The 57,671-nt window shown below is 48.2% G+C and carries 56 protein-coding genes and 2 pseudogenes (1 of these 58 running past the window's edge); 38 read left to right on the forward strand and 20 right to left on the reverse strand.

The features are described 5' to 3' along the window. Window positions 1-118 precede the first annotated feature (118 nt). Window positions 119-1,903 (forward strand): annotated as a pseudogene (locus tag NBH07_RS09535) (helicase-related protein); the annotation flags it as partial. Window positions 1,904-2,090: 187 nt separating this feature from the next. On the opposite strand, the pseudogene NBH07_RS09540 reads toward NBH07_RS09535, so the two are convergent. Beyond that, window positions 2,091-2,369 (reverse strand): annotated as a pseudogene (locus NBH07_RS09540) (DUF418 domain-containing protein); the annotation flags it as partial. Window positions 2,370-2,486: 117 nt separating this feature from the next. Between NBH07_RS09540 and NBH07_RS09545 the strand changes: the two are divergent. The 10 genes from NBH07_RS09545 to NBH07_RS09590 all read left to right on the forward strand — a co-directional run bounded on the left by NBH07_RS09545 (window position 2,487) and on the right by NBH07_RS09590 (window position 13,115). Continuing rightward, window positions 2,487-2,864: a nuclear transport factor 2 family protein gene (locus tag NBH07_RS09545; RefSeq protein WP_007366528.1), complete on the forward strand. Its 378-nt coding sequence runs from the start codon at window positions 2,487-2,489 to the stop codon at window positions 2,862-2,864. Between the two features lie 11 nt (window positions 2,865-2,875). Continuing rightward, window positions 2,876-3,622: a GNAT family N-acetyltransferase gene (locus NBH07_RS09550; protein WP_250833504.1), complete on the forward strand. Its 747-nt coding sequence runs from the start codon at window positions 2,876-2,878 to the stop codon at window positions 3,620-3,622. Then, the gene (locus tag NBH07_RS09555; protein WP_250833508.1) at window positions 3,577-3,777 is read left to right on the forward strand and encodes a GNAT family N-acetyltransferase; all 201 of its coding nucleotides are present in this window, start codon (window positions 3,577-3,579) and stop codon (window positions 3,775-3,777) included. Before NBH07_RS09550 ends, NBH07_RS09555 begins: the two co-directional genes overlap by 46 nt. 256 nt (window positions 3,778-4,033) lie before the next feature. Continuing rightward, on the forward strand, window positions 4,034-5,959 hold the full coding sequence (gene tet, locus NBH07_RS09560) for a tetracycline resistance ribosomal protection protein (protein WP_007366526.1): 1,926 nt from the start codon (window positions 4,034-4,036) through the stop codon (window positions 5,957-5,959). Beyond that, window positions 5,959-8,277, forward strand: coding sequence for a hybrid sensor histidine kinase/response regulator (locus NBH07_RS09565; protein WP_007366525.1), 2,319 nt, complete (start codon window positions 5,959-5,961; stop codon window positions 8,275-8,277). Before tet ends, NBH07_RS09565 begins: the two co-directional genes overlap by 1 nt. Next, window positions 8,270-9,592, forward strand: coding sequence for a sigma-54-dependent transcriptional regulator (locus NBH07_RS09570; protein WP_007366524.1), 1,323 nt, complete (start codon window positions 8,270-8,272; stop codon window positions 9,590-9,592). Before NBH07_RS09565 ends, NBH07_RS09570 begins: the two co-directional genes overlap by 8 nt. A 281-nt stretch (window positions 9,593-9,873) precedes the next feature. Further along, a complete protein-coding gene (locus tag NBH07_RS09575) occupies window positions 9,874-10,287 on the forward strand; it encodes a dihydrofolate reductase family protein (RefSeq protein ID WP_007366523.1) in 414 nt (137 codons plus the stop codon). A gap of 211 nt (window positions 10,288-10,498) precedes the next feature. Further along, entirely contained in the window at window positions 10,499-11,116 is a 618-nt protein-coding gene (locus NBH07_RS09580; protein ID WP_007366522.1) for an RteC domain-containing protein, read from the forward strand. Window positions 11,117-11,266: 150 nt separating this feature from the next. Then, complete coding sequence (locus NBH07_RS09585) at window positions 11,267-12,730, forward strand: ATP-binding protein (RefSeq protein WP_007366521.1); 1,464 nt, start codon at window positions 11,267-11,269, stop codon at window positions 12,728-12,730. After that, window positions 12,723-13,115 (forward strand): hypothetical protein, encoded by a 393-nt coding sequence (locus NBH07_RS09590; protein WP_007366520.1) that lies wholly within the window; start codon window positions 12,723-12,725, stop codon window positions 13,113-13,115. The genes NBH07_RS09585 and NBH07_RS09590 overlap by 8 nt, the downstream gene beginning before the upstream one ends. A 41-nt stretch (window positions 13,116-13,156) precedes the next feature. On the opposite strand, the gene mobC is transcribed toward NBH07_RS09590, so the two are convergent. Genes mobC through mobA form a run of 3 tightly spaced genes read right to left on the reverse strand, consistent with a single transcriptional unit; the run spans window position 13,157 to window position 16,852 of the window. Beyond that, window positions 13,157-15,166, reverse strand: coding sequence for a conjugal transfer protein MobC (mobC, locus tag NBH07_RS09595; RefSeq protein ID WP_007366519.1), 2,010 nt, complete (start codon window positions 15,164-15,166; stop codon window positions 13,157-13,159). Between the two features lie 31 nt (window positions 15,167-15,197). Beyond that, window positions 15,198-16,448 (reverse strand): conjugal transfer protein MobB, encoded by a 1,251-nt coding sequence (gene mobB, locus NBH07_RS09600; protein ID WP_007366518.1) that lies wholly within the window; start codon window positions 16,446-16,448, stop codon window positions 15,198-15,200. Next, window positions 16,427-16,852, reverse strand: a complete 426-nt coding sequence (mobA, locus tag NBH07_RS09605; RefSeq protein WP_005944180.1) for a conjugal transfer protein MobA — start codon at window positions 16,850-16,852, stop codon at window positions 16,427-16,429. The genes mobB and mobA overlap by 22 nt, the downstream gene beginning before the upstream one ends. Before the next feature lie 422 nt (window positions 16,853-17,274). On the opposite strand from mobA, the gene NBH07_RS09610 reads away from it, so the two are divergent. The 18 genes from NBH07_RS09610 to NBH07_RS09695 all read left to right on the forward strand — a co-directional run bounded on the left by NBH07_RS09610 (window position 17,275) and on the right by NBH07_RS09695 (window position 31,172). Then, window positions 17,275-18,324 (forward strand): ParA family protein, encoded by a 1,050-nt coding sequence (locus NBH07_RS09610; RefSeq protein WP_007366517.1) that lies wholly within the window; start codon window positions 17,275-17,277, stop codon window positions 18,322-18,324. A gap of 2 nt (window positions 18,325-18,326) precedes the next feature. After that, window positions 18,327-18,767: a DUF3408 domain-containing protein gene (locus NBH07_RS09615; RefSeq protein ID WP_007366516.1), complete on the forward strand. Its 441-nt coding sequence runs from the start codon at window positions 18,327-18,329 to the stop codon at window positions 18,765-18,767. Window positions 18,768-18,769: 2 nt separating this feature from the next. Next, window positions 18,770-19,117, forward strand: coding sequence for a DUF3408 domain-containing protein (locus tag NBH07_RS09620; protein ID WP_028899187.1), 348 nt, complete (start codon window positions 18,770-18,772; stop codon window positions 19,115-19,117). A 20-nt stretch (window positions 19,118-19,137) separates the two neighbouring features. Then, complete coding sequence (locus NBH07_RS09625) at window positions 19,138-19,872, forward strand: hypothetical protein (RefSeq protein WP_007366514.1); 735 nt, start codon at window positions 19,138-19,140, stop codon at window positions 19,870-19,872. Window positions 19,873-20,074: 202 nt separating this feature from the next. Further along, window positions 20,075-20,386, forward strand: a complete 312-nt coding sequence (locus NBH07_RS09630) for a DUF4134 domain-containing protein (protein WP_009016663.1) — start codon at window positions 20,075-20,077, stop codon at window positions 20,384-20,386. A gap of 10 nt (window positions 20,387-20,396) precedes the next feature. Continuing rightward, window positions 20,397-20,729, forward strand: a complete 333-nt coding sequence (locus NBH07_RS09635; protein WP_007366512.1) for a DUF4133 domain-containing protein — start codon at window positions 20,397-20,399, stop codon at window positions 20,727-20,729. Beyond that, on the forward strand, window positions 20,726-23,230 hold the full coding sequence (locus tag NBH07_RS09640; RefSeq protein WP_005850488.1) for a TraG family conjugative transposon ATPase: 2,505 nt from the start codon (window positions 20,726-20,728) through the stop codon (window positions 23,228-23,230). The genes NBH07_RS09635 and NBH07_RS09640 overlap by 4 nt, the downstream gene beginning before the upstream one ends. A 49-nt stretch (window positions 23,231-23,279) precedes the next feature. Further along, the gene (locus NBH07_RS09645) at window positions 23,280-23,660 is read left to right on the forward strand and encodes a DUF3876 domain-containing protein (RefSeq protein ID WP_007366509.1); all 381 of its coding nucleotides are present in this window, start codon (window positions 23,280-23,282) and stop codon (window positions 23,658-23,660) included. A gap of 23 nt (window positions 23,661-23,683) precedes the next feature. Beyond that, window positions 23,684-24,313, forward strand: a complete 630-nt coding sequence (locus tag NBH07_RS09650; RefSeq protein ID WP_007366508.1) for a DUF4141 domain-containing protein — start codon at window positions 23,684-23,686, stop codon at window positions 24,311-24,313. 3 nt (window positions 24,314-24,316) lie between these two features. After that, window positions 24,317-25,321 carry a conjugative transposon protein TraJ gene (gene traJ, locus NBH07_RS09655; protein WP_007366507.1) on the forward strand — a complete coding sequence of 335 codons (1,005 nt, stop codon included), beginning with the start codon at window positions 24,317-24,319 and terminating at the stop codon, window positions 25,319-25,321. 31 nt (window positions 25,322-25,352) lie between these two features. Next, window positions 25,353-25,976, forward strand: a complete 624-nt coding sequence (gene traK, locus NBH07_RS09660; protein WP_007366506.1) for a conjugative transposon protein TraK — start codon at window positions 25,353-25,355, stop codon at window positions 25,974-25,976. A gap of 6 nt (window positions 25,977-25,982) precedes the next feature. Further along, window positions 25,983-26,291: a TraL conjugative transposon family protein gene (locus tag NBH07_RS09665; protein ID WP_007366505.1), complete on the forward strand. Its 309-nt coding sequence runs from the start codon at window positions 25,983-25,985 to the stop codon at window positions 26,289-26,291. Beyond that, window positions 26,272-27,621 (forward strand): conjugative transposon protein TraM, encoded by a 1,350-nt coding sequence (gene traM, locus NBH07_RS09670; protein ID WP_007366504.1) that lies wholly within the window; start codon window positions 26,272-26,274, stop codon window positions 27,619-27,621. Before NBH07_RS09665 ends, traM begins: the two co-directional genes overlap by 20 nt. A gap of 55 nt (window positions 27,622-27,676) precedes the next feature. After that, on the forward strand, window positions 27,677-28,663 hold the full coding sequence (gene traN, locus NBH07_RS09675) for a conjugative transposon protein TraN (RefSeq protein WP_007366503.1): 987 nt from the start codon (window positions 27,677-27,679) through the stop codon (window positions 28,661-28,663). 2 nt (window positions 28,664-28,665) lie between these two features. After that, window positions 28,666-29,241, forward strand: a complete 576-nt coding sequence (locus tag NBH07_RS09680) for a conjugal transfer protein TraO (RefSeq protein ID WP_007366502.1) — start codon at window positions 28,666-28,668, stop codon at window positions 29,239-29,241. Between the two features lie 8 nt (window positions 29,242-29,249). Beyond that, on the forward strand, window positions 29,250-30,119 hold the full coding sequence (locus NBH07_RS09685; protein ID WP_007366501.1) for a toprim domain-containing protein: 870 nt from the start codon (window positions 29,250-29,252) through the stop codon (window positions 30,117-30,119). Between the two features lie 25 nt (window positions 30,120-30,144). Beyond that, window positions 30,145-30,648, forward strand: coding sequence for a DUF3872 domain-containing protein (locus tag NBH07_RS09690; protein ID WP_007366500.1), 504 nt, complete (start codon window positions 30,145-30,147; stop codon window positions 30,646-30,648). After that, window positions 30,645-31,172 (forward strand): glycoside hydrolase family protein, encoded by a 528-nt coding sequence (locus NBH07_RS09695; protein ID WP_007366499.1) that lies wholly within the window; start codon window positions 30,645-30,647, stop codon window positions 31,170-31,172. Before NBH07_RS09690 ends, NBH07_RS09695 begins: the two co-directional genes overlap by 4 nt. Before the next feature lie 63 nt (window positions 31,173-31,235). Here NBH07_RS09695 and NBH07_RS09700 read toward each other — a convergent pair whose 3' ends face one another. The 9 genes from NBH07_RS09700 to NBH07_RS09740 form a co-directional block, all read right to left on the reverse strand. Further along, the gene (locus NBH07_RS09700; RefSeq protein WP_007366498.1) at window positions 31,236-31,457 is read right to left on the reverse strand and encodes a DUF7688 family protein; all 222 of its coding nucleotides are present in this window, start codon (window positions 31,455-31,457) and stop codon (window positions 31,236-31,238) included. A 117-nt stretch (window positions 31,458-31,574) separates the two neighbouring features. Continuing rightward, window positions 31,575-31,883 carry a hypothetical protein gene (locus NBH07_RS09705; protein ID WP_007366497.1) on the reverse strand — a complete coding sequence of 103 codons (309 nt, stop codon included), beginning with the start codon at window positions 31,881-31,883 and terminating at the stop codon, window positions 31,575-31,577. Between the two features lie 45 nt (window positions 31,884-31,928). Further along, window positions 31,929-32,174 carry a DUF6956 domain-containing protein gene (locus NBH07_RS09710; RefSeq protein WP_007366496.1) on the reverse strand — a complete coding sequence of 82 codons (246 nt, stop codon included), beginning with the start codon at window positions 32,172-32,174 and terminating at the stop codon, window positions 31,929-31,931. Beyond that, window positions 32,171-32,404, reverse strand: a complete 234-nt coding sequence (locus NBH07_RS09715) for a DUF3873 domain-containing protein (protein WP_007366495.1) — start codon at window positions 32,402-32,404, stop codon at window positions 32,171-32,173. The genes NBH07_RS09710 and NBH07_RS09715 overlap by 4 nt, the downstream gene beginning before the upstream one ends. 20 nt (window positions 32,405-32,424) lie before the next feature. Further along, window positions 32,425-32,682 carry a DUF8466 domain-containing protein gene (locus tag NBH07_RS09720; protein ID WP_007366494.1) on the reverse strand — a complete coding sequence of 86 codons (258 nt, stop codon included), beginning with the start codon at window positions 32,680-32,682 and terminating at the stop codon, window positions 32,425-32,427. A 24-nt stretch (window positions 32,683-32,706) separates the two neighbouring features. Next, window positions 32,707-33,996, reverse strand: a complete 1,290-nt coding sequence (locus tag NBH07_RS09725; RefSeq protein WP_014224642.1) for a PcfJ domain-containing protein — start codon at window positions 33,994-33,996, stop codon at window positions 32,707-32,709. Between the two features lie 2 nt (window positions 33,997-33,998). After that, window positions 33,999-34,421 carry a PcfK-like family protein gene (locus tag NBH07_RS09730; RefSeq protein ID WP_007366492.1) on the reverse strand — a complete coding sequence of 141 codons (423 nt, stop codon included), beginning with the start codon at window positions 34,419-34,421 and terminating at the stop codon, window positions 33,999-34,001. Between the two features lie 13 nt (window positions 34,422-34,434). Further along, on the reverse strand, window positions 34,435-34,656 hold the full coding sequence (locus NBH07_RS09735; protein WP_007366491.1) for a hypothetical protein: 222 nt from the start codon (window positions 34,654-34,656) through the stop codon (window positions 34,435-34,437). An 11-nt stretch (window positions 34,657-34,667) separates the two neighbouring features. Further along, the gene (locus NBH07_RS09740) at window positions 34,668-34,883 is read right to left on the reverse strand and encodes a hypothetical protein (RefSeq protein ID WP_007366490.1); all 216 of its coding nucleotides are present in this window, start codon (window positions 34,881-34,883) and stop codon (window positions 34,668-34,670) included. Window positions 34,884-36,204: 1,321 nt separating this feature from the next. Here NBH07_RS09740 and NBH07_RS09745 point away from each other — a divergent pair. Next, a complete protein-coding gene (locus NBH07_RS09745) occupies window positions 36,205-37,587 on the forward strand; it encodes an OmpP1/FadL family transporter (protein WP_008780105.1) in 1,383 nt (460 codons plus the stop codon). Window positions 37,588-37,803: 216 nt separating this feature from the next. On the opposite strand, the gene glgP is transcribed toward NBH07_RS09745, so the two are convergent. Together glgP and NBH07_RS09755 are read right to left on the reverse strand one after the other, a co-directional pair. After that, complete coding sequence (gene glgP / locus NBH07_RS09750) at window positions 37,804-40,374, reverse strand: alpha-glucan family phosphorylase (protein WP_250833505.1); 2,571 nt, start codon at window positions 40,372-40,374, stop codon at window positions 37,804-37,806. A gap of 73 nt (window positions 40,375-40,447) precedes the next feature. Next, entirely contained in the window at window positions 40,448-42,106 is a 1,659-nt protein-coding gene (locus tag NBH07_RS09755) for a glycosyltransferase (protein WP_009275771.1), read from the reverse strand. Between the two features lie 128 nt (window positions 42,107-42,234). On the opposite strand from NBH07_RS09755, the gene NBH07_RS09760 reads away from it, so the two are divergent. The 4 genes from NBH07_RS09760 to NBH07_RS09775 all read left to right on the forward strand — a co-directional run bounded on the left by NBH07_RS09760 (window position 42,235) and on the right by NBH07_RS09775 (window position 45,292). Next, window positions 42,235-42,525, forward strand: a complete 291-nt coding sequence (locus NBH07_RS09760; RefSeq protein WP_005854588.1) for a C2H2-type zinc finger protein — start codon at window positions 42,235-42,237, stop codon at window positions 42,523-42,525. Between the two features lie 2 nt (window positions 42,526-42,527). Then, the gene (locus NBH07_RS09765) at window positions 42,528-43,076 is read left to right on the forward strand and encodes a 1-acyl-sn-glycerol-3-phosphate acyltransferase (RefSeq protein ID WP_008778223.1); all 549 of its coding nucleotides are present in this window, start codon (window positions 42,528-42,530) and stop codon (window positions 43,074-43,076) included. 159 nt (window positions 43,077-43,235) lie between these two features. Then, a complete protein-coding gene (locus tag NBH07_RS09770) occupies window positions 43,236-44,021 on the forward strand; it encodes an amidohydrolase (RefSeq protein WP_005864648.1) in 786 nt (261 codons plus the stop codon). A gap of 20 nt (window positions 44,022-44,041) precedes the next feature. Then, entirely contained in the window at window positions 44,042-45,292 is a 1,251-nt protein-coding gene (locus NBH07_RS09775) for an MFS transporter (protein WP_005864650.1), read from the forward strand. A 2-nt stretch (window positions 45,293-45,294) separates the two neighbouring features. On the opposite strand, the gene NBH07_RS09780 is transcribed toward NBH07_RS09775, so the two are convergent. The 5 genes from NBH07_RS09780 to NBH07_RS09800 all read right to left on the reverse strand — a co-directional run bounded on the left by NBH07_RS09780 (window position 45,295) and on the right by NBH07_RS09800 (window position 54,026). Continuing rightward, window positions 45,295-47,601, reverse strand: a complete 2,307-nt coding sequence (locus NBH07_RS09780) for a sensor histidine kinase (RefSeq protein ID WP_156682426.1) — start codon at window positions 47,599-47,601, stop codon at window positions 45,295-45,297. 93 nt (window positions 47,602-47,694) lie between these two features. Next, window positions 47,695-49,611, reverse strand: a complete 1,917-nt coding sequence (locus tag NBH07_RS09785) for a sensor histidine kinase (RefSeq protein ID WP_156682425.1) — start codon at window positions 49,609-49,611, stop codon at window positions 47,695-47,697. A 207-nt stretch (window positions 49,612-49,818) separates the two neighbouring features. After that, window positions 49,819-51,750: a molecular chaperone DnaK gene (dnaK, locus tag NBH07_RS09790; protein WP_009275777.1), complete on the reverse strand. Its 1,932-nt coding sequence runs from the start codon at window positions 51,748-51,750 to the stop codon at window positions 49,819-49,821. Between the two features lie 201 nt (window positions 51,751-51,951). Continuing rightward, on the reverse strand, window positions 51,952-53,529 hold the full coding sequence (locus tag NBH07_RS09795) for an Rne/Rng family ribonuclease (RefSeq protein ID WP_005854603.1): 1,578 nt from the start codon (window positions 53,527-53,529) through the stop codon (window positions 51,952-51,954). 224 nt (window positions 53,530-53,753) lie between these two features. Beyond that, the gene (locus tag NBH07_RS09800; RefSeq protein ID WP_005854607.1) at window positions 53,754-54,026 is read right to left on the reverse strand and encodes an HU family DNA-binding protein; all 273 of its coding nucleotides are present in this window, start codon (window positions 54,024-54,026) and stop codon (window positions 53,754-53,756) included. Window positions 54,027-54,215: 189 nt separating this feature from the next. Here NBH07_RS09800 and mutY point away from each other — a divergent pair, with 189 nt between their 5' ends. The 4 genes in view from mutY to gldD are tightly spaced (at most 48 nt apart) and all read left to right on the forward strand, a layout consistent with a single transcriptional unit that may run on beyond the window. Continuing rightward, entirely contained in the window at window positions 54,216-55,295 is a 1,080-nt protein-coding gene (mutY, locus tag NBH07_RS09805) for an A/G-specific adenine glycosylase (RefSeq protein WP_156682424.1), read from the forward strand. Window positions 55,296-55,343: 48 nt separating this feature from the next. Beyond that, window positions 55,344-55,853, forward strand: a complete 510-nt coding sequence (locus tag NBH07_RS09810) for a single-stranded DNA-binding protein (protein ID WP_009018168.1) — start codon at window positions 55,344-55,346, stop codon at window positions 55,851-55,853. Between the two features lie 25 nt (window positions 55,854-55,878). After that, window positions 55,879-57,231, forward strand: a complete 1,353-nt coding sequence (gene gldE / locus NBH07_RS09815; protein WP_009018169.1) for a gliding motility-associated protein GldE — start codon at window positions 55,879-55,881, stop codon at window positions 57,229-57,231. Window positions 57,232-57,237: 6 nt separating this feature from the next. After that, a protein-coding gene (gldD, locus tag NBH07_RS09820) for a gliding motility lipoprotein GldD (RefSeq protein ID WP_039848899.1) crosses the window boundary here: on the forward strand, window positions 57,238-57,671 show its 5' portion. The gene runs 148 nt beyond the window's last position; 434 of the gene's 582 nt are visible here — the first part of the coding sequence; it begins with the start codon at window positions 57,238-57,240; the stop codon falls past the right edge of the window.

Consider the following 57,671-nt stretch of genomic DNA (forward strand, 5'->3'; position numbering starts at 1 on the left):
GAGACTTTGCAGAATAAAGAAAGGGAAAGAAACTCGCTCGTTTCTTAGTCGTTCACCTTATCAGATTATATATTCTGCTTTTTATTAGTAATCAGTCGATTACATTCACCCCCATTACTTTTACAACGAGATAACCGACTACCGCACGGCGGAGGACGTGGGCGTGGACCGTCCGCACAAGAACGAGATACTGCACCACATACCGCCGACGCCGGAGCAGGAGGACTTCATCCAAAAGCTGATGCAGTTCGCCAAGACGGGTGACGCCACGCTGCTGGGCAGACCACCCCTGTCGGAAACGGAGGAGAAGGCGAAGATGCTTATCGCCACCGACTACGCCCGCAAGATGGCTCTCGATATGCGCATGATAGACCCGCATTACGAAGACCACCCCGACAACAAGGCTTCGCACTGCGCCAAGACGATTGCGGAGTATTACCACAGGTATGACGCGCAGAAAGGCACGCAGTTCGTGTTCTCGGATCTGGGAACGTACCAGCCGGGCGACGGGTGGAACGTGTACAGCGAGATAAAGCGGAAACTGACGGAGGACTACGGCATCCCGGCAGGCGAGGTGCGCTTCATTCAGGAGTGCAAGACCGACAAGGCACGCAAGGGGGTGATAGACGCCATGAACGCCGGAACGGTGCGCGTGCTGTTCGGCTCCACCTCCATGCTCGGAACGGGTGTGAACGCGCAGAAACGGTGTGTCGCAATCCATCATTTGGATACGCCGTGGCGTCCGTCCGACCTACAACAGCGTGACGGACGGGGAGTCAGGGCAGGCAACGAGATTGCCAAGCATTTTGCCGGGAACAACGTGGATGTCATCATCTACGCTGTGGAAAAGTCGCTGGACAGCTACAAGTTCAACCTGCTGCACTGCAAGCAGACATTCATCTCGCAGCTCAAAAGCGGGGCGATGGGCGCGCGTACCATCGACGAGGGGGCTATGGACGAGAAATCGGGCATGAACTTCTCGGAGTACATGGCGTTGCTCTCCGGCAATACCGACCTTTTGGACAAGGCGAAACTGGAAAAGCGTATCGCCTCGCTCGAAGGGGAACGCAAGTCGTTCAACAAGGGCAAGCGCGATTCGGAGTTCAAGCTGGAAGCCAAGACGGGGGAACTGCGCAACAATACGGCGGTAATCGAAGCCATGACGGAAGATTGGAACCGCTTTCTTTCCGTTGTCAAGACCGATAAGGAGGGCAATCGCCAGAATGCTGTCAAGGTGGACGGTGTGGATTCTACCGATGAAAAGGTTATCGGAAAGCGTTTGCAGGAAATCGCCAAGAACGCCACGACGGGCGGTTTGTACAAGCCTGTCGGGGAACTTTACGGTTTTCCGATAAAGGTGGTCAGCGAGAGAATACTCAAAGAGGGGCTGGAGTTTACCGACAACCGTTTCGTGGTGGAGGGAAACTACAAGTACACTTACAATAACGGGCATCTGGCGATGGCTGATCCGGTAGCCGCCGCACGTAATTTCCTGAACGCATTGGAGAGGATTCCGTCCATCATCGACCAGTATAAGGGAAAGAACGAGGTGCTGGAAAAGGAAGTCCCACAGTTGCAGGAGATAGCAAGTAAGGTATGGAAAAAGGAGGACGAACTGAAACAGTTGAAGTCCGAACTTGCCGCGCTTGACCGCAAAATACAGTTAGAGCTTGCGCCGCCTACACCCGATGTCGCCGAAAAGGAGAACGACGGACAGGAGGTCAAGCCTGTTTCGGAAGGTGTACGGAGCATATCGCCACAACAAACCGATGATGCACCACCGATACGCAGCCCGATGGATAAACGAAGTCCGTCTGGCAATTTCATTGCCAATCATATCATTATCGGGCGTCCGGGTTTTCAGTTTAAGGATGAAAACCGATCGAAAGGGATAAAAATTTAAAATTATGAATTTTATATAAAATATTAATAGGGGCTATCCAAAAGGTCTAAAAGTAAATCTTATCCCCTCTGCAAGTATCTGTAGAAGAGTGATTGTAAGGATTTCTTTCTTTTTGGGCAGCCTCTATTAAATTTATTTATTCTTTCTTGATTTATGTTTATAAACATTATACCAAAAAATATTCCAACTAACCTTGTTTATGTTTTGTCAGCCACCATTTGCACAACCATATTTGACTCCCAAAGAGAGTGAATTCGATAAGATAACTTGCTGCATACCCACAATAAGGGGCTAAATAGAATACGAATGGGAAATAGATAACAGTACCGACAACAGATTGCGTTATGTAGTTGGTTAAACTCATTTTACCATAAAGCTGTAATGTGGAAACCGCTTTTTTGACACGTTCCTTATGACACAATAATATGAACGAGAATATTTCTACAGAATCATCAGTAAAACAGAAAAAAATACTAATTTTGTTTTTGATGATCATTTCAAAAGGAATTAGAAAAATATCTAATTCTAACTTATAGAGGAAAAAGCAACAATTAAATATTAAAGAATAAAAGATACGAAAAATATGACGCCAAAAGAGATACTACAAGAATGGATTGACTGCTTCAACGCCGCCGATGCAGTCGCTTTGGCAAACTTATACGCTCAGGATGCCATAAACCATCAAGTCGCAAACACCCCGGTTATAGGAAAAACAGCTATCCATAAAATGTTTGTAAATGAATTTGCAACCTCAAAAATGGTTTGTATTGTTGAGCATATATTCGAGGATGGAGAATGGGCTATCATGGAATGGAAAGATCCGCTCGGGTTGCGAGGATGCGGATTCTTCCATGTGCAAAACGATAAAATCGTTTTCCAAAGAGGTTATTGGGATAAGCTCAGCTTTCTCAAACAGCACGGTTTAACCGTAGAGAATAGTGATAAAAATCCAAACACATAACACCGTCCGATATGGGAATCATCATTCATTCTTTAGAGTCCGTTTCTTTCAAAGATTTGTATGCGGCATTCTCATCCGCATTCAAAGATTATGATTTCTCTTTGAATGCGGATGAATTGCGACGCATGCTCGACCGACGAGGATACAATCCACAACTATCTTTCGGAGCATTTTTCGAAGGACGGCTGATTTCTTTTGTGTTTAACGGAACAGGCATGTACAACAACATCTTGACGGCTTATGACACAGGGACGGGAACCGTACCTTCATTCCGGGGATTACACCTAACCCAAAAAATATTCACTTTCAGCCTCGAATTGATATATCAACAAGGAGTTCGGCAATATGTACTGGAAGTTTTGCAACACAATCACAAAGCAATAAAAATATATCGCAAATTAGGCTTTGAAACACAGAGAAATTTCAACTACTACTCTGCCAAACTGAGCGATATTGTTCCTGTATTGCAAGTAAACCATACTGCATGTCGCATACTCCCATCGGATTTAAAAAACTGCCTTAACCAAACGGCCTGGTTCGATTTTCATCCTTCATGGCAAAATGACAGGGCTTCACTGGAACGCGGAATCGACAATTTGGACATATTGGGAGCTTATGAAAGAGAAGAACTTGTCGGATTTGTTATCTTTGAACCGGCATCAGGCGATATTTCATCCCTCGCAGTTGCAAAAGATTACCGGCATCAGGCGATATTTCATCCCTCGCAGTTGCAAAAGATTACCGGCGTAAAGGAATAGGCAAGTCCTTGCTTAAAAGTGCTGTCAGTCATTTTCAAAGCGATGTACTCAAATTTACTAATGTTGATTGCGATTGTGAATCAGTCACTGGTTTCTTGTCATCATTAGGACTTACCCCAAAAGGACAACAGTTTGAAATGGTCAGAAAAATTTAACCTACATTTATATGAATAGCCCTCATCATCAAATAACAAATTAATAATACCAAATAAAAATACGTATAGATTAAAAAAGTTCTTTGTGCTTTTGTCAGGGAACTTTTTTTTCGTAAATTTGCGTTCAATTATGCGGCAGTAATAATATACATATTAATACGAGTTAAGAATCCTGTAGTTTTCCACATGCTACGAGGAGGTATTAAAAGGTGCGTTTCGGCAATGCATCTATTGTAGTATATTATTGCTTAATCAAATGAACATTATAAATTTAGGAATTCTTGCTCACATTGATGCAGGAAAAACTTCCGTAACCGAAAATCTGCTATTTGCCTGCGGAGCAACGGAAAAGCGCGGCAGTGTTGATAAAGGTGACACCATAACAGACTCTATGGATATAGAAAAACGTAGAGGAATTACTATTCGGGCTTCTACGACATCTATTGTTTGGAATGGTGTGAAATGCAATATCATTGACACTCCGGGACACATGGATTTTATTGCAGAGGTGGAGCGGACATTCAAAATGCTTGATGGAGCAGTCCTCATATTATCGGCAAAGGAAGGCATACAAGCACAAACAAAGTTGCTGTTCAAGACTTTGCAAAAACTGCAAATCCCGACAATTATATTTATCAATAAGATTGATCGTGCCGGCGTAAATCTTGAGCGTTTATATCTGGACATAAAAACAAATCTGTCGCAAGACGTCTTGTTTATGCAAACGGTTGTCGATGGAGTAGTTTACCCGATTTGCACCTCAACAGATATAAGGGCAGAACACAAAGAATTTGTATGCAACCATGACGACGATATATTAGAACTATATTTGGCGGATAAAGAAATCTTACCGGCAGATTATTGGAATGCGATAATCGCTCTTGTGGCAAAAGCCAAAGCCTATCCGGTCTTGCATGGATCAGCAATGTGCAATATTGGCATCAATGAGTTGTTAGACGCCATCATTTCTTTTATATTTCCTCCGGCATCAGTCCCAAATAGACTTTCAGCTTATCTTTATAAAATAGAACATGACCCCAAAGGGCATAAAAGAAGTTTTCTAAAAATTATTGACGGAAGTCTGAGACTTCGAACCGTTATAAAAGTCAATGATTCGGAAAAATTCATCAAGATTAAAAATCTAAAAACCATTTATCAGGGCAAAGAGATAAATGTTGATGAAGTGGTTGCTAATGATATCGCAATTATAGAAGATATAGAAGAATTAAGAATCGGAGATTATTTAGGTGTTAAACCTTGTCTGATTCAAGGATTATCTCATCAGCATCCCGCCCTCAAATCTTCTGTCCGACCAGACAAGCCCGAAGAGAGAAGCAAGTTGATATCCGCTCTAAATGTATTGTTTATTGAAGACCCGTCTCTGTCCTTTTCCATAAATTCATATAGTGATGAATTGGAAATCTCGTTATATGGTTTAACCCAAAAAGAAATCATACAAACATTGCTGGAAGAACGATTCTCCGTAAAGACCCATTTTGATGAAATCAAGACTATCTACAAAGAACGACCTAAAAAGAAGGTGAATAAGATTATCCATATCGAAGTCCCTCCCAACCCTTACTGGGCCTCAATAGGACTGACTCTGGAACCTTTACCGATAGGGTCAGGGGTGCAAATCGAAAGTGAAATCTCCTTTGGTTATCTGAACCATTCTTTTCAAAATGCCGTTTTTGAAGGAATCCGTATGTCTTGCCAATCGGGATTGCATGGATGGGAAGTGACGGATTTGAAAGTAACCTTTACTTATGCCCTTTATTATAGTCCGATAAGTACCCCTGCCGATTTTAGACAATTGTCTCCTTATGTCTTCAGGTTGGCTTTGCAACAATCAGGAGTGGATATTCTCGAACCGATGCTCTATTTTGAGTTACAGATACCACAAGTAGCAAGTTCCAAAGCTATTACAGATCTGCAAAAAATGATGTCTGAGATTAAAGGTATCAGTTGTAATAAAGAGTGGTGTCTTATTGAAGGGAAAGTTCCATTAAATACAAGTAAAGACTATGCTTCAGAAGTAAGTTCATACACTAAAGGCTTAGGCACTTTTATGGTTAAGCCGTGTGGGTATCAAATAACAAAAGGCGGTTATTCTGATAATACCCGTATGGAAGAAAAGGATAAACTTTTATTCATGTTTGAAAAATCAGTATCATCAAAATAATGGAACGATCCAGGAATTTCTATAAGACAATACGGTTGGGGTATATACTTATCTCCGTTCTTATCGGATGTATAGCATATAATAGCTTCTATGAATGGCAGGAGATAGAAGCATTAGAACTTGACAATAAAAAAATAGACGAGTTCCGAAAAGAGATAAACAATATCAATATTCAAATGATAAAATTTTCTCTATTTGGTGAAACAATACTGGAATGGAACGATAAAGATATCGAACATTACCATGCACAGCGTATGGCAATGGATAGTATGCTCTGCCGTTTCAAAGCTACCTATCCGGCAGAGCGTATAGACAGCGTACGCCATCTTCTCGAAGATAAGGAACGGCAGATGTGCCAAATCGTTCAAATACTTGAACAACAACAAGCCATCAACGATAAGATAACCAGTCAAGTACCTGTAATCGTGCAGAAGAGTGTGCAGGAACAGCCCAAGAAGTCCAAGCGCAAAGGTTTCTTGGGCATCTTCGGCAAAAAGGAAGAAGCGAAACCAACTGTGACTACCACGATGCACCGTTCCTTTAACCGGAATATGAGAACCGAACAACAGGCGCAAAGCCGCCGCTTATCGGTTCATGCCGATAGCCTTGCCGCACGAAATGCGGAACTTAACAGGCAACTGCAAGGACTGGTTGTTCAAATAGACGGGAAAGTACAAACTGACCTACAAAAGCGGGAAGCCGAGATAACAGCCATGCGGGAACGGTCGTTCATTCAGATTGGGGGCTTGACAGGGTTCGTTATACTGCTACTGGTCATATCATATATCATCATACACCGAAATGCCAACCGCATCAAGCGATATAAACAGGAAACCGCAGATTTAATCGAGCGACTGCAACAAATGGCAAAGCGAAACGAGGCACTGATAACCTCCCGCAAGAAAGCCGTACATACCATTACCCATGAATTACGCACACCGCTGACTGCAATAACGGGCTATGCCGGACTGATACAAAAAAACTTCAATGCGGATAAAACCGGGATGTATATCCGAAATATTCAGCAATCCTCCGACCGTATGCGTGAAATGCTTAATACTCTTCTGAGTTTCTTTCGGCTGGACGACGGCAAGGAACAACCTAATTTCTCCACGTGTAGGATTTCATCAATAGCGCATACGCTCGAATCAGAGTTTATGCCAATTGCCATAAACAAGGGACTTGCTCTTACTGTGACGAATCACACGGATGCTGTTGTACTGACCGATAAGGAACGCATTCTACAAATTGGAAATAACCTGCTGTCAAACGCCATCAAGTTCACTGAGAACGGTGCCGTTTCTCTGACAATGGGGTATGATAACGGTATGCTGAAACTTATCGTCAAAGATACGGGTTCGGGTATGACCGAAGAGGAACAGCAACGTGTGTTCGGTGCGTTTGAACGTTTGTCAAACGCTGCCGCAAAGGACGGCTTCGGATTAGGTCTTTCCATTGTTCAGCGCATTGTGACAATGCTCGGCGGCACAATCCAGCTGAAGAGCGAGAAAGGCAAGGGCAGCCGTTTCACGGTGGAGATACCCATGCAGTCAGCCGAGGAATTGCCGGAACGGATAAATAAAACACAGATTCATCATAACCGAACACTCCATGATATTGTTGCCATCGACAATGACAAGGTACTTCTCCTAATGCTGAAAGAAATGTATGCACAAGAAGGGATACATTGCGATACCTGTACCAATGCGGCGGAACTGATGGAAATGATACGCCGGAAAGAATACAGTCTGCTTCTGACCGATTTGAATATGCCGGATATAAACGGCTTCGAGCTGTTGGAACTGCTACGCACCTCCAATGTGGGCAATTCAAGGATCATTCCGATTATTGTAACAACCGCTTCGGGCAGTTGCAACAGAGAGGAACTTTTAGAACGTGGATTTTCTGATTGCCTTCTCAAGCCGTTTTCCATATCGGAGCTGATGGAAGTTTCCGACAAGTGCGCCATGAAAGGTAAACAAAATGAAAAGCCTGATTTCTCCTCCCTACTGTCTTACGGCAATGAATCCGTCATGTTGGATAAACTGATAGCGGAAACCGAAAAGGAAATGCAGTCGGTCAGGGATGGGGAACAACGGAAAGACTTTCAAGAACTGGACGCCCTGACACACCACCTACGTAGTTCGTGGGAGATACTGCGTGCCGACCAACCATTAAGGGAACTTTATAAACAGCTTCATGGGAGTGCCGTTCCCGATTATGAAGCATTGAACAACGCCGTGACTGCCGTATTGGATAAGGGTTCGGAGATAATCCGGCTGGCAAAAGAAGAAAGGAGAAAATACGAAAATGGATAAAACAAAAATCATCGTGGTGGAGGACAACATCGTATATTGCGAGTTTGTCTGCAACCTGCTGGCACGGGAGAAATTCCGTACCGTGCAGGCTTTCCACCTCTCGACAGCGAAGAAACTTCTGCAACAAGCCGCTGACAATGATATAGTAGTTTCTGATTTGCGTTTGCCTGACGGTGACGGCATCGACCTATTGCGCTGGATGCGCAAAGAAGGCATGACGCAGCCGTTCATCATCATGACCGACTATGCCGAAGTACATACGGCGGTTGAAAGCATGAAACTCGGTTCGCTGGACTACATACCCAAGCAACTCGTGGAGGACAAACTCGTGCCTTTGCTCCGCACCATACTGAAAGAGCGGAATATCGGGCGAAGCCGCATGCCCGTATTTGCCCGTGACGGTTCAGCCTTTCAGAAAATCATGCACCGGATAAGGCTGGTAGCTCCTACCGACATGAGCGTACTGATATTCGGGGAGAACGGTACTGGCAAAGAGCATATTGCCCATCTACTGCACGATAAAAGCAAGCGTTCAGGCAAGCCTTTCGTGGCGGTGGACTGCGGCTCACTCACCAAAGAACTTGCGCCATCGGCGTTCTTCGGACACGTTAAAGGAGCGTTCACTGGTGCTGAAAACACAAAGAAAGGCTATTTCCACGAGGCGGAAGGCGGCACATTGTTTTTGGATGAAGTGGGTAATCTCGCACCGGAAACCCAACAGATGTTACTCCGTGCCATACAGGAACGGCGGTTCCGTCCCGTTGGCGACAAGTCCGACCGCAGTTTCAACGTCCGCATCATCGCCGCCACCAACGAGGATCTGGAAAAGGCGGTCAATGAAAAGCGTTTCCGACAGGATTTGTTATACCGCCTACATGACTTCGAGATAACCGTTCTGCCCTTACGTGACTGTCAGGAGGACATCATGCCGCTGGCGGAGTTCTTCCGTGAGATTGCCAATAAGGAATTGGAATGCAATGTTAGTGGCTTCAGTTCCGAAGCGCGGAAAGTGTTACTGATCCATTCATGGCCGGGTAACGTGCGCGAACTTCGGCAGAAAATCATGGGTGCGGTGTTGCAGGCTCAGACGGGACTTGTCACGAAAGAGCATCTGGAACTTGGAATAACCGAAACAACCTCTGTTGTCGGCTTCTCCCTACGCAACGAAGAGGAAGATAAAGAGCGGATTATACGTGCTTTGAAGCAGGCTGGCGGGAACCGGAAGGTTGCTGCCGAATTGCTTGGAATAGGCAGGACAACACTCTATAATAAACTGGAAGAATATGGATTGAAGTATAAATTTGAGCAACCATAGCCCGCAATTCGCTGAAAATGGCTATCTTTGCATGACATATTAGAAGGTAACGGCGACTGGCAGAGCCTTTTGCCGCCTATATATAACATAAGACCGCAAGGCGTTTCGAGCGAAAATCTGGTAAATTGACACTACGGAGACGATTGCGTGATGCTTATGCTATGCCTACGCATAGCGTGCATTCACGTACTCTCCGTAAAAGGCTTTACCAGAGCCGTCGCTTGAAAGTAGTGTGATTTGCACGCTACTTTTTTGCCCTTGCCCAACGAAAGGAAACGATAATGGGTAAAGTACAGATTCTTGCCGTCCTCACGATAGACGGTTGTCAAAGCTCCGAGTTATATTGCAAAGCGTATAAGGAACTGCGCCTTGAAGATTGCGGCATCAATGAGATAAGGGAAAACGCCCTTTATCATATCACACCGGATTATTCCATCTCCATGCTTGACGAATGGCGGAAATCCACAACAGACATCTGCTATCTGGCGGAAGTCACTCCTGAAAAAGCGGACTACATCAACGGGCTGCTGCGTATGCGTGTGGTGGATGAAATCATACTTTACACGATTCCTTTCATTGCCGGAACGGGAAAGCGTTTCTTCCAATCCGCCTTGCCGCAGGAACAATGGACGCTGACCTCACAGAAGGTGTACCGCAACGGAGTGGTCCGCCATATCTATAAAGCGTGCGTTTGATGTCCATAAAATGGACGAATGTTCAGTAAATGAACACTTTAAGCTGAATACAATTCCTTTCAGATAAATAAATCGCGAAATTATCACTCTGAAATCCAGCACCTTGCAGAGAGCGTGCCGGATTTTTTATTTTATGGACACGCTTTTTGCCAATCATATTCATGTGCGCATACCGAAAAAACAGAGTGTAAAATTTCAAAATTGACAGGACATGAATTATTTCTTATTGACGGAAACAGAGTTCTTCCGCCGTATAAACGAAGCCGGGGACTGCAATATGGAAACGGCATACACGGCTTTCGCCACGCAAGTGATCGAACTATGCAACGGCAATGTGGACACCACCCGCACCATCATCGCGCTGGCTTACATTGAAATCGAGTTGCAGCACCATCCCGTGCGCAATCTTCCCGAAGAAAAGAGGGAGGTTGCAGCCTACATCAGCAAGGCACTCTCTTTCGTTAGGAAGATGCAGAAGTTCCTTGCCGCTCCCCAAGTGTCACCACTAATCCCCATCCGTACATCCTCCGACAACACAACCGAAAATCCCGCCTCACCCCTGCAATGGACGGGCAACGCCATCGACCTCGTGGAACTTATCTACGGCATCAACGAGATGGGCTGCATCAATAACGGCAACATGCCGCTCAAACAGCTCGCCCCGCTCCTCTACAAGATTTTCGGTGTCGAATCAAAGGACTGCTACCGCTTCTATATCGACATCAAACGACGGAAGAACGAAAGCCGCACCTACTTCCTTGACAGGATGCAGGAGAAACTGAACGAGAAGATGCTCCGCGACGAGGAAATGGAACGTTTGAGAAAATAATCCTGTACCAATGATGAATCAGGGGGTGACGTTATGCCACTCTCTGATTTTTTGTAGGTTTTGTACCTGCCGTGCAGATACATTTCGTTATCTATTCGCCCGAAAACCAGCGAAAAGCACTATCTTTGTACCCACCTTACAGAATTGTATATGAGCATAGACAACCTCGACATAGTAAAACGGCTGATAGCCGAAAAAGAATGCGGACGGGTGGAGTTCAAGGAAACCACCGGACAGTTGGAGCGTGGCATGGAAACGCTTTGCGCTTTCCTTAACGGAGAAGGCGGCACGGTATTGTTCGGTGTTACCGACAAGGAAAAAATCATCGGACAAGACGTGAGCGACAAGACCAAGAGGGATATAGCGGACGCGATCAACCGGTTGGAGCCTGTGGCAATGGTACAAATATCTTATGCACCGCTGCCGGACAGTGAGAAGAAAGTAATTGTTTTTCGTGTTGAAGATTCAAGGCTCAACCGTCCGTTCTGCTATAAAGGAAGACCATATATGCGGGTGGAAAGTGCGACCACAACGATGCCACAATCAAAGTATAATGAACTTCTTTTGCAGCATGAAAAAGTCTGGCATAGCTGGGAAACCTACCCGAATACCGATTTGAAGATTACGGATTTGGATGAAGAGGAAATCCACAAGACGGTACGTTTAGGAATAGAGTACGGACGTTTACCCGAATCGACAGGTGACGAAGTTCCTATCATACTTGAAAAACTGAATCTTCTTGAAGGCGGTGTACTTAAAAATGCAGCCGCCGTATTGTTCGCCAAAAAGAAACTGGTACATTATCCGCAGAACTTGCTGCGACTTGCCCGATTCAGAGGTACAGACAAAACCGTATTTATAGACAACAAACGGGTACACGGGAACTTGTTCCATCTGCTTGACGAGGCAATGGCTTTTGTGTTCAGACATCTTTCATTATCCGGAACAACGGACGCATTGGAGCGTGAGGAACATTTGGAAATACCGCATAAGGCTATACGAGAAGCTGTAATCAACTCCCTATGTCACAGGAGTTACCGTGATATTGGAGGTTCGGTAGCCATAGCCATCTATGATGACCGTGTTGAAATAGAGAATCCCGGTTCGTTTCCGTCCGAATGGGATATGAATAAAATCAAATCCGAACATGGTTCAAAGCCCCATAATCCTTTAATTGCAGACACGCTTTATGTGCGAAAAGTATTGGAGAGCTGGGGACGCGGCATAAATCTCATAATAGAAGAATGTCAAAAGGTTAATTTGCCGGAGCCTGAATATCAAATAACAACCAATGAAGTGAAACTTGTCTTCAGATATAAGGTGGCAGGACAAGAAACAGGACAAGAAACAGGACAAGTAGCAGGACAAGTAGCAGGACAAGTAATGTCGCTTGTATCAGCTTTGGGAAATGATATTTTGCCGTTGAAAGAAATCATGGAGCGTTTATCTTTGAGGGGACGTGATAATTTCCTTACCAGTTACCTAAATCCTGCATTGAGAGAGGGACTTGTCGAACAAACCCATCCGGAAAATCCCAAGCACCGCAACCAAAAATACAGGCTTACTGAAGCTGGAAAAATCATTTTGTCAAAAGGCAACAGGAAGGATGGCTAAGAAGAAACATAAGAAAGATTCAGATGCAGACTTGCCTGTAATCATGGATTACGGCATCGGTTGCATATCCATTTATGACCCGGTTGATATGATGCCATACAATGACCCGCCTGTCACCGAGCAAACCCGTTTCAAGAAACTCCGCAAGGAAATGAAAGCGGAGTTCAAATGGTTGGCGTCTTCTATAACAATAGAGTATTGGAAAGAAAACCGGCAGATACCTTTCGGTGAGGAAATGTCGAAACTCAGAATCCGACTGTTGAGAATCTTCGCCGAAGAATACAGCATACTACTAAAAGATGATACAGAACTGAAAAACTATCTGCTCATGCTTGTCATTACCACCATCAACAAGCATCTCCAATCTGAAAATAAAAATCCGTAACCGGTCGTCGGCTACGGATTTTCCATATATAAACGGATATACTATTTCTGCTGCAACAGATGTTTCAGATTTTCGTCACCCGCGATGCGTTCCAGCTCGTCGGCGACAATCTGTTTCACCTCCTCCTTGATACGCCTGTAATTCGCCTGCACTGTTTCCTTCATGCAGTCTTTGCCATCCTCGTCCGTGAAGTCAGTAATTACGGGTATCGGCTTGTAGGCTTTCTCCTCGCGCTTGACCTTCTCGGCATCCACGACAATCTCACAGTGGAAAATCTTCTGTTCTATACGTTCGTTGAAGTTGTCGGACACCGAACCGACAAACATTCCCTGCGTCAAGCCGGAAATCTTGCTCGGCGGGATAAGCGCGTCCATCTGCGTGTTGATGGAGGTGGAAACATCCTGCCTGTTGATGGAAATGGACTGCCGTTTCTGCAACACCTTTCCGAACCGTTCCGAGAGCGTCTTGGCGGTTTCGCCCACCACCTGACCGGAGAAAATATTGCCGACGGTGTTCATCACCACTTTCGCCTCCTTGTCCCCGTAGTCACGCACCAACTGGCTGAAATCCTGAAATCCCAGACATACGGCAACCTTGTTGCTTCGTGCGGTGGCGATAAGGTTGTCCAGCCCCTTGAAATATATCGTCGGAAGCTCGTCGATGATAACTGACGACTTCAACATCCCTTTCTTGTTGATGAGCTTCACGATACGGGAATTATACAGACCGAGAGCCGCCCCGTAAATGTTCTGACGGTCCGGATTGTTGCCCACGCAGAGTATTTTCGGCTCTTTGGGATTGTTGATGTCCAGCGTGAACTCACTGTCCGACATCACCCAATAGAGCTGCGGGGAAATCATGCGTGACAGCGGGATTTTCGCCGATGCAATCTGCCCCATCAACTGCTCGGCAGCCCCTCCGAGCCACGCGTCCATGAACGGTGAGAGATAGTTCTCCAATTCCGGGTAAGATGTCAGTATCGGGAAGATATCCTCGTAACGGCGGTTCAGGAACTCGATGGCATGGGGGAACGTGCAATACTTGCCATTTTGGAAAATTTTAAGATACCAGATGATAGCCGCGAAGAGGATGATGGGCGATTCCACAAAGAAGTCGCCCTGCTTCTGCACCCAACTCTTGTTTAAGTTGAGCATGATGGTGTACGCGCTTTCGTAAGCGTCCGTAATATCCTCCATGAAGTCCGGGTGAATGGGATTGCAACGGTGCGAGCGTCGCGGGTCATCGAAGTTTATCACGTAGAACTTCGGCTTCACCTTGTATCCCTCCGGGTGGTTGAGCAGATGATTATAGGCTATCGTGGACAAGTCGCTGAATTTGAAGTCGTAAACATACATCGAGAAGCCCTTCTCAATCTGCTGCTTGATAAAATTGTTTACCACCGCGTATGACTTTCCGCTGCCCGGCGTACCCAATACGATGGAAGCCCTGAAGGGATTCACTACGTTAATCCAGCCGTTGTTCCAACGTTTCCTGTAATAAAAGCGGGTGGGCAGATTGACCGAATACTCGCTTTCGATGAGCCGTGTTTCCTGCATGAAGCTCTCGTTCTCGTTGTTGAACACGTCATCCATGAGGTTGTGTTTCAACAGGCGGCTCATCCACAGACCGCCCATCAGCAGGCATACATAGCCCGTGCCTACGGTCAGCACGTAAAGCCCCGTCACCGCTTCAACCGGTAGCGGCAACGCCAGTATCCACCAGTTGAGGAAGAACAGTACGAACCCTGCGGCAAGAGCCGTCCAGATCCGTCCCCAAGTAATTTTCTCTCCCTTGACGCCCTTCGTTCCCAGACAGGACAGGGCAAGGAGGAGGACGGCAAACAGTTTCGTGTAGAGGATGGAACGGAACAGCCCCGCCGTGCGGTTGAAATTCATCAGGATTCTGTCCACCACGCCGATGTCCACGCTCCAGAGCCGTATGGCTTCATAGCAGAACCAGTACACGTTCATGACCACTAAAATAATACTCACGGCACGCAGAAAATCCATGATTTTCGCCAATGCCCTCAAATCGTCTTCTTGTTGTGACATAGATTGAAAAATTTTGATGTTGATACCTCGATTACATTCCCAAACCCTTGCGCCTTTTCTTTTTCTTCTTGCGCTGCATCGCCCGGATAAAGGCTTCCTCCTCGGCATCCACAGCCGGACCTTCGGGAGTGAGCAGACCGATACCTCCCGCCGTGTTCTCGTGGTCGGATGCTGTCTGTTCGCGCATATCCTCTACTGTTTCCACCGGAACGGAAAGCGGAATCGGTGGCTGTCCGGCATAAGGCAGCGTGAAGTGTTCCTGCAAAGCGTTGGCGGAAAGTTCCTTGCCCATGCGCGAGCCGTTCAGCACGCAGCCCGTGCGATGGTCGATAAACGTGGCTCCGTAGATGCGCCCTTCCTCCGTGTAGCGCAGCACGGTGTCGATACCCTTCTCCCTGAGCCGCGAAACGAACTTCTCCTTGTCATACGTGCCTTCAAGCACGGAAAGGACGGTGCGTTTTGTCATGTCGGCGAGTTTCCGGTCCTTAATCTCCTGCTTGGAACGGGCAAACTTCTTCTGCACGGCTTCATAGCCTGCGGACTTCCCGAAAAGCGAGGACTTGAACGGGTTGCCCGTCTTGTTCCCGGCATCATCGGTGACGGAATAGACCAGCCCGTGATACTCACGCCCGCACACGTTTCCCCGCGCTTCCTCCACCGTCATATTATATAAGGAAAGGAGGGCGCGATATTCGCCCATCGTCTGGAAACGGTACTGTCCACTCAGAGCCTTGACGGTATTCCCGACCTGCCTTTTCACGTCGCCCGCCGAAGCGTCCACCTTTCGCAGAGGGTTCTCTATCCGTTGATTCTTACGTTCCGCCGGGTGCAGCCCGTACTTTTGTTCCAGTTCCCGCCGGATGCGGTCGCTGCGGCGGAAAAGGAAATCCTGATTGAGCCGCCTGCCTTTCTCGTCCACATTGATTGTCACGATGTGCAGGTGGTGGCGGTCTATGTCCTCGTGCTTTACAATAAGATACGGCTGGTCCCCGTAGCCGAGTTTTTCCAGATACTCGCGTGCGATGTCCTGCAATTCCGTATCGGTCAGCACATCGTCGGGATGCGGGTTGAGCGAGATATGGAGTACCGGTTTCTCCACCCTCGTATGCTCCGGCATACAGGCGAGAAAACCCTCCATCGCCTTGCGTATGTCCACCGTCCCCGTGCCGTCATTGTAGATGCGGTTGGTGGTGAGCAGACGCCCTTTCGCCTCGTTGATCTTTTCCCCGTTGTAGGCAAGTGCGCCGTACAGCGACTTTCCTACACTGATTTTTGCGACCATTTCGCCTCCATTTCCCTTGAAAGTTCCACAATCTGACGGCTCAGTTTCACGAGTTCGACGGTCTGTTGCTCCAGCTTGTAGAGCAACGCCATTGCCTTTTTCTCGGAAAAATGCAGCCTGAGTTCCTTCACGACTTGGTTGTAGTTCGTGCCTACCGCGCGGAACTGCGCATGGAAATCGGACAGTCTGGTGTAGTAATCCACCAGCGTCCTGTCCACTTTCAGCACCCTGAACGGCTGCCCGAAGAAGTGCGCCTTGATGAAAACCGACTTGGCGTAAACGCCCGACTTCTCGAACATGGCGAGGAAACGGTTGTGTTCCTCCTCGTTGAAACGGACGGTGTAGCGGAATACCGCCGGATCAAGTTTGGGATTTCTCCCGGTCTTGTTTCTTTTCTCTTTCATATAAACTTTGGATTTAGCGGATGGACGGCATAAGCCGCCGCTTGGGGTCACAGACACCGCAGGTTTGAAAAGCTTCCCGACTTCGGAGAGGAAGCCCGCCCCCTGCAAGGGCAAGTGCTTTTCGTGGCTGCTCAAAACGTTTTGAGCGGCTGAAAAGACATCTTGCTATGTTCAGGCGAACATAAAAATCCGTCGGGGCCGGATTGGGGGAATGCCTTTCAAACTCCGGGCTGCGCCACCTGCGGCGAACCCTGCCGTTCGGGTGCAAAGTTACGCCCTTAAAGCGGTATCGGACAGAGGCTTGACCCGGACAATCAGTGCCAACCGGCGCAACATGCCGCCACTTGTCGGGGAAGTGATACAGGTTCAAAAATATCCTTGTTTATTTGCAGCATGATTCAAGAAACGAACGATTTGAAGATATGAAAAATGAGGCTTTCAAATACCCGGCAAACCGCTTCGGCGGCTATTTGCCTGACCGGATACCCGAACCTTCGGATACCCGGTTTTACAATGACGCGGTGATTCACGGATTCAATGACTTCATGACGCAATGTCGTCATTCATCAGTTATCCGAATCCCTGCCCCACCGTTGAAGCGGATACGTGACGAACCGGACAGTCAGAGATTCGCGGACGCGGATATACATGTCACCGATTCCGTATCGGAGCAGGAAAACAATTCATCAACCATTAAAACCAACAGAACCATGAGTAATGAAACATTCGTTGCATTCGCAACACAGAAAGGGGGTATCGGCAAATCCACCGTCACGGCACTTGCCGCCAACTACCTCCACAACGTGAAAGGACACAATGTCGCAGTCATAGACTGCGACACCCCGCAGCACAGCATACACGGGTTGCGTGAACGTGAAACGGGACTTATCGGCGGGAGCCTCTATTTCAAGGCACTCGCGTGTGACCACTTCCGCAAGATAAGGAAGAACGCCTACCCGGTCATCGCAAGCGACGCCCTTAACGCCCTCGATGATGCCGAAAGGATGCTTGCCGAAGAAGAGGTGAAACCCGACATCGTGTTTTTCGACATGCCGGGAACCCTGAAAAGCAACGGCGTGGTCAAGACCCTCTCGCAGATGGACTACATCTTCGCGCCCATGAGTGCCGACCGTTTTGTCGTGGAAAGCACCCTGCAATTCGCTGTGATGTTCCGTGACAACCTCATGACGACGGGACAGGCGAAAACAAAAGGGCTGTACCTGTTCTGGACGATGGTGGACGGCAGGGAGAAGAACGGGCTTTACGACCTGTATGAGGATGTGATCGCCGAGATGGGGCTGCCGGTGCTGTCCACCCGCCTGCCCGACAGCAAGAAGTTCCGGCGCGACCTCTCGGAAGAGCGCAAGAGCGTGTTCCGCTCGACCATCTTCCCGATGGATGCGTCCCTGCTGAAAGGGAGCGGCATCCGTGAGTTCTCGGAAGAGATAAGCCGTATCATCAGACCTCAATAATCATGGGCAGCAGGAAAGTGAACACCGAAGGCATTGACGAGGAACTGTTGATAGCCTCCATCGGCAGACGCAGGCAGGACGGGACCCTGTACCACGCGCAGGAGCCGCCCGCGCCTGCTCCCGAAGAAAAAAGCGTCCCTGAAACGGAACCGCCGCCCGCGCAATACACGGCAAAGGAAAAACCGCAGAGGGACACTGTCCGCCGCAAACGGCAGGAGGACGACTATTCCGGGCTGTTCCTCCGCCGCAACGAGATAAAGACGCGCCAGTGCGTCTATATCAGCCGCGATGTCCACAGCAAGATTCTCAAAATCGTGAACGACATCGCCGGGCGTGAAATCTCGGTAGGCGGCTACGTGGACACCGTGCTGCGCCAACATCTGGAACAGCACAAGGAGAAAATAAACGAACTGTACAAGAAACAACGTGAAGACTTGATTTGAATATGGAAAAGAACCAGAAAAACAGAAGTCCGCAGCATGACGGCGGCGGTATGCTTGCCCAAGTGCAGGCGAGTGTGGAAATCCTATCCCCCGTGCCGTTAGGCGGCAAATGCGGTGAAAAGGACTATGAACGGCTGTTCATCCGTGAAGCCGAAGTGAAGGCACGCGAGGGAAAGATGGCGTATGTGCGTCCGGAGTACCACGACCGCATCATGCGCATCACCCGTGTGATCGGGCATGACAAATTGTCGCTGTCCGCCTACATCGACCATGTGCTTACGCACCACTTCAACCAGTGCGAGGAGGCGATAAAGAGCCTTTACGCCCAGAATTACGACGCAGTATTTTAACCCTCAAAAAGAGAACGTGCATGAGTGAAACAATAAGCATGACTGATATTCTGCTGACCGTATCGGTCGGCTGCAACCTGTGGTTCCTGTTCCTGCTCCTTTATGACAGGATCATGGAAACCAGACTTGTCCGCTTCCTAAGAAGCATAGCCGGAGTGTGGCGGTCGTTGGGCGGCACGGCGGCAAAGCCCGAAACGGTAAGGGACACACCGCCCGCAGACACCCCGGACATCATCGGCAAGAGCCGTTTCAGGATGGCATCGCCCCGGACAACCGCTGCCATACCGACGCAAGAAGCCGCCACTTCGGAAAAAGGCATTGAGCTGACGGAGGAAGAGACTACTTTTGACGACGGAAACACGGAAACCGTGTCCCGTCCCGCACAAGTCCCGGAGGATAAACTCGACGAAACCTTCACGAGCCTCACGCCTTCGGAACTGGAGTTCGGGGAGGACGAGCCGGAGGAAGAAACGCCCGACGCGCCGAGGGCATCGGGAAGCAGTTTCGACGAGATAGACGATGCGGTCAGAACCGCCAAGAACCCGGAAGCGACAACGACGGAACGGGAGCGGGCGGCAAAGGTCTTCACCGACATGGAAGGGACGGAGCTGTACGAGAAGCTGATGACCGGCTCGTCTGAAATGAGCATCCGCATCAAGGGACTTATCGAAATCCGGCTGAAGAAGAATAAACCGAAAAAGGATTTTGTCGTCCCGGACAGTATTGAGAACTTCGACATCCGCAACTATGTATAACGACTAAAAAAGAATGAGAATGAAAACGTAAGACGGCATCACCCACGCGCACGGCGGTACAAGGTACAGCCAATTCGCAACGGACACACCCAAGTCCGTAGAAACAAACGGGCAACCCACTAAACCAAAGTAAAGTAATCGAGTATCAACCGCCCGACAAAGGACCATCCACCCTTTGGACGGCACAAAACAAGAACAGTTTATGAACAAGAACAACAGACAGAAACTTATCCTCTCTGCGGCACTTCTGGTTGCCGCAACCGCCTCCGCCTTCGCGCAGGGAAACGGCATCGCGGGCATCAACGAAGCCACCTCTATGGTGAGTTCGTACTTCGACCCCGGCACGAAACTCATCTACGCCATCGGCGCGGTAGTCGGGCTTATCGGGGGCGTGAAAGTGTATGGGAAATTCTCGTCCGGCGATCCCGACACATCCAAGACTGCCGCCTCGTGGTTCGGGGCGTGCATCTTCCTGATTGTCGCCGCCACCATCCTGCGCTCATTCTTCCTTTAATAAACAATGTATGGCTGAATACCCGATAAACAAGGGTATCGGCCGTCCGGTAGAGTTCAAGGGTTTGAAGGCTCAGTACCTCTTCATCTTCTGCGGAGGTCTGCTGGCTCTCTTCGTCCTGTTCGTCATCCTCTACATGGTCGGCATCGACCAGTGGGTATGTATCGGCTTCGGCGTGGCATCGTCTTCCATCCTCGTATGGCAGACCTTCGCGCTGAACGCCCGGTACGGCGAACACGGACTGATGAAATTAGGGGCAACAAGGAGCCATCCCCGATACCTTATCAACCGGCGGCGGATCACCCGATTATTCAAACGGAAACGAAAGGAAGAAACGACATGAGGAATACATCCAAAATGACAACACTGGAAAACAAGTTCCCGCTATTGGCGGTGGAGCAAGGTTGCATCATCTCCAAAGACGCCGACATCACGGTGGCTTTCGAGGTGGAACTGCCGGAGCTTTATACCGTGACGGGTGCGGAGTACGAGGCTATACACGGCTGCTGGTGCAAGGCGATCAAGGTGCTGCCGGACTTCTCCGTCGTCCACAAGCAGGACTGGTTCATCAAGGAGAAGTACACGCCGGAACTTCACAAGGACGACATGAGTTTTTTGAGCCGCTCTTTCGAGCGGCACTTCAACGAGCGACCGTACCTGAAGCACACGTGCTACCTCTACCTGACCAAGACGACGAAGGAGCGTAACCGGATGCAGAGCAATTTCAGCACGCTGTGCCGGGGGCATATCATCCCGAAGGAACTGGACAAGGAAACAGCCGCGAAGTTCATGGAGGCTGCGGAACAGTTCGAGCGCATCATCAACGACAGCGGCTTTGTCAGGCTGCGCCGCCTCTCCACCGACGAGATCGTGGGGACAGACGGCAAAGCCGGACTGATAGAGCGTTACTTCTCGCTCATGCCCGAAGGCGACGCCACGTTACAGGACATAGACCTCTCGGCACGGGAGATGCGCATCGGCGACAATCGCCTGTGCCTGCACACCCTGTCCGACGCGGAAGACCTTCCCGGCACGGTGGCTACCGACACACGGTATGAGAAACTCTCCACCGACCGCTCGGACTGCCGCCTCTCCTTCGCCTCCCCGGTGGGGCTGCTGCTCTCCTGCAACCACATTTACAACCAGTACGTGATTATCGACAACAGCGAGGAGAACCTTCAAAAATTCGAGAAGTCCGCAAGGAATATGCAGTCGTTATCCCGATACAGCCGGAGCAACAGCATCAACCGCGAGTGGATAGACCGCTACCTGAACGAGGCGCACTCCTACGGGCTGACCTCGGTGCGGGCGCACTTCAACGTCATGGCGTGGAGCGACGACGCGGAAGAGCTGAAGCACATAAAGAACGACGTGGGCAGCCAGCTGGCAAGCATGGAGTGCGTGCCGCGCCACAACACCATCGACTGCCCGACACTTTATTGGGCGGCTATGCCCGGCAACGCGGCGGACTTTCCGGCGGAAGAGAGTTTCCACACCTTCATCGAACAGGCGGTGTGCCTCTTCACGGAGGAAACCAACTACCGCAGCTCGCTCTCGCCCTTCGGCATCAAGATGGTGGACAGGCTCACGGGAAAACCGCTGCACCTCGACATCAGTGACCTGCCGATGAAGCGGGGCATCACCACGAACCGTAACAAGTTCGTATTAGGTCCTTCGGGCAGTGGCAAGTCGTTCTTCATGAACCACCTCGTGCGGCAATACTACGAGCAGGGCGCGCATGTGGTATTGGTGGACACGGGAAACTCCTATCAAGGGCTATGCGAGATGATACGGCGCAAGACGGGCGGCACGGACGGCGTGTATTTTACCTACACGGAGGAGAAGCCCATCAGCTTCAACCCGTTCTATACCGACGACTACGTGTTCGACGTGGAGAAAAAGGACAGCATAAAGACGCTGCTGCTGACGCTCTGGAAGTCGGAGGACGACAAGGTGACGAAAACCGAAAGCGGGGAATTGGGCAGTGCCGTGAGTGCCTACATCGAGCGCATCAGGGCTGACCGGAGCATCGTCCCCTCGTTCAACACCTTCTACGAGTACATGCGCGACGACTACCGCAGGGAACTGGCGGAACGCGACATCAAGGTGGAGAAGGAGGACTTCAACATCGACAACATGCTCACCACCATGCGGCAGTATTACCGGGGCGGACGCTACGACTTCCTGCTCAACTCGGCGGAGAACATCGACCTGCTGGGCAAACGGTTCATCGTCTTCGAGATCGATTCCATCAAGGACAACCGCGAACTGTTCCCGGTAGTGACCATCATCATCATGGAAGCCTTCATCAACAAGATGCGGCGTCTGAAAGGTGTGAGAAAGCAGCTTATCGTGGAAGAGGCTTGGAAGGCTCTCTCGTCGGCGAACATGGCTGATTACCTGCGCTATATGTACAAGACGGTGCGCAAATACTTCGGTGAGGCAATCGTGGTGACGCAGGAGGTGGACGACATCATTTCCTCGCCCGTCGTCAAGGAGAGCATCATCAACAACTCGGACTGTAAAATCCTGCTTGACCAGCGCAAGTACATGAACAAGTTCGACCAGATTCAGGCGTTGCTCGGACTGACGGAGAAGGAGAAGTCGCAGATACTCTCCATCAACATGGCGAACAACCCCTCACGGCTCTACAAGGAGGTGTGGATAGGCTTGGGCGGCACGCAGTCGGCGGTCTATGCCACCGAGGTGAGCGCGGAAGAGTATCTGGCGTACACCACCGAGGAAACGGAAAAGGTGGAGGTGTACCGTCTGGCGGAGCAATTGGGCGGCGACATCGAAGCCGCCATCCGACAGCTTGCCGAAAGACGGAGAAACAAGCAGTAAGTAATCAATAATCGGTAAAACAGATTTATCAACGAAAAAAGAAAAGCGTATGAGCATATCAAGAATGAAGATGCTGCAAGTCAGCAAGTGTCTGATCGGATTGGCGGTCATGGTGCTGCAATCCTGCGACGTGGCGGAGAACCGCCGCGACCTGCTGTGCGGGAATTGGGAAAGCGTGGAGGGCAAGCCCGACGTGCTTATCTACAAGGAGGGCGAAGCCTACAAGGTGACGGTATTCAAACGGAGCGGCATCCGCCGCAGGCTGAAACCGGAAACCTACCTCTTGCAGGAGGAGAACGGCAACCTGTTCATGAACACCGGCTTCCGCATCGACGTGGCGTATAACGAAGCCACCGACGTGCTGACCTTCTCACCGAACGGGGACTACGTGCGTGTGAAGCCGCAGCCGGAAACTCCGGCAGGAAAATAAGAACCGCTAAAATCCAAAGAAACATGAGAACAAGAATAACATTCGTCATCTGCCTGTGCCTGCTTCTCGCGGGCAGGGCTTCCGCCCAATGGGTCGTGAGCGATCCGGGCAATCTGGCGCAGGGCATCATCAATGCCTCGAAGAACATCATCCACACCTCGAAGACCGCCACGAACATGGTGAATAACTTTCAGGAAACGGTGAAAATCTACGAGCAGGGCAAGAAGTATTACGACGCCCTCAAATCCGTGAACAATCTGGTCAAGGACGCCCGCAAGGTGCAGCAGACCATACTGATGGTAGGCGACATCACGGACATCTACGTGACCAGCTTCCAGAAGATGCTGCGCGACGACAACTTCACGGTGGAGGAACTCGGAGCCATCGCCTTCGGGTACACGAAGCTGCTGGAGGAATCCAATGACGTGCTTACGGAGTTGAAGAACGTGGTGAACATCACCACGCTCTCCATGACGGACAAGGAGCGCATGGACGTGGTGGAACGCTGCCACTCCAAGATGAAGCGTTACCGCAACCTCGTGAGCTACTACACCAACAAGAATATCAGCGTGAGCTACCTGCGTGCGAAGAAGAAAAACGACCTTGACCGCATCATGGGGCTGTACGGGAGCATGAACGAAAGATACTGGTAGCCTATGGAGTTCGACAACCTTCACCAGATTCTCCGCTCGCTCTACGAGCAGATGATGCCGCTGTGCGCCGACATGGCGGGCGTGGCGAAAGGCATCGCCGGGCTGGGCGCGCTCTTCTATGTCGCCTACCGGGTATGGCAGTCGTTGGCGAGAGCCGAACCGATAGACGTCTTCCCGATGCTCCGTCCCTTTGCCGTCGGTCTGTGCATCATGTTCTTCCCTACGGTGGTGCTTGGCACGATAAACAGCGTCCTCTCGCCCGTCGTGCAGGGTACGGCGAAACTGCTCGAAACGCAGACTTTGGACATGAACAAGTACCGGGAGCAGAAGGACAGGCTGGAATACGAGGCGATGGTGCGCAACCCCGAAACCGCCTACCTCGTGTCCAACGAGGAGTTTGACAAGCAACTGGAGGAATTGGGCTGGTCGCCCTCCGACATGGTGACGATGGCGGGGATGTATATCGACCGGGGGATGTACAAGATGAAGAAGGGCATCCGCGACTTCTTCCGCGAGATACTGGAACTGATGTTCCAAGCCGCCGCCCTCGTGATAGACACCATCCGCACCTTCTTCCTCGTGGTGCTGGCGATACTCGGTCCGATAGCCTTCGCCATATCGGTGTGGGACGGCTTCCAAAGCACGCTCACGCAGTGGATATGCCGCTACATTCAGGTCTATCTGTGGCTGCCCGTGTCGGACATATTCAGCACCATACTCGCCAAGATTCAGGTGTTGATGCTCCAGAGCGACATCGAGCGCATGCAGACCGACCCCAACTTCTCGCTGGATTCCAGCGACGGGGTGTATATCGTGTTCATGATAATCGGCATCATCGGCTACTTCACCATTCCGACGGTGGCGGGCTGGATCATCCAAGCCGGGGGCATGGGCGGCTACGGGCGCAACGTGAACCAGATGGCGGGACGCGCCGGAGGCATGGCGGGAAGCGTGGCGGGTGCTACCGCAGGCAACATGGTCGGACGTGCCGGGAAACTGCTGAAATAATCAATGTGGAATTATAAACGGAAAAAGTAAAATGGAATTCAAGTCACTCAAAAACATCGAATCATCGTTCAGGCAGATACGCCTGTTCGGTATCGTCTTCCTCTCGCTGTGCGCAGTGATAACGGTATGGAGCGTGTGGAGTTCCTACCGCTTCGCGGAGCGGCAGCGGGAAAAGATCTATGTGCTGGACAACGGCAAGTCGCTGATGCTGGCACTCTCGCAGGACCTCTCGCAGAACCGTCCGGCGGAAGCGAGGGAGCATGTGCGCCGCTTCCACGAGCTGTTCTTCACGCTCTCGCCCGAAAAGAGCGCGATAGAACACAACGTGAAGCGTGCGTTGCTGCTGGCAGACAAGAGCGTGTACAACTACTATTCGGACTTCGCCGAGAAGGGGTACTACAACCGCATCATCGCCGGTAACATCAACCAAGTGCTGAAGGTGGACAGCGTGGTGTGCGACTTCAACGGCTATCCCTACCGCACCGTGACCTACGCCACGCAGAAAATCATCCGGCAGAGCAACGTCACAGAGCGCAGCCTCGTGACCACGTGCCGCCTCTTGAACTCGTCCCGTTCGGACGACAACCCCAACGGGTTCACCATCGAGGGATTCACCATCATCGAGAACAAAGATTTACAAACCATCAAAAGGTAAACGGACATGAAGAAAATCAAGAAATCACTGTGGAGTGCGTACTGGAAACTCCACGACAAAAAGAAAATGCTGGTGGAACGGCTCAAAGGGTATCTGGACGGCTTGCCGCCGAAGACACGCAGGCGCATCGTGCTGGCGATGCTCATCGCATTCGCCGCACTTGCCCTCTACACCTTCGGTAAAGCCGTCTATGACATCGGCAGGAATGACGGCAGCCGGATGGAGATAGACCATGCCGGACAGGTGGAACTGTCCGTGAAGCCGGATAACAATCACAATGTAATACCTTATTTATATGGAACAGACGAAGAATGAACCCAAGAACGAAAACAAGGCGGCTCCCGGCAACGACAAGCCGAAAAAGGAGCGCAAGCCGCTGACCGAAGCCCAACGGCTGAAACGCCAGAAAATGATAGTGCTTCCCGCTATGGTGCTGGTATTCATCGGGGCTATGTGGCTGATATTCGCCCCGTCCTCCGGCAAGGAGCAGGAGCCGGGAACAAGCGGCTACAACATCGAGATGCCCGATGCGGACAAGGAGAACCGCCGGATTATCGGTGACAAGGCGAAAGCCTACGAGCAGGGGGCAATGGAGGAACGGCAGGAGAACCGCAGCCGCGCCATGCAGCAGTTGGGCGACCTGTTCGACCGCGAAACGGTGGAAGCGGATGGGGACAGCGACTTCGACCTTGCCAATCCCGGCGGAACGGAAGAGGCGGTGAAGCCAGCACCGAAGACCATCCAGTCCTCGGCAGCCGCCTACCGTGACCTCAATGCCACGCTCGGCAACTTCTACGAGCAGCCGAAGAACGACAATGCGGAGATGGACGAGCTGCTGGAACGCATCGCCACCCTCGAATCCGAACTGGAAAGCGGAAAAGAGAGAAGCTCCACGATGGACGAGCAGGTGGCACTCATGGAAAAATCCTACGAACTGGCGGCGAAGTACATGGGCGGTCAGAACGGCACGCAGGCGGCAGCGGGACAGACCGCAGAGCCGTCCCCCGTGCAGAAAACCGGAAAGAACACGGCAAAACCCGTCAGGCAAGTGACGCATCAGGTGGTGTCCTCGCTCGGACAGCCCATGAGCAATGCCGAATTTGTCGCTTCCTTCTCGCAGGAACGCAACCGCAGTTTCAACACGGCGGTGGGCGTTACAACCGTACCGGACAGGAACACCATACCGGCATGCGTCTATGGGGCGCAGAGCGTGACGGACGGGCAGGCGGTCAGGTTGCGGCTGTTGGAGCCGATGGCGGTAGCAGACCGGATCATCCCCCGTAATGCGGTGGTGGTCGGCGCAGCCAAGATTCAGGGTGAACGGCTCGGCATCGAAATCACCTCGCTGGAACACGACGGTACGGTTATCCCGGTGGAGTTGGAGGTCTATGACACGGACGGGCAGCCCGGCATATTCATCCCCAACTCGATGGAGATGAACGCCGTCAGGGAGGTTGCCGCCAACATGGGCGGTTCGCTCGGCAGTAGCATCAACATCTCCACCAATGCCGGGGCGCAGCTCGCCTCCGACTTGGGCAAGGGGCTGATACAAGGCACGAGCCAGTACATTGCCAAGAAGATGCGCACCGTCAAAGTGCATCTGAAAGCCGGGTACAGGGTCATGCTCTATCAGGAGAAGAACTGATGTATAATCATAAGAAATCCAATCAATAACAACAACCCACTAAATTCAAAGTAAAATGAGAAAAGTAATCATGATGTTTGCCCTCGCTATGGGCATCGCAACTGCCAACGCGCAGGAAAACGTAACCGTTGAAACGACCAACGGAAGTGAAGAACTGACCTTGACAAAAGAGGTCTATCCGCAGAAGGAGGCGGACGGCGACCTGTATCACGGTCTGACGAGAAAGCTGGGCTTTGACCGCATGGTTCCCCCGCACGGCTTGGAAGTGACCTACGACAAGACCGTGCATGTCATCTTCCCGGCGGAGGTGCGCTATGTCGATTTAGGCTCGCCCGACCTGATTGCGGGCAAAGCCGACGGAGCGGAGAACGTCATCCGTGTGAAGGCTACCGTGAGGAATTTCCCGAACGAAACCAACATGTCCGTCATCACGGAGGACGGGAGTTTCTACACCTTCAACGTGAAATACGCCGCCGAACCGCTGCTGCTCAACGTGGAGATGTGCGACTTCATCCATGACGGCGAGGCGGTGAACCGTCCGAACAACGCGCAGGAAATCTACCTGAAAGAATTAGGCAGCGAAAGTCCGATGCTGGTGCGCCTTATCATGAAGTCCATCCACAAGCAGAACAAACGTGAGGTGAAGCATATCGGCTGCAAGCGTTTCGGCATCCAGTACCTTCTGAAAGGCATCTACACGCACAACGGGCTTCTGTATTTCCACACGGAAATCAAGAACCAGAGCAACGTGCCTTTCGATGTGGACTACATCACATGGAAAATCGTGGACAAGAAGGTGGCGAAGCGTACCGCCGTGCAGGAGCGTATCATCCTGCCGCTCCGCGCGCAGAACTACGCCACGCTCGTGCCGGGCAAAAAAAGCGAACGCACGGTCTTCACGATGGCGAAGTTCACCATACCCGACGGCAAGTGCCTCGTGGTGGAGCTGAACGAGAAGAACGGCGGCCGTCACCAGTCCTTCGTGATCGAGAACGAGGACTTGGTGCGCGCCAATACCATCAACGAACTTCAAGTGCGCTGACCATGAGAAAGTACATCGCAATAATCATCGCGTCGCTTGCCCTGTTCACGGGGCAGGCGCACGCCCAGCGATGCCTGCCGAAGATGCAGGGCATCGAGGTCAGGGCGAATCTGGCGGACGGCTTCAAACCCGGCGGCAACGACGGCGGGTACAGTTTCGGGGCGGCTCTCTCCACCTACACGAAGAAGGGGAACAAATGGGTGTTCGGAGGTGAGTATCTCCTGAAAAACAACCCGTACAAGGACACCGCCATACCTGTGGCGCAGTTCACGGCGGAAGGCGGCTACTATTTCAAGATACTTTCCGATGCCCGTAAAATCGTGTTCGTCTATGCGGGGGCTTCGGCTCTCGCCGGGTATGAATCGGTGAATTGGGGCGAAAAAGTGCTGCATGACGGTTCGACACTGCACGACCGGGACGCCTTCATCTACGGCGGTGCGCTGACGCTCGATGTAGAGTTTTACGTGGCTGACCGTATCGCCCTGCTCGCCAACCTCCGGGAGCGTTGCCTGTGGGGTGGCGACACGAAGAAGTTCCATACCCAATTCGGGGTGGGCATCAAGTTCGTCATCAACTGACACGCGGCATGGAACGGACGGATATAGACACCATGAGGCAAATATCCCTCGCGGACTTTCTCGCGCGGTTGGGGCATGAGCCTGTCCGAAGGAGCGGAAACGAACTTTGGTATCGTGCGCCGTACCGCAGTGAGCGCACGCCCTCTTTCCGTGTGAACGTGGCGAAACGGCTCTGGTACGACTTCGGTTTGGGCAAGGGCGGTGACATCTTCACGCTTGCCGGGGAGTTTGCCCGAAGCGGTGACTTCATGGCGCAGGCAAGATTCATAGCGGAAACCGCCCGTATGCCGTTTGTCGCATCGGAAAAGCCGTTGTACCTGCCGGAACCGTCCGAACCTGCCTTTGAGGGGGTGGAAGCCGTCCCACTGCTCCGCTCACCATTAACAGAGTATCTGGCGGAACGGGGCATCCCTTATGCCGTTGCATCCCGTCACTGCTGCCGCTTGAACTACGGCGTGCGTGGAAAACGGTATTTCGCAATCGGTTTCCAGAACGTGGTTGGCGGCTATGAAATCCGGAGCCGTTATTTCAAGGGTTGCGTGCCGCCGAAGGATGTGTCGCTGGTCAAAATGGAAAGTTCTCCGACTGGCGTGTGCAGTTTATTTGAAGGATTTATGGACTTCCTTTCCGCTGCCACGCTTGGATTGGAAACAGGCGACAGCCTTGTGCTGAACTCCGTCGCCAACGTGGGTAAGGCGGTAAAACACTTAGACGGGTACGGGCGCATCGACTGCTTCCTCGACCGTGACGAAGCCGGGCGGAGGACGCTGGAAGCCCTCAAAGGACACTACGGCGGACGTGTCTGTAACTGTTCCGCACTCTATGACGGTTGCAAGGACTTGAACGAGTATCTGCAACTGACAGCAAAAAAGAAATGAACAATAACTTAAAAATCAAAGGACAATGAACATACTGAACAACAAGAACAAGAGAATATCCATCTTCAAGGCGTTGGCACTCTGCCTGTTCGCCGCCGTGTCGCTCACGCTCGCATCGTGTGACGATGACATGGACATCCAGCAATCCTATCCGTTCACGGTGGAAACGATGCCCGTACCGAACAAGGTCACAAAGGGGCAGACGGTGGAAATCCGCTGTGAACTGAAAAGGACGGGCGATTACGCCAACACGCTCTACACCATCCGGTATTTCCAGTTCGAAGGGGAAGGCACGCTGAAAATGGCGGGCGGCATTACTTTTCTGCCCAATGACCGCTACCTGCTCGAAAACGAGAAGTTCCGGCTGTACTATACGGCTGAGGGCGACGAGGCGCACAACTTCATCGTGGTGGTGGAGGACAATTTCAAAAATTCCTACGAATTGGAATTTGACTTCAACAACCGGAACGTGAAGGACGACATTCAGACCGTCATCCCCATAGGCAATTACAAACCTCTGCCAAGATGATGCGTGTATTCATGGCTATCCTCTGTTCGCTGCTGGCGGTCTGCTCCGTGTCCGCACGGGACAGCCGTCGGAAGGGGACGGACAGGCAGGCGGCAATCTACCGCCTGCCGCCTTTTGAGCGGGCGGTTCGCTGTACGAAGTATTTTGAAGGCTGGCACTCGGAGAAACACCACCCATACGTGGGCTGGGGTCATCAGGTGCAGCCGGGGGAAAGGTATTCGGCACGCACCATGACGAAGCGGCAGGCGGACGCACTCCTGCGGAAAGACTTGCGTAAGTTCTGCGCCATGTTCCGTAAGTTCGGGCGTGACAGTCTGCTCCTTGCCACGCTCGCCTACAATGTCGGTCCATACCGGCTTTTGGGGAGCGGGAAGATACCCAAAAGCACGCTGATCCGAAAATTGGAGGCGGGCGACAGGAACATTTACCGGGAATATATCGCTTTCTGCAACTACAAGGGGAAACGGCACGCCATGCTGCTCAAACGGAGAAAGGCGGAGTTTGCGCTGCTGTACATTCCGTAACATGGCAAATGCCTGACAAATGAAACTCCGATGAAGCCGCAACTTCATCGGAGTTTCCGCTTTTCATACATTCGGGATTTTTCCTTTGCCGATTACTTCACCGTCCCTGCAATGCTCTATGATGCCGGGCGAAAATCCCATCTCCCCGATTGCGATATGCCGGATATACTCCACATATTCCTGACCTTGAAAAATCCTGCCCGTGAGGTTTTTGAAAATCATCCTTATGCTTGTTCCGTCATCGCTGTGCAGGATGATTTTTCCGTTCTGTCTGATTTCTTCCATGATTGAAACTTGTTTTTGTGAATACTATCGTAGATTGGGACAGCGGTTTCTTTGCTACTTTCTTTGTCCGCCGTCATGCTCACCGAAAGAAAGTAGGGCGGCTTTGTCCGCCGCCACTCAAAAATGGGTGTAGAGTCCTGTTACCATCGTGAACATTTCTTCCAGCATATCGCAATATATGCCATCGTGTGTTTCGATGTCCTTCGTCTTGCACTCGAATGTCTTTTTGCTGAACGTCCTGCGGTAGAAACGCATATTGTAGAGGTCTAAGCCGGCATCGTAGATGATGTCAAGGCGGTTGGCACTCGTCTTGTTCCTCGCAAGGCTCATGCGCAGTCCGTTACCCATATCTATAAAGTCCTTGCTTCCCGTCATGGCGGCAAAGCGTCTGCCGCCTATCTGCTGTAAAATAGTCTTCGCTATCATGCTTTTCTTGGTTGTAGGTTGGCGGTGCGGACACCGCCAACTTGTTTAACATTCTGTTATCTCGGCAATGGGTGTGTTTCGTTTCAACCATTCCATCAGGCACTCCATATTGTACTCGCTTGTGATGACTGCCGTATGGCTGTTGATGGCGGTAAACCTGCTGCTCTCGTAGTCGTCTATCCACCCTTTTAGGGTATCAACTCCCCACGCTTCGGCATCGTCAAAGATGCCGTCCAATACTTTGATAGGCTCACTGAACTTCACTATCAGCGTTTGATAGGCTGCGTTCATCGTCTGTCCTCCTTTCCTTCCTTTGCCGTGAGCCACTCATCCCGTGCTTCTCGGCACTCGTCCAATGTGGGTTTGACACAAGAGAACAACTCTCCGTCTGTGGGGTGGCGGTAGTCGTACTGCACAAGTGTCCGCTTGCGTCTGCCGATACCTAATTGGAAACGCTCGTATTTCTCCGTACCTGCTTCCGTGCAGGTGCTTACTCCGTTGATGGTCATCCGTGTTGCCATAATCGTTGATTTTAGGGTGGTTAAAAATGTACTGACAAAACTCTGTTCTTCATCACCATTTCGGGGTCGCTCGTGTAGCGTTGGTGCAGGTAGAAATGGTGGGAACCGAAGCCGTAAAGGAAAAACCTGTCAAGTCCGTGCTTCTCGGCAAAGTTCTTTACACTCCGTCTTAACTGCTCCTCACTCGTTGCAAGAGTGAGGAGGTTCACAAATTCAAGGAACATCGTGGGGATTTTATCGTCCCACAGACAAACCATGCTTTCAATTTTTACTTCCATACTATTGGGTATTATAGGTTGATACTATGCCGCTTCCATCCGCTGGCGGATAAGGTTCACGTTGCTGTTCACAAGGTTTACAATGCGGTCGTGGTACTCGGTATTGGAATTGTGCAAGCCACGACTTTGCACCACTTCCAATGTCTTCAAGGAAACCTCCACCGTTTCTATGCGCTTGCCGTCAATGGTAGCGGATAGGATAAGAGAGTTCTTTTCAAGGAAATAGGAGTTGGAAAACACGCAATGGTGCAGTTCCGTCCCTTCCGCTGCAAACTCCGCAACGCTCTCCAACACACGCACCTGCAAAGTGCCGTCCGTGAAGGCGATGCCGAAGAATATGCCTTTGAGTTTGCGGTATGCCTTCTCGTGTTTCTTCGCTTGGCGGATGCGTTCCTCCAACTTCTTGCGTTCTATCTCCTTGTTGCGCTTGTGCATAAGTCTGTCGTGTTCGGCTTTGAGGTCGGAGGGACAGACGTACTTCGGGCTGTTCGTGTCCTTGCCGAAATGCCGCAGGAGGTCTATGGTGTCACGCCACATGGAGCCGTCAGCAATGGTGTAGCCGTTGCGGATACATATCTTTACGGATGCCCAATACCTCTCTATGTCAAAGGAACTGCGGATATAGTGGCGCAACATGGGGTATTGCCCTGCCTTCAACAGCGTTTCGGCTCGGCTGTCGGAAAGGATAGCCGTGAAAAGGTCGTAAGGCAGTATGTTGTGGTATTCGCCATTGAAGCCGTTGCGTTTCAGTTCGGGTATGAAACGCTGTCGGGGATAGGTGCAGACGGGGTTTATATCGTATGCACGGAGTTTGTTGTTCTTGCGTACCTCCATGTCGCTGTATTCCGCCCATAGGTCGTAGTAAAGTATGGACATTCCACGCAGTCGGGCAATGGTGACGGTTGTGCCTTTGGGCGAAATCCACCTTTGCACCACTTCATAAATGGAATACCCGGCTGCCTGCCCTGCCTTGTATTGGGACTTGACGAAGAAGAAGCGTATCACTTGGTACTGCTTGCAGGTGGTGATGATGCAGAAATACTCGTTCTCGCTGAACACGCTCTTTCGGGTGCGCAACGCTTCCAACTCCATGCCGCAATGCGGGCAGGTGCATCCGCAAACGGTGTCCGCAAGGTTGTGTTCACTCCTCCACGAATGTCCGCACTCGGTGCAGATGTTCGTGCCGTCCGCCCTCTTGATGGCGTAATGTTTGAAGCAATGGCGGAAAGCGTAAGCCCTCTGTGTGGCGGTCAATTTCGGCAGTCGCTCGCTCAATCGTGCGACTTCCTGCTGTATGGGTGTTCTCGGTTTCATAATCAGAAATTGAATAGGTTGGGTTGTTGTACTTCTTGTGCGGTCGCTTTGGTGGCGGTTCTCGGCTTGCTGCGGTTCTGCAACTTGCGGAGTTCCTCCTCTTGGTATCTGCGGACTGCGTTCTGCCGTGCTTCCGCCTTTTCCTCTGCCGTGAGTTCCACAACGTGGTTCACCGCCACTTGGCACTGAATGGGCTTGCCTACCTCTATCTCGTTCTCGTCATAGTAGTGGACGGCTTGCCCGAATATCTCCCCGTCCGTGAAGCCGTTGCAACCGCTCCGCTGCACGTAGTTGAGAATGTAGGTGACACAATCGTCTATGTTCTTGGCAGGGTTGCGGTAGTTCCTCGCAAAGAGCGTATCTTCCGCTGCACGCTGCTCCAGATACATCTGTATCGTTCTCTTGAAATGTTCTGTTCCTTTCATATCGCTGTCTTTTTTAGATTGTCTGTTTCAGTATTTCTCTCCAATAGGTCGGCTCTACCTCGCTCAGAAGGAAGTCTGTAAAGTCCCTCCGTGCGTCCTTGTTCAGTTCTCGGTAGAGTTCACGGAACACGGATATGTTGCCGTTGATGTACGTTTCCACCATGTACACGAAGATGTTGTCCACCTCGTAGTATCTGCACTGCTGCGCTGCCGTTTTGCTGCTTCTCTTTGCCATGTCAGTAGGGGTTAAAGGGTGAATAACCAAAGGATGAAGCCGAAGAAGGCAATAGTGGAAAGGATAGCCACGATTACACCTATCGCCACTCGGAACACTCCGTTTACAATCTCTCTAATAATGCCCCAAAAGATGCCGAACATCCCGAAGGCGGTGCGTACCATCAAGCCGCATATCGCAAGCCCTATGTACTGCGCCATTTGTCTGAAATTTGCCGTTGCCGTCATATCTTCGCTGTTTTTGATTTTTTTGTTTTTTAATGCGGATTCAAGAGCTGAGGGAGTTGAGTTTCAAACTATCTTATCTGCCTCTCGTTTATCCGACATTTTTTTTATGCGTCTTTCTGTCGCATCGGTCGTTTTCGTTTCGGGTGCTTGAAAAGGTAGGGATTAGGGAATGCAAGGTTTTTCGGGAAAAATACTACCCGCAGGGCTGGAGATTTTTTCCGAAAACAGGAGGCTTGACCTTGCATTCCCGTCCAATCCCGGAATTACCTTTGCGCCCAGAACGGAAATGACTATCTGATGCGGCTCACTGAAAGACGCGAAAATGGAGGTAAACGGAAGTGGAGGCAGATTGGACAGGAAAACTTCAAAAGAGAAATCCGTAAAAAAGGGAAAACGCCAAAAGGAAAAGGGACATAGCCGGAGGCGTGAAACCGGGCAAACCACCGGCAAGGAAGTATGATTTTATATGTCTGGCCGAGCGTGTACGGTCGGACGGATAAAATCATTCTTCCCGGTTTGCCTGCCGTGTGTGACGGCTTGTTCCATTTATGGATCGGGCGGTCAGACACGGCTTTCCGCTTACGGCTCAAAGGAACAGTGGAAAAAGAAAAATCGTCAGAAACCCGTAAAAGCACCTCTTTGGCATAAGCACAAAAGAAATGGGCCTTGCATCATTAGTCTAAACTGTTGTTTAGGCGTGAGGCAAAGCCCTTTTCTCCGCTTATGCGTAGTCGGCATACGTTCGACCAAAATCCTTTTGGGCGATGGTGTGCCGACGGACAAAACCGCTTTTACGGAAAAACTTGTATGAGAAGAAAAAATTAGGGAGATTCATTTCAAAATCTCCCGTTTTATTGTTACTTTTGCATACGAAGAGTTCTTTGAAGGTTACGCAACGCGCAGAAGGATGATGCAGTAGATAACTAACTAAATCGTAACCTATTACTATCATGAGCAATTAACCTACGCTCAGTTCCAATAAATTACACTCTTTTCGTAACTTCTAGAGACAAATATACGATTTATTTCGGAAAAATAGAAGTTATACTTACTTGGCACTTGTAGTATATCTTTTTGGGTAAAGTAAGTATATCTTCTTTAGTACTTGCTGTATATATTCTTTTCTGGTTGGGATGATTCTTGCTGATTATAACTAATACATGATTTCACGTTACTACTTTTGCGGCTCTTCTATTGTTAATTAGTCTTATGTGTTTGCACAGTATTTGTTGTTTTGTGCGGCACATTTTTATTAAAAGTGTGCAGTGTTTGAAAAAAGTATTTATCTTTGCGACCGTTTTGTAATCAAGAAAAGTAAAACATGAAGAAAAAAGTAGTATTAGGTGCGGCATTGATGATGATGCCTTTGGTTTCTTTCGCTGGAGGATATTTGACGAATACGAATCAGCATGCAGCCTTTTTAAGGTCACTTTCGCGAGGTGCTGCAATTGATATAGACGGCGCTTTGTCAAACCCGGCGGGTCTTTCTTTTTTGCCGACAGACGGTTTCCGCGTTGGTGTGAGTATCCAAAGTGCTTTCCAGACCCGGGATATCGATGCCTCTTTCAGTACATACAATGGTTTCGACCCAGTGAATAAGGTGCCGACAGTGAGCGACGTTCCCTATAAAAAGTATTACAAAGGAAAGGCTGCCGCTCCCGTGATTCCGAGTGTTTTTGCGGCTTACAAAAAAGGTGATTGGACGATCTCCGGTTTCTTTGCCATTACAGGTGGAGGTGGTAAGGCTTCGTTTGACGATGGTCTGCCAATGTTCGAATCGGCTGCTATGGCCGGTATCTTCCAGGAAAGTGTAGCGAAATATATAAAGACTGGCGGTCAAAGTCCCATCGTCACGCCGGATATGTATACTATTAACAGTGCGATGGACGGAAAACAGTATATTTATTCCCTACAACTTGGCCTGTCATACAAGATCACGGATTGGCTTTCTGCCTTTGCCGGAGGCCGGATGAACTATTTCTCAGGAAACTATGACGGGTATCTGGATGCAAAATTAAAACAGAATTTTGGTGGAGCAGATTTAATGAACCTGGCTTTGGATTGCGACCAGACAGGTTGGGGGTTGACTCCGGTTTTGGGTGTCGATGTCAAATATGGTAAATTCAATTTCGGAGCTAAATATGAGTTTAAGACGAACTTGAACATCGAAAACAATACCAAGAAGTTGGATTATCCCGACAGTGCGGAAGGTTTGGTTGGCCCTTATAAGCATGGTGTAAATACGCCGAACGATATTCCTTCCATGCTTTCGGTGGCAGCTTCTTATCGGTTTTTGCCCATGTTGAAGGCTTCTGTTGAGTATCACTTCTTCGATGATAAGAAGGCGGGAATGGCCGGTGGAAAGCAGAAGGAACTGGAAAGAGGTACGAATGAGTATCTGTTTGGTATAGAGTGGGATGTTGTCAAGAGATTGACCATTAGCGGTGGCGCTCAAATTACAGATTATGGTTTGTCTGATAATTTCCAAAGTGATGTTAGTTTCTCCTGCGATTCTTATTCGCTGGGCTTTGGTGCTAAAGTGATGTTGAGCGAAAAAATGGCTTTGAACGTGGGATATATGTGGACAACTTACCACGATTATACCAAGAAGATGGACAACTACTGCGGCACGGGACTTCCTGGGCAGAATGTGTATAGCCGCACCAACAAGGTGTTCGGATTAAGTTTGGACTACGCTTTCTAAGCTTGAAAATATTCGTATCCTATTGAAAAAGGAAGCTGCCTGTCGTGTGGCTTCCTTTTTTTAATTCATGGGTATTCAACGGACTATATGAAACCCTATGCATTACGGCTCGTAACCATAGGTTTTAGTCGCTGTAAAGCATAGCTGGGTATGGCATAAAAAAAGAGGGTGCATGACGCATCCTCTTTCTTGATTATTTGTTTTACTTGTTGCCGATTATAACTGAATCCAACGTACATAAGCGAAGTCCATACGGTGAGGCAACTCCTTGTTTACAGGATATACACGGAAGCCTATCTTATGGTTACCAGCCTCGGAAGGAGTGGTCGTTAACTTGAAGAATAACTTGGAGCCTTCTTCCTTCATCAACTCGAACTGAGCGGTATTGATTGGTGACAGCGTGTGTTTCTCCGGATCTTCCTTCATGACAACCATTTCAGCACCTAACATACCTTGTAGTTCATGACGGTCGATTACCAAATTGAAGTTGTATTCTTTTCCTACAACCGGGCCATTCACCGTCAAATCTTGGTCGCAAGTGAAAGATTCCACTTGGAAGCTATCCCAATGTTGCGCAACTTCCTCTTTCCAAGCAGCTAATTGCTTAGCGATCTCGTAGTTGTTAGCGGAAATATGAGCGGAACGAGTAGCCAATTTGTGATAGAAACGATCCTCATAATCGTCCAACATACGTTTCATCGTATAATCCGGAGCGATCTTGGCGATAGAGTTCTTGATATATTGGATCCAGTCCGGAGAGTAACCCTTGCTGTTCTTAGCGTAGTAAGTCGGGATGATCTCAGTTTCCAAGCAATGGTAGATCGTAGCCGCATCCAATTGGTCTTGGTATTGCTGGTTCTCATAAGTACGCTTGTCGGTCAATGCCCAACCTGCGCCTTCTACGTAACCCTCATACCACCAACCGTCAAGAACGGAGAAGTTCAATACACCGTTCATCTCGGCTTTCTCACCGGAAGTACCGGAAGCCTCCAACGGACGAGTCGGCGTGTTCAACCATACGTCTACACCAGAAATCAAACGACGGGCCAAACGCATATCGTAGTTCTCCAAGAAGATGATCTTTCCTAAGAACTCCGGACGGCGAGAGATCTCTACGATGTGTTTGATCAAACCTTGACCACCACCATCAGCCGGGTGAGCCTTACCGGTGAATACGAACTGAATCGGGAACTTCTCATTGTTAACGATCTTGGCCAAACGGTCTAAGTCCGTGAACAACAAGTGCGCACGCTTATAAGTAGCGAAACGACGACCGAAACCAATCAATAGGGCATTCGGATTGATCTTCTCAAGGATGGAAACTACCTTAGAAGGATCACCTTGGTTCTTCAACCAGCTATCTTTATATTGAACACGGATGTAATCAATCAATTTATTCTTCAAGGTCATACGGAGATTCCAGATTTCCTCGTCGGATACATTCTGGATTCCTTCCCAACATTTGCGATTTGATTGATCCTCGAAAAGCTTCGTGCCTAATTTATCCGCATAGAATTTCTTCATCTCCGTAGCGGCCCAAGTCGGCATGTGTACACCGTTCGTTACATAACCAACGTGCAGTTCATCCGGGAAGTAACCTTTCCAAACCGGGGCGAACATACGCTGAGAAACCTTACCGTGCAACCAGCTTACGCCGTTAGCCTCTTGGCAAGTGTTCAAGGCGAATACGCTCATGGAGAATTTCTCGTTAGAGCCCGGGTTCTCACGTCCCATATCGATGAAGTCTTGCCAGCTAATACCTAACTTGCCGGGGAACTCACCCATGTAACGTCCGAACAAACCCTCGTCAAAGTAATCGTGACCTGCCGGAACCGGAGTGTGTACCGTATAGAGGGCGGAAGCACGAACTACCTCCAACGCTTGGTTGAATGAAAGGCCGTCGTTTTGGATATAGTCTACCAAACGCTGAGCGTTGATCAAAGCGGCGTGTCCCTCGTTGCAGTGATAAATCTGTTTCTTGATACCTAACTTGTTCAGCATCATGATACCACCGATACCCAACAAATACTCTTGTTTCATACGGTTCTCCCAGTCGCCACCATATAATTGGTGCGTGATGGAACGATCCCATTCGCTGTTCTGAGGTATATCCGTATCCATTAAGTACAAAGGTACACGACCTACGCTAACTTTCCAGATATGAGCGTAAACGGTTCTGCCCGGATAAGGAACTTCCAATACCATTGGCTCTCCGTTCGACTGCAATACCTGAGTCAACGGCAGGGCGTTGAAATTTTGCGGCTCGTAATTGGCGATCTGCTGACCGTCCATGGACAAAGTCTGTGTGAAATATCCGTAACGATACAAGAAACCTACGGCACATAAATCGATATTACTATCGCTGGCCTCTTTCAAGTAGTCACCGGCTAATACTCCCAGACCACCTGAGTAAATCTTTAATACATTGGTCAAACCGTACTCCATGCTGAAGTAGGCTACAGACGGTTGTGTCTTGTCGGGTTTTACATTGATATAAGCTTTGAAATCAGCGTATACCTTTTGGATTTCAGCCATTAACTCCTTATCTGCTAAGATCTCTTCCATACGTTTGTGTGAAAGGCTTTGTAATAGCTGTACAGGGTTACCTTCTGTGGATTTCCAAAGTTGTTTGTCGATCTTGCCAAATAGTTTAGCGCCTTCATGATTCCATACCCACCAAAGATTCGTAGCGATCTCATTAAGTGGTTCCAACTGTTGTGGAAGCTTGGTATGTGAGTAGACGTCCTTCCAAATAGGACTGTTTGCGTTATTCGCCTTAATTTTCATTATCGTGAAGTTTAAAGTGTTTGTCTAAAAACGAGTGCAAAGATAGCATTATCTTATTAATTATGAGCAATATTTAACTATTTCTTTCCTCGGCATGCCTCATGGCGATATCGAATGCGGTCAGATAATAGTCGATAAACTTGCTCCATTCAGCTTTTCGAGCGAGATCGAAACAACGCTGTTTGATTTCCTCGATGTCCGTAGCATCCTTTTGGCTGAGAGCCAGGATGGAGTTCATGATAGCGTCCGCTACCTCAAAATAATTGAAATCCGTACGATTAATAACCTCTACGCCTTCGCTAAGGTTATCTCCGGATACCGTTTTCTTCGCCCACATACCGAAACCGGCCAGATTGGTCGTGATCGTCGGTATACCGAAAGCGATACTTTCCAGCGGGGTATATCCCCACGGCTCGTAGTAGGAAGGATATACGGTAGCGTCCATCCCTATCAGCATATCATAATAGGTCTTATTGAAAATACCTCCTTTACCGTCCAAATAACAAGGAACGAATATAATCTTTAGTTTTTCGGATGCCGCGTTCGTGAAGCCGGCGTGGTTGATATAATTCAAGACCTTATCTTCTGGCATATTATGCAACCAGTGCGTAATGAAAGGGATTTGAAGCGGAGAGGTCGTCTTTATGTCCTGCTCGATCGCCTCTTTTAAATCCGCACGGGCGGCACGTACCCAAGCCGGTACCATGATAAAGGCGACGACCTCACGCTGCAGGCGTCCGGACGTACGTACACGGTTCATCGCCTCGATGAAGACATCGATACCTTTATTTCTGTATTCATAGCGGCCACTGGTGGAAACCAGCAAAGCGTTCGGGTCGATAGAGCAGCCCAATAATTTCTCTGCTACATTAATTAATGTACGACGTGCCTCCTTCCGCTTTTTAGCGTATTCCTTACCCTCGGGTACGAAGTTGGGCTCAAAGCCGTTCGGGGTAACGATATCCGGTGCCTTATCCAATAACTGTTTACATTCACGGGCCGTGATATCGCTTACGGTCGTGAAGCAATCCACGTAATGGGCGGCCTGCTTCTCTACAGAATGCTTGGCCTCCATGTTTAGCTCCTTAGCCATCTGATCGCCGTTGTAACCGTCCATATAAGCGTATAACGCTTTGTTGTTACCGGCGATAGAGCGTCCGATCGATGTGGCATGCGTCGTGAAAAGTGTCGCTATGGCAGGGATTTGCTTTTGAATGTAAAGCGCTCCCATCGCCAACATCCATTCGTTGAATAGGGCGGCGACTTTCTTGTTTTCCAGTTTGTAAAAGTGATAGAAACTCTCTATTACCTTACCGACCGCATACGCGAAGATACAAGACTCATCGTAATCGCCGTAGGCGTGGATGGAGTCAACTCGGAAATTTTCCCACATAGAATAGAAAAAGGCGTCTCGTTCACTGAAGTAGGATTTGAAATCTACCAGTATAACAGGGGGGGTACCCGGTACGTTCCAGCGACCAACCTTAACTTTCAAGTGATCCACTGCCTCGGCGTGCTTTCTCCAATCCTCAAACAAAGATGCGTCTTCCGTAAAATCGGGAGCGGTTGTGTTTGCCCACACATCCGGACCGATGAATATTACTTTGTCGTTAAAAATTTGTTGAAGCGTATGAGCTTTAGTCGATAGTACGGTATAAATACCTCCCACTTTATTACAGACTTCCCAGCTGCTTTCAAAGAGAAACTCTGGCGTCTTTATCATTTCGTTCATATTTGATTTGTTTATAATCAATGATTTCACCGCTGCAAAGATAATTCATTTTATGTTTTTTCTTGGCCTTTCCTCGGTATTTAATAACATATGTTCTATATTTGTGGATAATTAAATATGAAATAATTATGGCTAAAAGAAGAATTTTAAAGAAAGAGATCAGCTACGTGGCTGGTGAATTGTTCACGGAAGCGCTGGTTTGCAAATTGTATATACCCGGAGTAAATCAAGAGAAAGCGGATGCTTTGATGGCTCGTATCCTAGATATGCAAGATAGTTATATCGTTCGTGCCGGACACCCCGACGGCAAGGATAACAAGGCTCTCGTACGGAATTATTATCGCAAATTAAGAGAGGACTTGCAAAACGAGGTTAACGCTATCGCCGACGAGATAGGAGAGTTGAGCAAGGACAAATAGGCATGAAGAAGGCAATTAGTAAGGCGATACTCCGTATGGCGGGGTGGAAGCTGGGCCCGGTGGATGGCGTGGATTTGCCGAAATGTATCGTATGTGTGGCTCCGCATACCAGTAACTGGGATTTTATCGTAGGGAAACTTTTTTATACCTCGATCGGGTGTAACGCCGGTTTCCTTATTAAGAAAGAGTGGTTCTTTTTCCCTTTTAATTTGCTGTTTAACTGGCTGGGAGGTGTTCCGGTGGATCGTGGTAAACGTACGTCGGTGACCGATCAGATGGTGGAACGTTTCAAGACCAGTGAGCGGTTTCAATTGGCCGTCACACCGGAAGGTACCCGGAAGCGGGCCAAGGAATGGAAAAAAGGATTCTATTTTATCGCTTTGAAAGCGAACGTGCCGATCGTGGTGGCTTATTTTGATTATGGAAAGAAAGAGGTGGGTACGAAAGGTGTTTTTTATCCGACAGGTGATGTGGATAAAGATATCCATACGATACGTGAGATGTATCGGGGAGTTACCGCCTGCCATCCTGAGAATTTCGTACAGGTATAGGAGTGTTTTATGGTGAAGAAATAAGAGTTTTACTATAGGAAAACAAAAGTTTTCCCTAGGAGAAACAAAAGTTTTGCTATGAAGAAACTACTGTTTCTTCACCATGAAACTGTTTCCTTGTCACAATATGTCTTTTTATTACCTTAATATCTTTATTCTATGACTGAAGACTTACGTATCAGCATGATACAATCCCATATCATTTGGGAAGACCGTGAAGAGAACTTGGGTTATTACGGCGAACTGTTGCGCCGTGTTAGTGGAAGAACCGATTTAGCCGTATTGCCTGAGACGTTTACCACGGGATTTTCCATGGACGTGGAGAAACAAGCCGATACGATGGAGGGCCAGACCGTACCGACTATAAAGGAATGGGCTAAGAAATATAAACTGGCCGTGGCCGGGAGTTTTATCGCAAAAGATAACGGAAAGTTCTACAACCGGGCTTTTTTCATCACTCCGGAAGGAGAGGAGTATTATTACGATAAGCGTCATTTGTTCCGTATGGCGGAAGAGGACAAGCATTTCTCGGCGGGCGACAAACGGCTGATCGTGCCCTATAAAGGCTGGAATATCTGTTTGCAGGTTTGTTATGACCTACGTTTCCCGGTTTGGAGCCGCAACGTAAATAACGAATATGATCTTTTGATTTATGTGGCCAATTGGCCCGAGGCCCGGAAGAAGGCGTGGAAGGCATTGCTGCATGCCCGTGCCATTGAGAACATGGCTTATGTCTGTGGCGTGAACCGTGTGGGGGTAGATGGGAAAGGTTTTCTTTTCAGAGGGGATTCCATGATTTATAACGCAAAAGGAAAGAAATTGGCTGATGCCGGAAAACGGGAGGAAATCACCCGGACATGTACCTTGAAGAAGAGCGAGCTGGATGAGTTCCGGGCTAAGTTCCCGGCGTGGAAGGATGCGGATGGATTTGGTATTGACTTCTAATCGTTTAATTCCTTCTTATTATGGAAAAACGTAATCCTTGGGCTTGGATCCCGTCTCTTTATTTTGCCGAAGGCTTGCCCTATGTGGTAGTCATGACGCTTTCTGTGATCATGTATAAACGTCTGGGCGTCTCAAATACGGATATCGCCTTATTTACCAGTTGGCTTTATTTTCCTTGGGTGATCAAGCCCATCTGGAGCCCGTTCGTAGACTTGATTAAAACGAAGCGTTGGTGGATTTATAGCATGCAGCTATTGATTGGCGGGGGAATGGCAGGTGTGGCGTTCGTCCTTCCCGGGGATTTCTTTCTGCGGTTTACCTTGGCTTTCTTTTGGTTGATGGCGTTTAGTTCCGCTACGCACGATATCGCTGCGGATGGGTTCTATATGCTGGGCTTGACGGAGGAGCAACAAGCGTTCTTTATCGGTATCCGAAATACGTTCTACAGGGTGGCGATGCTAACGGGACAAGGTCTGCTGGTCATGCTGGCGGGGCTTTTGGAGGAGAGTACCGGGCGGATTTCTTTTGCTTGGAGTCTGGTGTTTTTTGTATTAGCCGGTACCTTTATCGCCTTGGCTTTGTGGCATAAGTATATCTTACCCCGTCCGGCGAGTGACGCGCAACGTACGAATATCACCCCTCATACCATCTTGGTGGAGTTCGGCAATACTTTCGTGAGCTTTTTCAGCAAGAAAGGGATTATCCCGGCTTTGCTTTTTATGCTGACGTATCGTCTGGGGGAATCCCAATTGGTAAAGTTGGCTTCTCCTTTCCTGCTGGATGGGCGGGAGGTTGGCGGGCTGGCGCTCAGTACCGGTGAGGTCGGGTTCGCTTATGGTACGGTGGGAGTGATCTCCTTATTGCTCGGAGGGGTTTTAGGAGGTCTGGCTATATCCCGGGGTGGCTTGAAGACTTGGTTATGGCCTATGGCATTGGCTATCTCCTTGCCGAATCTGGTTTATTTGTATATGGCTTATACGATGCCGGAGAGTATTGTTGTCGTAAACGCTTGTGTCGCTGTCGAGCAATTCGGCTACGGATTTGGCTTTACGGCTTATACGATGTATCTGATGCTTTTCGCCGAAGGGGAATATAAGACTTCGCATTATGCGATCAGTACCGGTTTCATGGCGTTAGGTATGATGCTACCGGGAATGGCATCGGGATGGATACAGGAGCAGATCGGTTACCAACATTTCTTTATCTGGGTAATGATCTGTTGCATACCTTTATTTATTGTATTGCCGTTCTTGCGTTTCAAGAAAAAATAATCTTATACCGATAATCCGGGAGTGTAGGGAAGGGTCACGATGAATGTGCTACCTTCCCCTTCTTTGGATTCTAGGGTGATATATCCTCCGAAGTGCTCGATGATAATTTGGCAGATCGCCAGTCCGAGGCCTGTCCCTTGCGCAAACTCGTCCAGTTTGTTGAACCGTTCGAATACTTGGGCTTGCTTATCTGCGGGAATGCCTTTGCCCGTATCGGTCACGGAGATCTGGATCCAACGTTTATCTTGCGTATAATCGTATTTAATCAAGATGTATCCTTGCGTCGTGAATTTTGCGGCGTTGTTTATGAGGTTGGTAATCACTTGGGTTAATCGATGTAGGTCCGCTTGGATAATGGCCGGGAGGACCGGCAGTTGTATTTTAAGCGCTACGCCTTGGGGCATCAACAATTGATGGGTGCGGTAGATATGGGATAGTAATTCGTTTAAGTCACAATTCGTGAGGGTAAACGACATCTTACCGGACTCGATGCGGGATAGATCGAGAATGTCATTGATCAATTTCAATAAGAGGTCGCTGTTCTTACTGATAACTTGCATGAACTCATCCCTCTCGTTCGGGCTTATTTCCATATCGCTTGTTAGCAGTTCCGAAAATCCAACGATGGCGTTAAGCGGGGTACGTATCTCATGGCTCATATTGGCGAGGAACGCTGATTTCATTTGGTCCGCTTCCTCGGCCCTTATACGGGCTTTGATAAGATCTTCCTCTACTTCCTTACTTTGTTGGATATTTAAGCAGAGCCCGTTTACTCCGACATTATTGCGGGTGGAGTCTTGTCCATTCTTCGCTTGCGCATATCTGAATTCCCACCATATATGCCCTTTGCCGTTGAAATTATATCGGCGGCGGGTGATCTTACGGGAAGGGAATCCTGTATCAAGCAGGTGCTTATGTTGGATGAAATCTTCCCGGTCTTCAGGGTGGATAGACTCTTGGAATTGCGTGGAGGTGATCGGCTTTATCGGCATATCCAACGACTTATAGAAATCATGGTCGAACTCGAATACGCCGTTGCTGTATCGGAATGCGAAAATATCACCGCTCTCTAAAGCCAACGAGAGGAATTCTTTCTCTTTCCGTAAACTTTCTTGAGCCTGTTTCTTGTGAGAGGCTTCGCGACGGTATTGTACTCTTTGATAGAAAAGTGTCCATAGGATAAATAGGGTTAGAAGAATCCCGCATAGAATAATATATGTTTGATAACGAACCACAAAGGGCATATTCAAGAAGATGCTGTTTTGAGGCAGTTCTTTCCAATCGATACCCCATTTATTTAAAGTCGGGTAATCGAACAGATAGTTTTTGGCGCTTTCCGTTATTTGTGGGAAGCTATTGGCCGGTGTGCCCTTGAGTATGCTGGCAGCTCGTCGTAAGGCTTCTTGGGTTTGGCTCTCTACCGGGGTCATATATCCTCCGATGAAGTCTCCGTCATATCCTACAGATTCGTTGATCGCCGAGAAGCTGGGAAATGAGCAGAACCTACCTAAGGCTATTGAGGTATAATCTCTTTTGGTAGCAAGGTAGGCCTTGTTGTAAGTACTTGTACCTAACCCCCAGATCAAGTTGGAACTGGTGCGGGGTTGAATGGTTTGTATATAGAGGGAATCGAACGGTACTTTTGGGTACCGCACTAAAGAAGAGGATCTCTTTTTATCGGATGGGGATGAATACTGGGGATATTTAAGGTAATCGGGTCTAGCCTTGGAGCATAGCCCTTTTATTTGCTCATCCATATCTTTCAGGATCTTTTTGTCAAGAGCTGTACTATCAGAGACACGTACAATCACGCATTTTCCCATGATTCGCTCAATAAGTTCGACGTTTTTCCGATAGTCCGGCTTATCCCAAAATCCGGATACGTTAGGATACTTTTGAATTAAGGGTATGTTAGGGTAGTTGACTCCGGTAAAAACGATAGGTACGCTATCTAATAAAGGATGTTCGCAAGCCAATAAGGAATAGGTCGCTTGATCATCGTTTACGATTATGATATCAGGCTTCCATAAAGATAACGTATTGAGTTCCGTATATATTCTTTGTTTCTCTTCTGGCGATTGATAAGCTTCGCAATTAAGATAGAACGTGAAGATACTGGCATGAATGCCTTCCTTTTGGAATCCATTTTTAAAAGTCTCTTCTACATCTTTATAGGCTTGAAAGTCCGGCTCATAAGATTGTACTATCAAGATGCGTTTTTCCGTGGTTGAGCGTTCGCAAGAATTTGCGACCAATAAAAACAATGGAAGCAACAATAAAAAAAGATAACGATAAGAAGTGTTCGCCATGTGTATAGCTTCAATATAATAGGTGCAAATGTATAAAAAGTAATTGGATATCAAAGAGACAAATGTCTATTTTTCTTGGCTTCTGAGGCTGGTTTATAATTGAAAAACCAAGGAGATGCGACAACCCTTATTCTTTTCGGACTGGAGCAAGATACGCCCGTTTAATTGTTTTACGATAGCTTGGCAGATCGATAGTCCAAGACCTGTCCCTTGCACGAAATCATCCAGCTTCTTGAAACGCTCGAATATCGCTTCTTGATCCTCGGGAGAGATCCCGATGCCTGTATCCTGCACATAAAGTCGGACGTCTTGTGCATTGGTGGAATACTCGTAACCGATCTCTATAAAGCCTGCGGAAGTAAATTTTATAGCATTTTTCAGTATGTTCTCGAGCGCTTGGTAAAGTCGCTCCTTATCCGAATATAAGCAGATCGGCGTATCGGGGCATTTCTCCTTGAATTCGATACCTTCGGGGACATCGGAAAGATGTTGTTTATAAAGGGTTTTCACTAAATCCGTTAAATTGCAGGATTCTTTATGAAAGACGATACCTCCGGATTCAATCCTTGCCAAATCCAATATGTCATTGACTAACTTTAGTAATAACTCGTTATTGGTCGTGATGATATTAGCGTATTGCTCCTTCTCTTCCGCTGTCAGATCCAGTTCGGCGATTAGGCTTGAAAAGCCGATGATCGCATTTAGAGGGGTACGTATCTCATGACTCATGTTAGCCAAGAATACGGATTTCATCCGGTCGGACTCATTGGCTTTCTCCAAGGCTTCCGCTAATGATTCTTTTTCATGTAATAGGGCTTTTTGCGCTTGTCGTTTTGCCTTGGATTCTTGGGTATACATGATGATGAAGCTACCGAAGACAAAGCAGCACATCGTGCTGACTACGATTATCAAGCTCCGGAATAATCTTGGATATTGGGCCTTAAAAGGAAAGTTCAAAAGTATAGCATCCTTCGGAAGAAGCCTTTTATCAATATTCCAATATTTGACTTCATTGAAATCAAATACATAATTCTTCTTGCTCTTTGTTATCTGTGGGAATGATTCGCTAGGGGAGCCTTTTAATATTTCCGCGGCTCTATCGGTAGATTCTTCTATTTGGGTTTCCAAGGAGGTGATATAGCCACCTACAAGTTTATTCGTATATCCTAGATCCTCGTTGATCGCCGTAAAAGAGGGTTTACTGGAAAAACGGCTGGTGTTCAATACCCGGTAATCCCGTTTGGCCTGTAGATAGTAGATGTAAGGGACGTGTTTACTCATGTACCAAGAAACAGCTGATAGCTTGTCTCCTTGCACGGGCACGACGTTGACGGTCGTACTATCCGGTCGTTTTAAGCTTTGATTGACCCTGTCCAAAGTAGCGATCTCTACCGGTATATACATGATGCGATTGTTATCGACCCGAATGTCTGCTTGAGCACATTGCTCATGTAACGTAGCCTTAATGTGCCTATCTATATACGTACTATCGTGCAACATATAAATCGTAGACTTGCCCAACAGATGTTCTATCAAGCGGATGTTCGTTACGTAGTCGGGCTCGTCCCAGAATCCGGAAACATTCGAATATTGCGCTAATAGTGCCTTATTGGGGAAATTTACGCCGCCAAATACAATGGGGACTGTAGAGATTAGCGGATGATGGCATTGCATTAACGTGTAAGTCGCTTGATCCTCGTAGACCAAAATCAGATCGGGTTTCCAAGTAGAGATCGAATCTAGATACAGGTACATCCGTTTTTCTTCGGCGGGTGCCGCATATTGCTCGCAGTTCAAATAGAATGTTTGGATCGACGGATTAATCCCCTTTTTCTCGAGGGATTCCCGGATCAACCGATCGCAGTCTTTATAAGCTACATAATCGCTTTCATAGGAATGCACTACTAATATACGATATTTATTTCCCGACTGTTGACAAGAGGACTGTAGAATGGCTAGCAGAAAAAGTAGAACAAATATGTAATATTTCTGTATAGATCTCGCTAGCATAAGTCGAAAATTAGTACGTTGCCCTTAATCGTAATTTAAAATGAGTGTTTTTATGCGAGTGCAAACTTATTAATAATTATTGGATATCAATGGCTTTTTTATTGAATATATAGGGCTAAAATAAAAAACGGCTATCAGATCCCGAAGGACCCGATAGCCGTTTTTCTATCTTATGTGGAGTAAAGGAGCGATTAAAACCGCTTCTTTTTATTTTACTTCCTCAAAGTCAACGTCCGTAACGTTACCGTCTTTGCTGTTGTTGCTGCTACCTGCGTTACCGCCAGCTTGTTGACCACCGAAGTTAGGATCTGCTTGCGGACCGCCTTGAGCGCCGCCACCTTGAGCGTTGTACATTTCTTGGCTAGCTGCTTGGAATACGCTGTTCAATTCTGCCATAGCAGCATCGATACCTGCGATATCCTGAGCCTTATGAGCTTCTTTCAATTTGTTCAAGGCACCTTCGATCGGAGCTTTCTTGTCTGCCGGAAGCTTGTCGCCAAGATCTTTCAATTGTTTCTCGGTCTGGAAGATCATGCTATCCGCTTGATTCAATTTATCGATACGCTCTTTCTCTTTCTTATCGGCCTCTGCGTTTGCGGCAGCCTCTTCTTTCATACGCTTAACCTCATCATCGCTCAAACCGCTGGAAGCCTCGATACGGATACTTTGTACTTTACCGGTTCCTTTATCCTTGGCGGATACGTTCAAGATACCGTTGGCGTCGATATCGAATGTAACCTCGATCTGAGGGACACCACGTTGTGCGGCAGGTATTCCATCTAGGTGGAAACGGCCGATAGACTTGTTGTCTTTAGCCAAAGAACGCTCTCCTTGCAAGATGTGGATCTCAACAGAAGGCTGGTTGTCTACAGCAGTCGTAAATGTCTCGGACTTCTTGGTCGGGATGGTCGTGTTAGACTCGATCAATTTAGTCATTACACCACCCATTGTCTCAATACCTAAAGACAGCGGAGTAACATCCAACAACAATACGTCCTTAACCTCACCTGTCAATACACCACCTTGGATCGCTGCACCTACGGCTACTACTTCATCCGGGTTAACGCCCTTAGATGGAGCTTTACCGAAGAATTTCTCAACGACAGCCTGTACGGCCGGGATACGAGTAGAACCACCTACCAAGATCACTTCGTCGATATCAGAAGTTGATAAACCTGCGTCTTTCAAGGATTGACGGCACGGTTCGATACATGCTTGGATCAGACCGTCAGCCAATTGTTCGAATTTAGCACGAGTCAAAGTCTTAACCAAGTGCTTTGGAATACCGTTTACCGGCATGATATACGGCAAGTTGATCTCCGTGCTAGTCGTACTTGACAACTCGATCTTCGCTTTCTCGGCAGCTTCTTTTAAACGTTGTAAAGCCATCGGGTCTTTACGTAAGTCTACGCCTTCCTCTCGTTCGAATTCTTCAGCCAACCAGTCGATGATTACGTGGTCGAAGTCATCACCACCTAGGTGAGTATCACCGTTTGTTGATTTTACCTCGAATACGCCGTCACCTAACTCAAGGATGGAGATATCGAATGTACCACCACCTAAGTCGAATACGGCGATCTTCATGTCTTTGTTCGTCTTATCCAAACCATAAGCTAAAGAAGCGGCAGTCGGTTCGTTTACGATACGGCGTACGGTTAAACCTGCGATCTCACCAGCCTCTTTCGTAGCCTGACGTTGAGCGTCACTAAAGTAAGCAGGTACTGTGATAACGGCTTCCGTTACTTCCTGTCCCAAATAATCCTCAGCTGTCTTTTTCATTTTCTGCAGGATCATCGCTGAGATTTCCTGCGGAGTATACAAACGTCCTTCGATATCTACACGAGGAGTGTTGTTATCACCACGCACTACTTTATAAGGAACGCGATTGATTTCCTTTTGTACTTGGTCATAAGTTTCACCCATGAAACGTTTGATAGAGAATATAGTCTTTTCAGGATTGGTGATAGCCTGACGTTTTGCGGGATCACCTACCTTACGCTCGCCGCCTTCTACGAAAGCTACGATTGAAGGTGTTGTTCTTTTACCTTCGCTGTTCGCGATAACAACCGGTTCGTTACCTTCCAATACGGCAACACAAGAGTTGGTTGTTCCTAAGTCGATTCCAATAATCTTTCCCATGATTGTAAATATTTTAATTGTTATTATTCATCGTCCGTCATCCTCCTTGTTTAAAGGATTCACATAGTATTCAACAAATGCCGTGCCAAAGAAGTTTGGGTTTGAAAATAAATAATACGTGTCATGAATCGTGACATTTTGACGGTTTGGCAGAATACAGAAAGCCCCGGAACCGTTTTAATAGGCCCGGGGCTTCTCTTGTTATTTGTTGATTATTTCCTTTTCTTCTTTCATGTCAAGCTCATTCTTGTCGGCATCAAAGAATTTGTATTCAAGAAAGGCGAGACTTTGATTGGGAATAACTTTTAAACCATGTGTGTACTTCATTTTCCACTTCATGCTCAAGGGGAACAACCCCTTGTTCACATACGCTGCGACATACGGATGTACATGCAGGGTGAATTTCTTCACGTGATGTTTGTTTACTAAGCAATCTATTTTTTCTTCCAGGCTGTCGGTAAACAGGATGGAAGGCTTAACCGTTCCTGTTCCGAAACAGGATGGGCAGTCTTCTGACGTATCCACGTCCATTGCCGGACGTACCCGCTGACGGGTAATCTGCATCAAGCCAAACTTACTAAGAGGAAGGATATTGTGTTTAGCCCGGTCATTTGCCATTGCCTTTGTCATGTGTTCAAATAGCTTTTGCCGGTTGGCAGCCTCTGCCATATCGATAAAGTCTATGACGATGATACCTCCCATGTCTCGTAAGCGGAGCTGACGGGCGATCTCATCGGCGGCGGCTATATTTACGTCGATAGCTGTCTTCTCTTGGGCATCGCTGCCTTTGGAACGGTTCCCGCTGTTCACGTCGATAACGTGCATAGCTTCCGTGTGCTCGATAATCAAGTAAGCTCCACTCTTGTAAGTGACAGTTCGTCCGAATAGCGACTTGATTTGCTTGGTGACCGCAAAGTTGTCGAAGATAGGAAGCTCTCCCGTATATAACTGTACGATTTCTTCCCGTCCCGGTGCGATCAAGCTTACATAGTCGCGGACATTATTATAGACCTCCTTGTCATTTACATAAATATTTTGGAAAGAGGGGTTGAATATATCCCGAAGCAAAGCTACGGTACGTGCCGTTTCCTCATAAATAATAGCCGGAGCTTTGAGTTTAGGCACCTTCACGATATTATCTTCCCATCGTTTCATCAATGTCTTCAATTCATGATCAAGCTCTGCGACACGCTTGCCCTCCGAGGATGTCCGTACGATAACACTGAAATTCTTCGGTTTGATACTTTGGATTAACTGGCGCAAACGGGCTCGTTCCTCGCTTGATTTAATTTTGGTGGAGACAGATACTTTATCGGCGAACGGTATCAGCACGATATATCTTCCGGCAAAAGAAAGCTCGGAAGTCAATCGGGGACCTTTCGTCGAGATAGGCTCTTTAGCAATTTGAACCAACACCTCTTGTCCTACTTTCAGCACGTCGCTAATACTCCCGTTCTTTTCGATCTCCGGTAGAATCTGAGTTTTCGACAGTACCGGCGCCTTTTTGGGATCGCTCAGCAATTGCTTTAAATATTTCTGTTGGGTGTTGAAGTTAGGACCTAAGTCCAAATAGTGAAGAAACGCATCCTTTTTGTAACCGACATCAATGAACGCAGCGTTTAAGCCCGGCATCAGTTTCTTAACCTTACCTAGATAGATATCACCAACGGCGAACGAGACGTTGCGGGCCTCCTTTTGGAGCTCCACAAGGCTCTTGTCCTCCAAGACGGCGATAGATACCTCTTTGGGCTGTACATCAACTACTAATTCACTAATCACTTAAGATGTGTTTTTAAGATCAGACCTTATAAAATACGCAAAGAACAAACTTAAAAGGTCACTTATTAAGTTTGTTCTTTAGAGTTCGTTAGATAGACTTATTTCTTCTTATGTCTATTCTTCTTCAGTCTCTTTTTGCGCTTGTGCGTAGACATTTTATGTCTTTTTCTTTTCTTTCCGCTAGGCATCGCTTTAAAATTTTAAATTAAACGTATAATAATTAATTACTTAACTTCACCAATAAAAGTCTTAGCCGGCTTGAATGACGGAATGTTGTGTTCCGGGATGATGATCGTAGTATTTTTTGAAATATTACGAGCTGTCTTTTGAGCTCTCTTCTTAATAACGAAACTTCCGAAACCTCTCAAGTAAACGTTTTCGCCTTGGGCTAAAGAACTTTTTACGATATCCATGAAGGACTCAACGCTTGCTAGCACTGTCTGTTTGTCGATACCAGTGCTTTTTGAAATCTCGCTAACAATATCTGCTTTAGTCATGTCTATAAATTAATTAATTGATTTTGACCTATTAATTTTTTGGAATGCAAATATATAGCTTTTTATTTAAGTGGAAAAAGAATTGAGCTTCAATTTTTAAATAAAAAGATTCTTCTCGATTCGTAATATATATGTATGTTTGCGGTAATCAAATAGTTATGATGTTGAAAAGTGAGAAAGGGAGCAGTTATGTTACAGTATGAAAGTGAGTTAGAAATCAGCCGGATATTGGTTGAGTGGTATGAAACCTATAAAAGAGAGCTTCCTTGGAGGGAAACGAGAGACCCTTATATCATCTGGATATCGGAGATTATATTGCAACAAACCCGGGTTGTACAGGGATTGGAGTATTTTTTGCGTTTTACCGAACGTTTCCCGGATGTGGCATCTCTAGCGGTGGCGGAAGAGGATGAGGTGCTGAAATATTGGCAGGGCTTGGGGTATTATAGCCGGGCTCGTAACTTACATGCGGCGGCTAAATCTATCATGGAGCGGTTTAACGGGGGTTTCCCGGAGAATTATAAAGAGGTATTATCCTTGAAAGGTATCGGGGAGTATACGGCGGCGGCGATCGTCTCCTTTGCTTGGAACCAACCGTGTCCGGTCGTGGATGGAAATGTGTACCGGGTACTTTCCCGTTTGTTTGCCGTAGATACGCCGATCGACACCACGAAGGGTAAAAAGCAATTTGCGGAACTGGCCGGAATGATCTTGGACCCTAAGAACGCAGGGACGCATAATCAGGCGATCATGGAATTGGGTGCTTTGCAATGTGTTCCTCAAAACCCGGACTGCGGGGTGTGCCCGCTAAAAGATAAATGCGTGGCGTTCGCTTCCGGCAATGTGCAAGCTTATCCGGTGAAACAAAATAAGACGAAGACAAGGGATCGTTATTTCCACTATCTATACATTATATATAAAGAACAAACTTGGATGAACAGACGGACGGGGAAGGATATCTGGACTGGTTTGTATGAATTTCCATTGATCGAGACGGATCATGCGATGGATTTTTCCGGTTTGTGTGAGACGCAAGCCTTCCGTAACCTATTGGGAGATGCTGGAAAATTGAGTATCACCCAAGGGTTATCGAATGTAAAGCATACGCTCTCCCATCAAATTTTATACGCTTCTTTCTATCAAATAGAGATAGAGCAGGTTCCGGAATCCTTGGGGAATTACCTCTCTCTGCCTTGTCGGGATATTGAGAAGTATGCCGTTCCCCGGCTGATACATATTTATTTAGAGAAATTAAACGGAAACTTGTGAGAATGATTGAATTTGTGTTTCTTTGTATGGTTATTAAGAATTTGAATTATGTCATTGAATAAGGTTATATTGATCGGCAACGTAGGCAAAGATCCTGACGTTCGCTATTTTGACAGTGGTGCCGCTGTCGCTAATTTCCCGCTGGCAACCTCGGAACGTGGGTATACGTTGGCAAATGGAACGGTGGTTCCGGAACGTACGGAGTGGCATAATATCGTAGTTCGTCGGGATTTGGTTCCTTTCGTGGAAAAATGGGTACGTAAAGGTTCCGGTGTATATGTGGAAGGCAAGATTCGTACTCGTAATTATGATGACCAAAGCGGCGTGAAACGATATGTTACGGAGATCCATGCGGATCGTATCGAGTTTTACAGTACGGGTTCCCGTCCGGCCGATGGTGGAAATACGACTGCACAAGGCGGTAGTATGCAGCCCAATGTGGGGCAAGGACAATCGGCTCAACCGACCACGGTGCCAAATACCGCTTATCAACAGCCAGCCGCCTCACAGCCTAGCGCATTCTCAGAATCCAGTGATGCGGATGATCTCCCGTTCTGATATTGTTTAACTAATACTGTTTCCCTTGGACTCGGACTATTATTTATGGGGCTTATTTGAAAACGTAACGGTGCAGGTGCTGACAGCGGGTCCTGTAATCGCATTAAGCCTTGCCCTTTTACTGCTGTTTGTTTCCGGCTTCGTGTCGGCCTCTGAAGTGGCATTCTTTTCTCTAACCCCGGGCGACCTAAATGAGATCGGGGAAGAGAATCGCCCGGCAGATCCTGTTATCAAACGTCTCCTTGAACGTTCGGAGTATCTATTGGCATCTATATTGATCGCTAATAATTTCGTAAATGTGGCGGTCGTTATGTTGTGTACCTATGCGATTAACGCTTGGATTAATTTCTCGGCCGCTCCTCTTCTAGGCTTTGTGCTTGAGACGATTCTCTTGACTTTCTTGCTTTTACTTTTTGGGGAGATCATGCCTAAGATTTACGCACAGAAGAATTCTTTGCGTTTTGTTCGTTTTTCAGCCTCCGTATTAAGTGGTTTGGAACGCTTCTGCCGCCCATTCTCGAAAATCTTGGTTAATTCCACATCGGTCATCAATAAAGCGTTAGCGAAAAAGAAATATGATATCTCTGTAGATGAGCTTTCTAAAGCGTTAGAGCTAACCTCTACCGAGATCCCGGAGGAGAAGGAGATGCTGGCGGAGATTATCAAGTTTTATAATAAGACCGCTGATGAGATCATGACTCCTCGTCTGGATATGGAAGATATCGAGATCAAGATCAGTTTCCGTGAGGTGGTTGATTTTATTATCAAATCCGGCTATTCGCGTATTCCGGTATATTCCGAGACTGAGGATAATATAAAAGGTATCTTATATATCAAGGACTTATTGCCCTATATTGACAAGCCCGATACTTTCCGTTGGCAGAGCTTGATCCGCCCGGCCTATTTCGTGCCGGAAACCAAGAAGATCGATGATTTGCTGGAAGAGTTCCGTACCAATAAAATTCATATGGCGATCGTGGTCGATGAGTTTGGCGGTACCTCCGGTATCGTGACGATGGAAGATATCCTAGAGGAAATTGTCGGAGAGATCTCCGATGAATATGATGAGGATGAGCAACAATTCATCCGTTTAGCAGACGGTAGCTTGATCTTTGAGGCAAAGATATTATTGACGGATTTCTTCCGGGTTATCGATGCCGATCCCTCAGATTTTGGTAAATTGACGGAAGAAGTGGAAACTTTGGCCGGCCTTTTGTTGGAGATAAAAGGGGATTTTCCACGCCGTAGGGAGATTATAGATTTTAAGGAATATCGTTTCCAAGTGCTGGAAGTGGATAACAGGAGGATATTAAAGGTTAAATTTAACCGTATCCCTGAAGGTACAGGGAATGATGAGAATGGGAAAGATACGAAGTAAATGTTTATGAAATGGATAGCTGCTGTCATAGGAGGTTCTCTGTTTTTAGGGATATGCTGTATTTCGTGTGTGGAATATACGCCGAAGCCACGGGGCTATGTTCGTATCGAACCTTCGAAGGCACAATATAAACCGCTTGATCTCAGTTACCTGCCTTTTAATTTTGATGTCTCTCAGGCTGCGGTCATAGAGGTGCCAGATCAAAAGAAGGGTGTTACGGGCTTGAATATCTCGTATCCGGAGTTAGAGGCTAAGCTTTATTGCAGCTATTTGCCAATTACTCCCGCGTCCTTGGTGACGGTGGAGATGGAAAGCCGCTCTTTCGTCGCCCGCCAAATAAAGTCGGAGAATCGGATATCGGAGAAAGCGTATTCCAACCCTGCCGCAAACGTTTATGGCTCGCTGTTTCTTCTGGATGGAGAATCGGCTTCTCCCATACA

The sequence above is a fragment of the Parabacteroides sp. B2-S-102 genome, assembly GCF_023656665.1.
GTDB classification, from domain to species: Bacteria; Bacteroidota; Bacteroidia; order Bacteroidales; family Tannerellaceae; genus Parabacteroides; species Parabacteroides distasonis.

Bases quoted from the DNA above. Each gene is read 5' to 3' on its own strand.
- NBH07_RS09545 (WP_007366528.1), top strand. From the start codon at position 2,487: ATGACGCCAAAAGAGATACTACAAGAATGGATTGACTGCTTCAACGCC.
- NBH07_RS09550 (WP_250833504.1), top strand. From the start codon at position 2,876: ATGGGAATCATCATTCATTCTTTAGAGTCCGTTTCTTTCAAAGATTTG.
- tet (WP_007366526.1), top strand. From the start codon at position 4,034: ATGAACATTATAAATTTAGGAATTCTTGCTCACATTGATGCAGGAAAA.
- NBH07_RS09565 (WP_007366525.1), top strand. From the start codon at position 5,959: ATGGAACGATCCAGGAATTTCTATAAGACAATACGGTTGGGGTATATA.
- NBH07_RS09570 (WP_007366524.1), top strand. From the start codon at position 8,270: ATGGATAAAACAAAAATCATCGTGGTGGAGGACAACATCGTATATTGC.
- NBH07_RS09575 (WP_007366523.1), top strand. From the start codon at position 9,874: ATGGGTAAAGTACAGATTCTTGCCGTCCTCACGATAGACGGTTGTCAA.
- NBH07_RS09580 (WP_007366522.1), top strand. From the start codon at position 10,499: ATGAATTATTTCTTATTGACGGAAACAGAGTTCTTCCGCCGTATAAAC.
- NBH07_RS09585 (WP_007366521.1), top strand. From the start codon at position 11,267: ATGAGCATAGACAACCTCGACATAGTAAAACGGCTGATAGCCGAAAAA.
- NBH07_RS09590 (WP_007366520.1), top strand. From the start codon at position 12,723: ATGGCTAAGAAGAAACATAAGAAAGATTCAGATGCAGACTTGCCTGTA.
- mobC (WP_007366519.1), bottom strand. From the start codon at position 15,166: ATGTCACAACAAGAAGACGATTTGAGGGCATTGGCGAAAATCATGGAT.
- mobB (WP_007366518.1), bottom strand. From the start codon at position 16,448: ATGGTCGCAAAAATCAGTGTAGGAAAGTCGCTGTACGGCGCACTTGCC.
- mobA (WP_005944180.1), bottom strand. From the start codon at position 16,852: ATGAAAGAGAAAAGAAACAAGACCGGGAGAAATCCCAAACTTGATCCG.
- NBH07_RS09610 (WP_007366517.1), top strand. From the start codon at position 17,275: ATGAAAAATGAGGCTTTCAAATACCCGGCAAACCGCTTCGGCGGCTAT.
- NBH07_RS09615 (WP_007366516.1), top strand. From the start codon at position 18,327: ATGGGCAGCAGGAAAGTGAACACCGAAGGCATTGACGAGGAACTGTTG.
- NBH07_RS09620 (WP_028899187.1), top strand. From the start codon at position 18,770: ATGGAAAAGAACCAGAAAAACAGAAGTCCGCAGCATGACGGCGGCGGT.
- NBH07_RS09625 (WP_007366514.1), top strand. From the start codon at position 19,138: ATGAGTGAAACAATAAGCATGACTGATATTCTGCTGACCGTATCGGTC.
- NBH07_RS09630 (WP_009016663.1), top strand. From the start codon at position 20,075: ATGAACAAGAACAACAGACAGAAACTTATCCTCTCTGCGGCACTTCTG.
- NBH07_RS09635 (WP_007366512.1), top strand. From the start codon at position 20,397: ATGGCTGAATACCCGATAAACAAGGGTATCGGCCGTCCGGTAGAGTTC.
- NBH07_RS09640 (WP_005850488.1), top strand. From the start codon at position 20,726: ATGAGGAATACATCCAAAATGACAACACTGGAAAACAAGTTCCCGCTA.
- NBH07_RS09645 (WP_007366509.1), top strand. From the start codon at position 23,280: ATGAGCATATCAAGAATGAAGATGCTGCAAGTCAGCAAGTGTCTGATC.
- NBH07_RS09650 (WP_007366508.1), top strand. From the start codon at position 23,684: ATGAGAACAAGAATAACATTCGTCATCTGCCTGTGCCTGCTTCTCGCG.
- traJ (WP_007366507.1), top strand. From the start codon at position 24,317: ATGGAGTTCGACAACCTTCACCAGATTCTCCGCTCGCTCTACGAGCAG.
- traK (WP_007366506.1), top strand. From the start codon at position 25,353: ATGGAATTCAAGTCACTCAAAAACATCGAATCATCGTTCAGGCAGATA.
- NBH07_RS09665 (WP_007366505.1), top strand. From the start codon at position 25,983: ATGAAGAAAATCAAGAAATCACTGTGGAGTGCGTACTGGAAACTCCAC.
- traM (WP_007366504.1), top strand. From the start codon at position 26,272: ATGGAACAGACGAAGAATGAACCCAAGAACGAAAACAAGGCGGCTCCC.
- traN (WP_007366503.1), top strand. From the start codon at position 27,677: ATGAGAAAAGTAATCATGATGTTTGCCCTCGCTATGGGCATCGCAACT.
- NBH07_RS09680 (WP_007366502.1), top strand. From the start codon at position 28,666: ATGAGAAAGTACATCGCAATAATCATCGCGTCGCTTGCCCTGTTCACG.
- NBH07_RS09685 (WP_007366501.1), top strand. From the start codon at position 29,250: ATGGAACGGACGGATATAGACACCATGAGGCAAATATCCCTCGCGGAC.
- NBH07_RS09690 (WP_007366500.1), top strand. From the start codon at position 30,145: ATGAACATACTGAACAACAAGAACAAGAGAATATCCATCTTCAAGGCG.
- NBH07_RS09695 (WP_007366499.1), top strand. From the start codon at position 30,645: ATGATGCGTGTATTCATGGCTATCCTCTGTTCGCTGCTGGCGGTCTGC.
- NBH07_RS09700 (WP_007366498.1), bottom strand. From the start codon at position 31,457: ATGGAAGAAATCAGACAGAACGGAAAAATCATCCTGCACAGCGATGAC.
- NBH07_RS09705 (WP_007366497.1), bottom strand. From the start codon at position 31,883: ATGATAGCGAAGACTATTTTACAGCAGATAGGCGGCAGACGCTTTGCC.
- NBH07_RS09710 (WP_007366496.1), bottom strand. From the start codon at position 32,174: ATGAACGCAGCCTATCAAACGCTGATAGTGAAGTTCAGTGAGCCTATC.
- NBH07_RS09715 (WP_007366495.1), bottom strand. From the start codon at position 32,404: ATGGCAACACGGATGACCATCAACGGAGTAAGCACCTGCACGGAAGCA.
- NBH07_RS09720 (WP_007366494.1), bottom strand. From the start codon at position 32,682: ATGGAAGTAAAAATTGAAAGCATGGTTTGTCTGTGGGACGATAAAATC.
- NBH07_RS09725 (WP_014224642.1), bottom strand. From the start codon at position 33,996: ATGAAACCGAGAACACCCATACAGCAGGAAGTCGCACGATTGAGCGAG.
- NBH07_RS09730 (WP_007366492.1), bottom strand. From the start codon at position 34,421: ATGAAAGGAACAGAACATTTCAAGAGAACGATACAGATGTATCTGGAG.
- NBH07_RS09735 (WP_007366491.1), bottom strand. From the start codon at position 34,656: ATGGCAAAGAGAAGCAGCAAAACGGCAGCGCAGCAGTGCAGATACTAC.
- NBH07_RS09740 (WP_007366490.1), bottom strand. From the start codon at position 34,883: ATGACGGCAACGGCAAATTTCAGACAAATGGCGCAGTACATAGGGCTT.
- NBH07_RS09745 (WP_008780105.1), top strand. From the start codon at position 36,205: ATGAAGAAAAAAGTAGTATTAGGTGCGGCATTGATGATGATGCCTTTG.
- glgP (WP_250833505.1), bottom strand. From the start codon at position 40,374: ATGAAAATTAAGGCGAATAACGCAAACAGTCCTATTTGGAAGGACGTC.
- NBH07_RS09755 (WP_009275771.1), bottom strand. From the start codon at position 42,106: ATGAACGAAATGATAAAGACGCCAGAGTTTCTCTTTGAAAGCAGCTGG.
- NBH07_RS09760 (WP_005854588.1), top strand. From the start codon at position 42,235: ATGGCTAAAAGAAGAATTTTAAAGAAAGAGATCAGCTACGTGGCTGGT.
- NBH07_RS09765 (WP_008778223.1), top strand. From the start codon at position 42,528: ATGAAGAAGGCAATTAGTAAGGCGATACTCCGTATGGCGGGGTGGAAG.
- NBH07_RS09770 (WP_005864648.1), top strand. From the start codon at position 43,236: ATGACTGAAGACTTACGTATCAGCATGATACAATCCCATATCATTTGG.
- NBH07_RS09775 (WP_005864650.1), top strand. From the start codon at position 44,042: ATGGAAAAACGTAATCCTTGGGCTTGGATCCCGTCTCTTTATTTTGCC.
- NBH07_RS09780 (WP_156682426.1), bottom strand. From the start codon at position 47,601: ATGGCGAACACTTCTTATCGTTATCTTTTTTTATTGTTGCTTCCATTG.
- NBH07_RS09785 (WP_156682425.1), bottom strand. From the start codon at position 49,611: ATGCTAGCGAGATCTATACAGAAATATTACATATTTGTTCTACTTTTT.
- dnaK (WP_009275777.1), bottom strand. From the start codon at position 51,750: ATGGGAAAGATTATTGGAATCGACTTAGGAACAACCAACTCTTGTGTT.
- NBH07_RS09800 (WP_005854607.1), bottom strand. From the start codon at position 54,026: ATGACTAAAGCAGATATTGTTAGCGAGATTTCAAAAAGCACTGGTATC.
- mutY (WP_156682424.1), top strand. From the start codon at position 54,216: ATGTTACAGTATGAAAGTGAGTTAGAAATCAGCCGGATATTGGTTGAG.
- NBH07_RS09810 (WP_009018168.1), top strand. From the start codon at position 55,344: ATGTCATTGAATAAGGTTATATTGATCGGCAACGTAGGCAAAGATCCT.